49 protein-coding genes, 3 rRNA genes and 1 pseudogene (1 of these 53 only partly in view) are annotated in these 54,927 nt (G+C 66.2%); 32 read left to right on the forward strand and 21 right to left on the reverse strand.

Annotated features, from left to right (window positions below; translation table 11 throughout):
* From ACFPU0_RS23225 to rrf (ACFPU0_RS23235), 3 genes are all read left to right on the forward strand, one after another.
* A 23S ribosomal RNA gene (locus ACFPU0_RS23225) occupies positions 1 to 219 on the forward strand; the annotation flags it as partial.
* A gap of 135 nt (positions 220 to 354) precedes the next feature.
* Positions 355 to 470: ribosomal RNA gene (rrf, locus tag ACFPU0_RS23230) — 5S ribosomal RNA — on the forward strand.
* 123 nt (positions 471 to 593) lie between these two features.
* Positions 594 to 709 (forward strand): 5S ribosomal RNA (gene rrf, locus ACFPU0_RS23235).
* A gap of 294 nt (positions 710 to 1,003) precedes the next feature.
* Here rrf (ACFPU0_RS23235) and queD read toward each other — a convergent pair.
* Both queD and norR read right to left on the reverse strand, forming a co-directional pair.
* A complete protein-coding gene (queD, locus tag ACFPU0_RS23240; RefSeq protein ID WP_377695651.1) occupies positions 1,004 to 1,360 on the reverse strand; it encodes a 6-carboxytetrahydropterin synthase QueD in 357 nt (118 codons plus the stop codon).
* A 118-nt stretch (positions 1,361 to 1,478) separates the two neighbouring features.
* Positions 1,479 to 3,029, reverse strand: coding sequence for a nitric oxide reductase transcriptional regulator NorR (gene norR / locus ACFPU0_RS23245; protein ID WP_377695652.1), 1,551 nt, complete (start codon positions 3,027 to 3,029; stop codon positions 1,479 to 1,481).
* A 149-nt stretch (positions 3,030 to 3,178) separates the two neighbouring features.
* On the opposite strand from norR, the gene hmpA reads away from it, so the two are divergent.
* The 3 genes from hmpA to ACFPU0_RS23260 are packed head-to-tail and all read left to right on the forward strand — an operon-like array spanning position 3,179 to position 5,848.
* The gene (hmpA, locus tag ACFPU0_RS23250; protein WP_377695653.1) at positions 3,179 to 4,360 is read left to right on the forward strand and encodes an NO-inducible flavohemoprotein; all 1,182 of its coding nucleotides are present in this window, start codon (positions 3,179 to 3,181) and stop codon (positions 4,358 to 4,360) included.
* 53 nt (positions 4,361 to 4,413) lie between these two features.
* On the forward strand, positions 4,414 to 4,671 hold the full coding sequence (locus ACFPU0_RS23255; protein ID WP_377695654.1) for a transmembrane sensor/regulator PpyR: 258 nt from the start codon (positions 4,414 to 4,416) through the stop codon (positions 4,669 to 4,671).
* Positions 4,658 to 5,848: an NnrS family protein gene (locus tag ACFPU0_RS23260; protein ID WP_377695655.1), complete on the forward strand. Its 1,191-nt coding sequence runs from the start codon at positions 4,658 to 4,660 to the stop codon at positions 5,846 to 5,848. The genes ACFPU0_RS23255 and ACFPU0_RS23260 overlap by 14 nt, the downstream gene beginning before the upstream one ends.
* Here ACFPU0_RS23260 and ACFPU0_RS23265 read toward each other — a convergent pair.
* Complete coding sequence (locus tag ACFPU0_RS23265) at positions 5,800 to 6,696, reverse strand: hypothetical protein (RefSeq protein ID WP_377695656.1); 897 nt, start codon at positions 6,694 to 6,696, stop codon at positions 5,800 to 5,802. The two genes, ACFPU0_RS23260 and ACFPU0_RS23265, sit on opposite strands and share 49 nt — an antisense overlap.
* Before the next feature lie 32 nt (positions 6,697 to 6,728).
* Positions 6,729 to 7,808, reverse strand: a complete 1,080-nt coding sequence (locus tag ACFPU0_RS23270; RefSeq protein ID WP_377695657.1) for a patatin-like phospholipase family protein — start codon at positions 7,806 to 7,808, stop codon at positions 6,729 to 6,731.
* A 171-nt stretch (positions 7,809 to 7,979) separates the two neighbouring features.
* Between ACFPU0_RS23270 and ACFPU0_RS23275 the strand changes: the two genes are divergently transcribed.
* From ACFPU0_RS23275 to ACFPU0_RS23290, 4 genes are read left to right on the forward strand one after another with little or no spacing between them, the layout of a single operon-like run.
* Entirely contained in the window at positions 7,980 to 8,288 is a 309-nt protein-coding gene (locus ACFPU0_RS23275; RefSeq protein ID WP_377695658.1) for a PepSY domain-containing protein, read from the forward strand.
* Positions 8,288 to 8,602: a PepSY domain-containing protein gene (locus tag ACFPU0_RS23280; RefSeq protein ID WP_280378989.1), complete on the forward strand. Its 315-nt coding sequence runs from the start codon at positions 8,288 to 8,290 to the stop codon at positions 8,600 to 8,602. Before ACFPU0_RS23275 ends, ACFPU0_RS23280 begins: the two co-directional genes overlap by 1 nt.
* Positions 8,602 to 9,270 carry a response regulator transcription factor gene (locus tag ACFPU0_RS23285; RefSeq protein ID WP_377695660.1) on the forward strand — a complete coding sequence of 223 codons (669 nt, stop codon included), beginning with the start codon at positions 8,602 to 8,604 and terminating at the stop codon, positions 9,268 to 9,270. Before ACFPU0_RS23280 ends, ACFPU0_RS23285 begins: the two co-directional genes overlap by 1 nt.
* Positions 9,267 to 10,589, forward strand: coding sequence for an ATP-binding protein (locus ACFPU0_RS23290; RefSeq protein WP_377695661.1), 1,323 nt, complete (start codon positions 9,267 to 9,269; stop codon positions 10,587 to 10,589). Before ACFPU0_RS23285 ends, ACFPU0_RS23290 begins: the two co-directional genes overlap by 4 nt.
* A gap of 89 nt (positions 10,590 to 10,678) precedes the next feature.
* On the opposite strand, the gene ACFPU0_RS23295 is transcribed toward ACFPU0_RS23290, so the two are convergent.
* Positions 10,679 to 11,203, reverse strand: a complete 525-nt coding sequence (locus ACFPU0_RS23295; RefSeq protein WP_377695662.1) for an AAA family ATPase — start codon at positions 11,201 to 11,203, stop codon at positions 10,679 to 10,681.
* On the reverse strand, positions 11,200 to 11,766 hold the full coding sequence (gene pnuC / locus ACFPU0_RS23300) for a nicotinamide riboside transporter PnuC (protein WP_377695663.1): 567 nt from the start codon (positions 11,764 to 11,766) through the stop codon (positions 11,200 to 11,202). The genes ACFPU0_RS23295 and pnuC overlap by 4 nt, the downstream gene beginning before the upstream one ends.
* Positions 11,767 to 12,036: 270 nt before the next feature.
* Between pnuC and ACFPU0_RS23305 the strand changes: the two genes are divergently transcribed.
* Positions 12,037 to 12,867 (forward strand): undecaprenyl-diphosphate phosphatase, encoded by an 831-nt coding sequence (locus ACFPU0_RS23305; protein WP_377695664.1) that lies wholly within the window; start codon positions 12,037 to 12,039, stop codon positions 12,865 to 12,867.
* A gap of 49 nt (positions 12,868 to 12,916) precedes the next feature.
* Here the strand turns inward: ACFPU0_RS23305 and ACFPU0_RS23310 are convergent, their stop codons facing one another.
* Both ACFPU0_RS23310 and ACFPU0_RS23315 read right to left on the reverse strand, forming a co-directional pair.
* Positions 12,917 to 14,266: a heavy metal sensor histidine kinase gene (locus tag ACFPU0_RS23310; protein ID WP_377695665.1), complete on the reverse strand. Its 1,350-nt coding sequence runs from the start codon at positions 14,264 to 14,266 to the stop codon at positions 12,917 to 12,919.
* Positions 14,266 to 14,946 (reverse strand): heavy metal response regulator transcription factor, encoded by a 681-nt coding sequence (locus ACFPU0_RS23315; RefSeq protein WP_377695666.1) that lies wholly within the window; start codon positions 14,944 to 14,946, stop codon positions 14,266 to 14,268. Before ACFPU0_RS23315 ends, ACFPU0_RS23310 begins: the two co-directional genes overlap by 1 nt.
* Positions 14,947 to 15,110: 164 nt before the next feature.
* Here ACFPU0_RS23315 and queF point away from each other — a divergent pair, with 164 nt between their 5' ends.
* Entirely contained in the window at positions 15,111 to 15,941 is an 831-nt protein-coding gene (queF, locus tag ACFPU0_RS23320) for an NADPH-dependent 7-cyano-7-deazaguanine reductase QueF (protein ID WP_377695667.1), read from the forward strand.
* A gap of 42 nt (positions 15,942 to 15,983) precedes the next feature.
* On the opposite strand, the gene ACFPU0_RS23325 is transcribed toward queF, so the two are convergent.
* The 3 genes from ACFPU0_RS23325 to ACFPU0_RS23335 all read right to left on the reverse strand — a co-directional run bounded on the left by ACFPU0_RS23325 (position 15,984) and on the right by ACFPU0_RS23335 (position 17,595).
* On the reverse strand, positions 15,984 to 16,247 hold the full coding sequence (locus ACFPU0_RS23325; protein WP_377695668.1) for a DUF4404 family protein: 264 nt from the start codon (positions 16,245 to 16,247) through the stop codon (positions 15,984 to 15,986).
* 132 nt (positions 16,248 to 16,379) lie between these two features.
* Entirely contained in the window at positions 16,380 to 17,120 is a 741-nt protein-coding gene (locus ACFPU0_RS23330) for an HAD family phosphatase (protein ID WP_377695669.1), read from the reverse strand.
* A 55-nt stretch (positions 17,121 to 17,175) separates the two neighbouring features.
* The gene (locus ACFPU0_RS23335) at positions 17,176 to 17,595 is read right to left on the reverse strand and encodes an acyl-CoA thioesterase (RefSeq protein ID WP_377695670.1); all 420 of its coding nucleotides are present in this window, start codon (positions 17,593 to 17,595) and stop codon (positions 17,176 to 17,178) included.
* 100 nt (positions 17,596 to 17,695) lie between these two features.
* Here ACFPU0_RS23335 and ACFPU0_RS23340 point away from each other — a divergent pair, with 100 nt between their 5' ends.
* The 3 genes from ACFPU0_RS23340 (at position 17,696) to rssC (ending at position 20,390) form a co-directional block, all read left to right on the forward strand.
* Complete coding sequence (locus tag ACFPU0_RS23340) at positions 17,696 to 18,397, forward strand: VacJ family lipoprotein (protein WP_377695671.1); 702 nt, start codon at positions 17,696 to 17,698, stop codon at positions 18,395 to 18,397.
* 329 nt (positions 18,398 to 18,726) lie between these two features.
* Positions 18,727 to 19,911: a two-component system response regulator RssB gene (gene rssB / locus ACFPU0_RS23345; protein ID WP_377695672.1), complete on the forward strand. Its 1,185-nt coding sequence runs from the start codon at positions 18,727 to 18,729 to the stop codon at positions 19,909 to 19,911.
* Positions 19,908 to 20,390 (forward strand): anti-sigma factor antagonist RssC, encoded by a 483-nt coding sequence (gene rssC / locus ACFPU0_RS23350; protein WP_377695673.1) that lies wholly within the window; start codon positions 19,908 to 19,910, stop codon positions 20,388 to 20,390. The genes rssB and rssC overlap by 4 nt, the downstream gene beginning before the upstream one ends.
* 61 nt (positions 20,391 to 20,451) lie before the next feature.
* On the opposite strand, the gene tal is transcribed toward rssC, so the two are convergent.
* Positions 20,452 to 21,378 carry a transaldolase gene (gene tal, locus ACFPU0_RS23355; RefSeq protein WP_377695674.1) on the reverse strand — a complete coding sequence of 309 codons (927 nt, stop codon included), beginning with the start codon at positions 21,376 to 21,378 and terminating at the stop codon, positions 20,452 to 20,454.
* A gap of 286 nt (positions 21,379 to 21,664) precedes the next feature.
* Between tal and ACFPU0_RS23360 the strand changes: the two genes are divergently transcribed.
* Positions 21,665 to 22,051: a hypothetical protein gene (locus ACFPU0_RS23360; RefSeq protein ID WP_377695675.1), complete on the forward strand. Its 387-nt coding sequence runs from the start codon at positions 21,665 to 21,667 to the stop codon at positions 22,049 to 22,051.
* Here ACFPU0_RS23360 and dusA read toward each other — a convergent pair.
* Complete coding sequence (gene dusA, locus ACFPU0_RS23365; RefSeq protein ID WP_377695676.1) at positions 22,021 to 23,031, reverse strand: tRNA dihydrouridine(20/20a) synthase DusA; 1,011 nt, start codon at positions 23,029 to 23,031, stop codon at positions 22,021 to 22,023. The two genes, ACFPU0_RS23360 and dusA, sit on opposite strands and share 31 nt — an antisense overlap.
* 132 nt (positions 23,032 to 23,163) lie before the next feature.
* Here dusA and ACFPU0_RS23370 point away from each other — a divergent pair, with 132 nt between their 5' ends.
* Positions 23,164 to 23,772, forward strand: coding sequence for a flavin reductase family protein (locus ACFPU0_RS23370; RefSeq protein WP_377695677.1), 609 nt, complete (start codon positions 23,164 to 23,166; stop codon positions 23,770 to 23,772).
* A gap of 19 nt (positions 23,773 to 23,791) precedes the next feature.
* Here the strand turns inward: ACFPU0_RS23370 and ACFPU0_RS23375 are convergent, their stop codons facing one another.
* Positions 23,792 to 26,470, reverse strand: a complete 2,679-nt coding sequence (locus ACFPU0_RS23375) for a cation-transporting P-type ATPase (RefSeq protein WP_377695678.1) — start codon at positions 26,468 to 26,470, stop codon at positions 23,792 to 23,794.
* 1,137 nt (positions 26,471 to 27,607) lie between these two features.
* Here ACFPU0_RS23375 and ACFPU0_RS23380 point away from each other — a divergent pair.
* The 7 genes and pseudogenes from ACFPU0_RS23380 to ACFPU0_RS23410 all read left to right on the forward strand — a co-directional run.
* A pseudogene (locus tag ACFPU0_RS23380) lies at positions 27,608 to 27,838 on the forward strand (HAMP domain-containing protein); the annotation flags it as partial.
* Between the two features lie 141 nt (positions 27,839 to 27,979).
* Positions 27,980 to 28,693, forward strand: a complete 714-nt coding sequence (locus ACFPU0_RS23385) for a methyl-accepting chemotaxis protein (RefSeq protein WP_377695926.1) — start codon at positions 27,980 to 27,982, stop codon at positions 28,691 to 28,693.
* 216 nt (positions 28,694 to 28,909) lie between these two features.
* Positions 28,910 to 29,530 (forward strand): glutathione S-transferase family protein, encoded by a 621-nt coding sequence (locus tag ACFPU0_RS23390; RefSeq protein WP_377695679.1) that lies wholly within the window; start codon positions 28,910 to 28,912, stop codon positions 29,528 to 29,530.
* A 114-nt stretch (positions 29,531 to 29,644) separates the two neighbouring features.
* Positions 29,645 to 30,577, forward strand: a complete 933-nt coding sequence (locus ACFPU0_RS23395) for an ABC transporter ATP-binding protein (RefSeq protein WP_377695681.1) — start codon at positions 29,645 to 29,647, stop codon at positions 30,575 to 30,577.
* Positions 30,574 to 31,353 (forward strand): ABC transporter permease, encoded by a 780-nt coding sequence (locus ACFPU0_RS23400; RefSeq protein WP_377695682.1) that lies wholly within the window; start codon positions 30,574 to 30,576, stop codon positions 31,351 to 31,353. The genes ACFPU0_RS23395 and ACFPU0_RS23400 overlap by 4 nt, the downstream gene beginning before the upstream one ends.
* Before the next feature lie 113 nt (positions 31,354 to 31,466).
* Positions 31,467 to 32,483: an efflux RND transporter periplasmic adaptor subunit gene (locus ACFPU0_RS23405; RefSeq protein ID WP_377695683.1), complete on the forward strand. Its 1,017-nt coding sequence runs from the start codon at positions 31,467 to 31,469 to the stop codon at positions 32,481 to 32,483.
* A complete protein-coding gene (locus ACFPU0_RS23410) occupies positions 32,480 to 35,539 on the forward strand; it encodes an efflux RND transporter permease subunit (protein ID WP_377695684.1) in 3,060 nt (1,019 codons plus the stop codon). Before ACFPU0_RS23405 ends, ACFPU0_RS23410 begins: the two co-directional genes overlap by 4 nt.
* A 31-nt stretch (positions 35,540 to 35,570) precedes the next feature.
* Here the strand turns inward: ACFPU0_RS23410 and ACFPU0_RS23415 are convergent, their stop codons facing one another.
* From ACFPU0_RS23415 to mfd, 3 genes are read right to left on the reverse strand one after another with little or no spacing between them, the layout of a single operon-like run.
* A complete protein-coding gene (locus ACFPU0_RS23415; RefSeq protein WP_377695685.1) occupies positions 35,571 to 38,204 on the reverse strand; it encodes a DEAD/DEAH box helicase in 2,634 nt (877 codons plus the stop codon).
* 6 nt (positions 38,205 to 38,210) lie between these two features.
* On the reverse strand, positions 38,211 to 38,732 hold the full coding sequence (locus tag ACFPU0_RS23420; RefSeq protein WP_377695686.1) for a CsiV family protein: 522 nt from the start codon (positions 38,730 to 38,732) through the stop codon (positions 38,211 to 38,213).
* A 35-nt stretch (positions 38,733 to 38,767) separates the two neighbouring features.
* A complete protein-coding gene (mfd, locus tag ACFPU0_RS23425) occupies positions 38,768 to 42,208 on the reverse strand; it encodes a transcription-repair coupling factor (RefSeq protein WP_377695687.1) in 3,441 nt (1,146 codons plus the stop codon).
* A 137-nt stretch (positions 42,209 to 42,345) separates the two neighbouring features.
* Here mfd and ACFPU0_RS23430 point away from each other — a divergent pair, with 137 nt between their 5' ends.
* The 4 genes from ACFPU0_RS23430 to sthA all read left to right on the forward strand — a co-directional run bounded on the left by ACFPU0_RS23430 (position 42,346) and on the right by sthA (position 48,053).
* Complete coding sequence (locus ACFPU0_RS23430) at positions 42,346 to 43,812, forward strand: glyceraldehyde-3-phosphate dehydrogenase (RefSeq protein WP_377695927.1); 1,467 nt, start codon at positions 42,346 to 42,348, stop codon at positions 43,810 to 43,812.
* A gap of 93 nt (positions 43,813 to 43,905) precedes the next feature.
* Positions 43,906 to 45,303 carry an amino acid permease gene (locus tag ACFPU0_RS23435; protein WP_377695688.1) on the forward strand — a complete coding sequence of 466 codons (1,398 nt, stop codon included), beginning with the start codon at positions 43,906 to 43,908 and terminating at the stop codon, positions 45,301 to 45,303.
* A 188-nt stretch (positions 45,304 to 45,491) separates the two neighbouring features.
* Positions 45,492 to 46,412 carry an FAD:protein FMN transferase gene (locus tag ACFPU0_RS23440; RefSeq protein WP_377695928.1) on the forward strand — a complete coding sequence of 307 codons (921 nt, stop codon included), beginning with the start codon at positions 45,492 to 45,494 and terminating at the stop codon, positions 46,410 to 46,412.
* A 246-nt stretch (positions 46,413 to 46,658) separates the two neighbouring features.
* On the forward strand, positions 46,659 to 48,053 hold the full coding sequence (sthA, locus tag ACFPU0_RS23445) for a Si-specific NAD(P)(+) transhydrogenase (RefSeq protein ID WP_377695689.1): 1,395 nt from the start codon (positions 46,659 to 46,661) through the stop codon (positions 48,051 to 48,053).
* A gap of 247 nt (positions 48,054 to 48,300) precedes the next feature.
* Here sthA and ACFPU0_RS23450 read toward each other — a convergent pair whose 3' ends face one another.
* The 3 genes from ACFPU0_RS23450 to ACFPU0_RS23460 are packed head-to-tail and all read right to left on the reverse strand — an operon-like array spanning position 48,301 to position 49,908.
* Entirely contained in the window at positions 48,301 to 49,020 is a 720-nt protein-coding gene (locus ACFPU0_RS23450; RefSeq protein WP_377695690.1) for a glycerophosphodiester phosphodiesterase, read from the reverse strand.
* A complete protein-coding gene (locus tag ACFPU0_RS23455; RefSeq protein WP_377695691.1) occupies positions 49,017 to 49,313 on the reverse strand; it encodes a phosphodiesterase in 297 nt (98 codons plus the stop codon). Before ACFPU0_RS23455 ends, ACFPU0_RS23450 begins: the two co-directional genes overlap by 4 nt.
* 10 nt (positions 49,314 to 49,323) lie before the next feature.
* The gene (locus ACFPU0_RS23460; RefSeq protein ID WP_377695692.1) at positions 49,324 to 49,908 is read right to left on the reverse strand and encodes a PilZ domain-containing protein; all 585 of its coding nucleotides are present in this window, start codon (positions 49,906 to 49,908) and stop codon (positions 49,324 to 49,326) included.
* 169 nt (positions 49,909 to 50,077) lie between these two features.
* On the opposite strand from ACFPU0_RS23460, the gene ACFPU0_RS23465 reads away from it, so the two are divergent.
* From ACFPU0_RS23465 to ACFPU0_RS23475, 3 genes are read left to right on the forward strand one after another with little or no spacing between them, the layout of a single operon-like run.
* Entirely contained in the window at positions 50,078 to 51,328 is a 1,251-nt protein-coding gene (locus ACFPU0_RS23465; protein ID WP_377695693.1) for a lipoprotein-releasing ABC transporter permease subunit, read from the forward strand.
* A complete protein-coding gene (gene lolD / locus ACFPU0_RS23470; RefSeq protein WP_377695694.1) occupies positions 51,321 to 52,004 on the forward strand; it encodes a lipoprotein-releasing ABC transporter ATP-binding protein LolD in 684 nt (227 codons plus the stop codon). Before ACFPU0_RS23465 ends, lolD begins: the two co-directional genes overlap by 8 nt.
* A gap of 1 nt (position 52,005) precedes the next feature.
* Entirely contained in the window at positions 52,006 to 53,250 is a 1,245-nt protein-coding gene (locus ACFPU0_RS23475; RefSeq protein ID WP_377695695.1) for a lipoprotein-releasing ABC transporter permease subunit, read from the forward strand.
* A 50-nt stretch (positions 53,251 to 53,300) separates the two neighbouring features.
* Here the strand turns inward: ACFPU0_RS23475 and ACFPU0_RS23480 are convergent, their stop codons facing one another.
* Positions 53,301 to 53,828 (reverse strand): DUF2062 domain-containing protein, encoded by a 528-nt coding sequence (locus ACFPU0_RS23480; RefSeq protein WP_377695696.1) that lies wholly within the window; start codon positions 53,826 to 53,828, stop codon positions 53,301 to 53,303.
* Positions 53,829 to 53,998: 170 nt separating this feature from the next.
* Here ACFPU0_RS23480 and ACFPU0_RS23485 point away from each other — a divergent pair, with 170 nt between their 5' ends.
* Positions 53,999 to 54,927: the 5' end (the start) of a DNA internalization-related competence protein ComEC/Rec2 gene (locus ACFPU0_RS23485; RefSeq protein ID WP_377695929.1), read on the forward strand. 1,297 nt of this gene lie beyond the right edge of the window; 929 of the gene's 2,226 nt are visible here — the first part of the coding sequence; it begins with the start codon at positions 53,999 to 54,001; the stop codon falls past the right edge of the window.

Here is a 54,927-nt window from a genome sequence, read left to right on the forward strand (position 1 = left end):
GTGTTCCGGTTGTCACGCCAGTGGCACTGCCGGGTAGCTATGTTCGGAAGAGATAACCGCTGAAAGCATCTAAGCGGGAAACTCGCCTCAAGATGAGATCTCACCGGGACCTCGAGTCCCCTGAAGGGCCGTCGAAGACTACGACGTTGATAGGTGGGGTGTGTAAGCGCTGTGAGGCGTTGAGCTAACCCATACTAATTGCCCGTGAGGCTTGACCATATAACACCCAAACAATCTGGTGATTGTGGGTGCGATGGTGAAGTCGACAGACCGAAAATTGGCCTGAACCGCAAAGCCAGACTGTCACATACCTGATTCGGGGTCGCGTCCTGCGACGAGGCCCCTCCCGAATTGCTTGACGACCATAGAGCGTTGGAACCACCTGATCCCATCCCGAACTCAGCAGTGAAACGACGCATCGCCGATGGTAGTGTGGAGCTTCTCCATGCGAGAGTAGGTCATCGTCAAGCTTCTATCCCAAACCCCCGATACGCCCAGGCGTGTCGGGGGTTTGCCTTTAAGTGTAAGCACAGTGAAAGACTGTCATATAGCAGATTCGGGATCGCGTCGCCGACGAGATCCCACCAGAATTGCTTGACGACCATAGAGCGTTGGAACCACCTGATCCCATCCCGAACTCAGCAGTGAAACGACGCATCGCCGATGGTAGTGTGGAGCTTCTCCATGCGAGAGTAGGTCATCGTCAAGCGCCTATCCCAAGCCCCCGATACGCCCAGGCGTGTCGGGGGTTTGTCTTTGCACGCGAGAAAATCCGTGAAGATTGCCGCCGAGTCCGGGAAGCCCAAGGTCGTGCGCCCGTCATAGGGTGGGCGGCGCTTTCTGTCCATCGGGGATCTTGATCTGGCCGGCATTGGTGGAATTCGCTTCGCGATTTCCACCCTACGGGAGCCGTGTTCATTGATGCCGAGCCCGTGACACTCTTGCTTGCCCAAAACAAAGGCCACCCGAAGGTGGCCTTTGTCGTTTCTGGGATTACGGCGGATCAGTCGCCGCGGTATTCGCAACCGCTGGTGCAGGTCTCGTGGATGCGAATGCGGGAGAGTTCCGGGAGCAGGGGTTTGAGTTGCTGCCAGATCCACTTGGCGAGGACTTCGCTGGTGGGGTTCTCCAGGCCGGGAATCTCATTGAGGTAGTTGTGGTCGAGCTGCTCGTAGAGCGGCTTGAAGATTTCCTTGAGCTCCGAGAAGTCGCGAATCCAACCGGTATAGGGATCGGGTTCGCCCTCGATATAGATAGCGACGCGGAAGGAGTGGCCGTGCAGGCGACCGCATTTGTGGCCCGCCGGAACATGTGGAAGCCGGTGGGCGGCTTCGAAGATGAATTCCTTGAAAATTTCCACTTGAGTAACGCTCTTGAAGTGACAGCCAGGTACCTGGCCAAAGCAGGATGGTTTCGATTTTACCAGCTCTCCGGCCACCTGACCGAAAAGACAGGTGCAGCCGGACGAAGCTCTTGTCTCACTTGATGCCGAGGCGCTTGGCCAGGCGCAGCAGGTTGGCCCGATCCAGGCCCAGCTCGCGGGCGGCGGCCGCCCAATTGTGCTGTTGGCGCTCCAGGCTGGCGCTGATCAACTGGCGCTGGTACTGGTCCACGGCCTCGCGAAGATCGGCAACCGCTTCGATTGCAGGCACATCGACCGACCTGCTGGTGGGGGCGGGTTGGTTGCTCGGCAAGGCCAGGTCGTTGGCCGTGAGGGTAAGGATGCGTGGCCGCTCGGCACAGGCGGCCAGGGCCTTGAGGGCGGCGCGGCCGATCAGGTGTTCCAGCTCTCGCACGTTGCCAGGCCAGTCGTAGCCGAGCAGGGCGGCTTGGGCGTCCGGGCTGAGGCGCAGGCTGCGCAAGCCAAGCCTGGCGCGATTCTCCTCGAGGAAGTATCCCGCCAGCAGGAGCACATCGCGGCCACGTTCGCGCAGGGGAGGGACGCGCAGGGGATAGACGCTGAGGCGGTGATAGAGGTCGGCGCGGAAGCGGCCGGCCCGAACTTCCTCCGCCAGGTCGCGATTGGTGGCCGCTATGACCCGTACATTGACCCTGTGCTCGCGATCCGAACCCACCCGTTGCAGTTGCCCGCTCTGCAGCACCCGCAGCAGCTTGGCCTGGATCGCCAGGGGGAGTTCACCGACCTCATCGAGGAAGAGGGTGCCCTCATCGGCCAGTTCGAACTTGCCCTTGCGCTCGTTCACCGCGCCGGAGAAGGCGCCGCGCACGTGGCCGAACAGTTCGCTTTCCACCAGAGTGTCGGGCAGGGCGGCGCAGTTGAGGCTGATCAGCGGATGCCTGGCACGCAGCGAACGAGCGTGTATGGACTGGGCCACCAACTCCTTGCCGACCCCGGTTTCCCCGCTGATCAGCACCGTCAGTTCGCTACCGCCCACCAGATTGATTTCTTCCACCAATTCCTTGTGGGGAGCGCTTTGCCCGATCATTTCCTGCGGGCGGACCTGGCCGGCGGCCTGGCGGTAGATCTCTGCCAGTTGCTGCTCGTCCTGGGCGCGGCGGGTCAGACTGTCCATGCGATCGACCGCCTTCACCGTGGCGGCGGCCAGGCTGGCGAAGCCCTCGAGCATCTCCAGGTCCTGGCCGTCGAAGCGCGAAGGGTCCATGGCGTCCAGCGTCAGCACGCCCCAGGGACGGTCATCCAGGTAAAGCGGGCAACCCATGCAGTCGTGTACTTCCAGATGCTCCTGATGCCCCTCGACCAGGCCGTCATAAGGGTCGGGCAGGCCGCAATCGGCTGGGAAGCGGGTGACACCGCGGTTTTCCATCAAGGCTTGTAGCCGGGGGTGCTCGGACACCTTGAAGCGCCTTCCCAGGGTGTCCTGGCTGAGGCCGTCCACTGCCATCGGCACCAACTGGTCGCCGTCGAGACGCAACAGGGCGGTGGCGTCGCACGGCAGCAATCCGCGCAGCGCTTCCAACAGGCGTCGGTAGCGTTCGCGCTCGGGCAGCTCGCGGGACAGATCGCTGACCAGGGGGATCAGGGTCTGCAGCAGCGGGTGAGTTGTCATTTTGACTCCTGAGTGTCGATATGACCCGTTCGCTAGTGTAGTCAAAAGAACATGTAATTTTATAAGCTATTGATTTTAAATGGATAAAAAGTTGGCACGAAAGCTGGATAGAACAGGCAGAAAGACCCACATCCAATAACGGAGTTCTTATGCTTTCCAGCCAACAACGTGCCATCGTCAAATCCACCGTGCCCCTGCTGGAGACTGGGGGGGAGGCGCTGACCAGCCATTTCTACAAGATCATGCTGGGTGAATTTCCGCAGGTCCGTCCCCTGTTCAACCAGGCCCACCAGGCCAGCGGCGACCAGCCGCGCGCCCTGGCCAACGGTGTGCTGATGTACGCACGGCATATCGACCAGCTCGAGGCCCTTGGCCCGCTGGTGGGCAAGATCATCAACAAGCATGTGGCGCTGCAGGTACTGCCCGAGCACTACCCGATCGTGGGCACCTGCCTGTTGCGTGCCATCCGTGAAGTGCTGGGCGCCGAGGTGGCGACCGACGAAGTCATCGAGGCCTGGGCCGCTGCCTACCAGCAACTGGCCGACCTGCTGATCGGCGCCGAAGAGGACATCTACTCTGCCAGCGCGGCTGCCCCGGGTGGCTGGCGTGGCGCGCGCTGGTTCCGCCTGGTGCGCAAGGAAGTGGAAAGCGCAGAGATCACGTCCTTCTACTTCGCTCCGGAAGACGGTGGCGAGCTGCTGGACTTCACCCCGGGCCAGTACATCGGCCTGCGCCTGATCCTCGACGGCGAGGAAGTGCGCCGCAACTACTCCCTGTCCGCCCTCGGCAACGGCCGCGAGTACCGCATCAGCGTCAAGCGCGAGCAGGGCGGCCGTGTTTCCAACTACCTGCACGACCAGTTCCAGGTCGGCCAGCGCATCGAGCTGTTCGCCCCGGCTGGCGACTTTGTCCTGCGTCCCGGCAGCAAGCCCCTGGTGCTGATCACCGCCGGCGTCGGCATCACTCCGGCGTTGGCCATGCTGGAAGCTGCGCAGGACAGCGGCCGGCCCATCCACTTCATCCATTGCGCGCGCAATGGTGCGGTCCACGCCTTCCGTGACTGGATCGAGGAAAAGGTCGCTGCCATTCCGCAGCTCAGCCGCTTTTTCTGCTACAGCGAGCCCCACGCGGATGACCAGGCCGATGCCACCGGCTTCCTGAGCCGCGAGCAACTGGCCGAGTGGCTGCCCGGCGAGCGCGATGTGGATGCGTACTTCCTCGGGCCCAAGCCCTTCATGGCCCAGGTGAAGAAGCACCTGCAGGAGCTGGGGGTGCCCGAGCGTCAGTGCCACTACGAGTTCTTTGGACCGGCCGGCGCCCTGGAGGCCTGACCAAAGCTGCCCGGCGCCGAGGGGCGCCGGGCCTTCAACCGAGGAAAGCGATCATGGCCAGTGTGTTCGGATGCCCCCAGCGTTTGCTGCAGCTGTCTTACCTGTTCCTCTGGATCGGCCTGTTCCAGCTGCTGCTGGGGATTGCCGGCGCTTACTACCTCGATGCCCAACTGGGACTGTCCATGCTGATCGGCGCCCATGGCATGGTCATCCTGGGGCCGACTTTGCTCAAGCTGGGCTATGTGATGCGCCTCACCGCCCAGTACCAGATACGCAAAAAGGAAAGGGAGTTTGCCTGTGCAATTGCTTGATGCTTCCCGTGAACTGGCCATCCGGCCGATCTGGCGCCTGGGCTTCCGTCCCTTCTTTCTCTTCGGTACGGCCTTTGCCCCGCTGGCCGTGCTGATCTGGCTCGCCGCGCTCAATGGCCATACCGGCTCCTGGCAACCTGCGGGCGGTTGGCTGGCCTGGCATCGCCACGAAATGGTGTTTGGCTTCGGTGGCGCCATCATCGCCGGGTTCCTCCTCACCGCGGTGCAGAACTGGACCGGAAATCCCGGCCTGCGTGGTCGCGCCCTGGCGCTGCTGGCGATGTCCTGGCTGGGCGCACGATTGGCCTGGCTACTGGGCGCGCCGCTGCCGCTATTGATTCCCCTTGAACTGGCTTTCCTGCCTGTCGTCGCTTGCGTAATGGGCCGCAGCCTCTGGCGTGTGCGTCAGCGCGGCAACTATCCCGTGGTCCTGGTGCTGATACTGTTGGCCGCGGCCGATGCCCTGGTGCTCTGGGGGGTGGCCGCCGACAACGATGCCCTGCAGCGTCAGGGCGTGTTGGCGGCGCTCTGGTTGGTGGCGGCGCTGATGGGGCTGATCGGTGGGCGGGTGATTCCTTTCTTCACCCAGCGCGGGCTGGGGCGTTCCCAGCAGGTGAAGGCGTTGCCCTGGCTGGACTGGGCAACGCTTGCTGCGGGCATGCTGCTGGCGGCGAGCTTTGCCGCCGGCCTCGGGGCACAGCCCAGCCTTTTGCTGGCGACGCTCTGCGCCGCGCTCGGTCTGGGCAACCTGCTGCGCCTGGCGCGCTGGTACGACGCCGGGATCTGGCGGGTGGTGCTGCTCTGGCCATTGCATCTGGCCTTCGCCTGGCTGGCTGCGGCTCCCCTGGGACTGGCGGCCTGGCATCTGGGGTTCCTGGCCAACCCGAGCCTGGCCCAGCATGCGCTGGGTGTCGGGGCCATGGGGGGGCTGATCCTGGCGATGATCGCCCGTGTCAGCCTGGGGCATAGTGGCCGGCCGCTGGAACCGCCGCGCGCCATGGGGCTGGCCTTCGCCCTGCTCAACCTCGGCGCGTTGGCCAGGGTTTTCCTGACGGCCTTGCTACCCGGCACCGCGCTCTGGCTGGCGGGGTTCTGCTGGGGCCTGGCGTTCGCCCTGTTCCTGCGGCACTACGCGGTGCTGCTGTGTACGCCGAGGCTGGACGGCAGGCCGGGCTGAGGGACGGACGACGCTTCGCTTGCGCCCGGGCAGGCGTGCAGGAGGTCGCGCAGGTGGCGCGCCAGGTAGTCCTGGAAGCGCGTGTCGTGCCAGTACTCCAGATGACTCAGGGGCGTGTGGCGCCTGAACCAGGAGCCCACCGCCATGGGCCGGTCCTCGTGGACCACGGCGGCATACCCCTGGACCGGGCGCAGCGGGTAGCCGAGCAGGTCGGCCGGTGCGTAGACGTTCAGCCAGCGCGCGGCCTGGCTCAGGCGCTCGTCCAGGCAATGTCCGGGGAAGCGGATCGGCTGTACCGGGTCATAGGCGAAGGTGAACAGTGGGATATTGCAGCCGAAGGTGACGAGCCCGACCAGGGTTTCCATGGCCAGGAAGGGATCGCGCGGGCAGCTCGGCGTGGCGTTGAGCTTCTGCTGGTCCCAGATGTAGTTGGAGATGATGTGCCCACCGAGGGAATGGGCCAGGATCACCAGCGGCGTGCTCGGCCCGACCTTGGCGCGCAGGGCGTTGAGGCCGTTGCGCACGCTCTGGTGCACCTGCTCGTAGGTGGTGTCGTAGGCCTGGCTGACCTTGCGGTAGCCGCTGGCATCGCCGAGGAAAAGCGTGACCAGGCGGCGCATCCAGCGCCAGCGCACCGGCTCCTGTTCGAGTTTCTCCAGGTAGGCCAGCTCACGCTTGTCCAGCACGTTGGCCCAGTAGAGCGACTGGAAGGCGATGCTCTGCGCTTCGATGCCCAAGCGTGTGCGCAGCCCCAGGATCAGGCCCTGGGCGAAGGCGTGCTGGCCCTCCGGATCCTGCGAGTCCTGCTGATTGCCGATGCCGTGAATCACGGCGACCGCGAGTTTCATCCCTGTACTCCTTTCGCTCCCTGCGTCTCAGGTCAGAGGTCCTGCAGGCGTTCGCCCAGTCTGCCGTTTTCCACCAGTTCGAGGAACTCGTCCCCCAGGCGCTGGCTCTCGGCCATGGCCTTGCGCCAATAGCGCTCGCGCCCGGCGTCATCGCCCAGGTAGCGCTTGAAGTCCTTGCGGTCGGGCAGCTTGCCGTGGGGCAGGCTAGCCAGGTACTGGCGCGAGGGGGAGACCAATAGCACGTCCTGCAGGCGCTCTGCATTGCCCTTGCGCCAGGGCAGGCCCTTGTCGAACCACCCGGGTACCACCTTGTCGGTGAAGTGGGGGTAAAGCACCACGCCACCGGGGTTGTAGGGCAGGTCCAGGTGATAGTCGAGCAGACCGCCGTCGCGGTAGGTGCCGGGGCCGGCGCCGGGAATGTCGCGAACCCCTTCCATCACCATGGGAATCGAGCCGGAGGCGAGCAGTGCGTGGCGCAGGTTGCCCTGGTCCAGTGCGTGGTAGCGCGAAGGGAAATCGGACAGCGCTGCCAGTGGCGGGGCCTGGCGGGCATCGTGAAGGATGACCCGCTCGAAGTGCCGGGCCAGGCGAGGGCGGCCCAGCAGGTTGCTGCCGATCACCGACGACAAGCCCAGGCCAAGGGCGCCGCGGCGGTCATGGGCGAGCAGGCCGTGGCTCTTCACCACCACCACATTCAGGCGGTAACCGGGATTGGCCAGGACCTCGGCGTCCTGGCCCTGGAGCAGGTCGTCCAGCATCAGGCCGCAGAGGCGGCTCACCTCTGCCATGCTCACGCCCTTGGGGAAGCGCTGGCTGGTATAGAGGTCGCCCAGGCGGCGGATGCCGGCGGTCGCGTTCGGCAGACAGGCGCTGGCGAAGCGCCAGGAGCCGATGGAGGCGCCGATCAAAGCACGCTCGCGCGGTGCGCGCGGCAACCAGTCACCGAACAGCGCCAGGTCCAGGCCCTGGATGCCAAGGGCCTTGGGGCCACCGGCGGCGCCGGGCAGGATGCCGACATCGGCCGGTTGCAGGCCTTGCTCACGGATGCGCGCCAGGGCGCGGCGTCCGGCGCGCAGGGTGAGGGCGGGAAACTTGATCTGGATGGCGCTCATGCGGGTCTCCTGAGTGCAAGGCTGCGATTATAGTGGTGGCCCGGCCGAGGCCAAGCCGCTTCAGCTCATGAATGAGCCGTCCCAAGCATCCAGGCGAATTCAGCTTGAATTAAGTAGCTCCGGGTATCTTGAGCCCATCGAAAGCACAGATGCTCCCAAGGAGAAAGGTTCATGAAACAACTCGCTGCCCTGTTCGCCATCGCCACCCTCGCTGCCACCGCCGGTATCGCCCAGGCCCGTGACCTCGGCCCGGACGAGGCGCTGAAGCTGCGCGACGCCGGTACTATCCAGTCGTTCGAGAAGCTCAACGCCGCGGCCCTGGCCAAGCACGCCGGCGGTACCATCAACGAGACCGAGCTGGAAGAGGAATACGGCCGCTACATCTACCAGGTCGAACTGCGTGACGCCCAGGGCGTGCAGTGGGACCTGGAGCTCGACGCCACCAACGGCCAGATCCTCAAGGATCACCAGGACGACTGATGCGCTGGATCCTTCGCTACAGCGGGATCATCGCCCTGGTCCTGGCCATCTTCGCACTCGAGGCGGTGGCCAGGGACCTGGACCAGGACGAAGCCCTGAAGCTCCGTGAAGAGGGCGTCATCATGCCCCTCGACCAACTCCTGCGCAGCGCCCTGGGGCTTTACCCCGGGGCGCGCCTGCTGGAGGCCGAGCTGGAGGAGGAGGACGACGTCTACATTTACGAAGTGGAGTTGGTCACCGCCGATGGCACGGTGCGCGAATTGGAACTGGATGCCCGCGACGGGCGCATTCTGAAGGATGAGGAAGACGACTGATGCGGTTGTTGCTGGTAGAGGACCATGTACCCCTGGCCGATGAGCTGACCACCGGCCTCGGTCGCCAAGGCTACGCCGTGGATTGGCTGGCCGATGGCCGCGACGCCTTGCACCAGGGGGCCAGCGAACCCTATGACCTGATCATTCTCGACCTCGGCCTGCCCGGCAAGCCGGGGCTCGAGGTGCTGAAGGAATGGCGCGCCGGCGGGCTGGTGACACCGGTGCTGATCCTGACCGCGCGAGGCTCCTGGGCCGAGCGCATCGACGGCCTCAAGGCCGGGGCCGACGACTATCTCACCAAGCCTTTCCATCCCGAGGAACTCGCCCTGCGCATCCAGGCGCTGCTGCGTCGTGCCCATGGCCTGGCCAACCAGCCGCAACTGGAAGCGGCCGGCCTGCAGCTGGACGAAGGACGCCAGTGCGTCACCCGCAATGGCGAGGAAGTCCAGCTGACCGCGGCCGAGTTCCGTCTGCTGCGCTACTTCATGCTGCACCCCGGCCAGCTGCTGTCGAAGAGTCATCTGGCCGAGCATCTCTATGACGGCGAGACCGAGCGGGACTCCAATGTGATCGAGGTGCATGTCAATCACCTGCGTCGCAAGCTCGGCCGCGAGGTGATCGAGACCCGCCGTGGCCAGGGCTACCGCTTCACCGGTGAGGGTCGATGAGGTCGATCCAGCGCCGACTCAGCCTGGGGCTGGTCGGCGTGCTGCTGCTGGTGGGGCTGGTGCTGGCGCAGACCAGCCTCTGGCTGTTCGATCTGGGGCTACGACGCTACCTGGCCGAAGGCCTGCGCAGCGAAGCCGAAGTGCTGCTCGGTGCTCTGGTGCGTGGTCCCAGCGGTATTCAGCTGGACGAGAAGCGCTTGAATCCCGCCCATCAGCAGCCCTATTCCGGCCGCTATTTCATCATCGAGCTGGGGGAAGAGCCCTGGCGTTCCCGTTCCCTCTGGGACGCGGAATTGCCGATGCCGCAGCAAAAGGGCCTGGCCGAGGGGCTGCTGCCGGGGCCGGGTGGGCAGAAGCTGCTGGCCTGGCGGGGCGACTACCGGCGCTTCGGTCGCCAGGTGCGGATCGCCGTGGCGCAGGACTACACCCCGGTGCTGGAAAGCTTCCGCCGCGTGCAGTGGACCGGCTTCGCCCTCGGGGTGGCCGGGTTGCTGCTGATCCTCGCCCTGCAGCGTTTCACCGTACGCCGGGCATTGCGCCCGCTGGAGGAGGTCCGCCAGCAGATCGCCCAGCTGCAGCAGGGGCAACGCAGCGAGCTGGACAGCCGGGTTCCCGAGGAGCTGGAGCCCCTGGTGGCGCAGATCAACCGCCTGCTCAACCATACCGAAGACACCCTGAGGCGCTCCCGGAACGCCCTGGGCAACCTCGGCCACGCTTTGAAGACGCCCCTTGCCGTGCTGGTCAGCCTGGCTGATCGCGAAGAGCTGCGCGGCTACCCCGAACTGCGGGCCACCTTGCGCGAGCAGCTGGAACAGATCGAACAGCGCCTCGCTCGCGAACTGGGGCGTGCGCGCCTGGCGGGCGAGGCGCTGCCGGGGGCGCATTTCGATTGCGCCGAGGAGCTGCCCGGCCTGTTTTCCACCCTGGCGCTGATCCACGATCGCGGCCTCGACCTGGACTGGGATGCGCCTGCGGGGCTGCGCCTGCCCTGGGACAGGGAAGACCTGCTGGAACTGCTGGGCAACCTGCTGGACAATGCCTGCAAATGGGCGGAGACCCAGGTCAACCTGACCATCCGGGGCGGGGAGGGCGGCTACAGCCTGATGGTGGACGACGATGGCCCGGGCATCGCCGAAGACAAGCGCGAGGCGGTGATCAGCCGTGGCGCGCGCCTGGACGAGCAGGTGGCCGGGCATGGCCTGGGGCTTGGCATAGTGCGCGACATAGTCGAATCCTGGCATGGCCGCCTGAGCCTGCAGGAAAGCCCGCTGGGGGGGCTGCGGGTACGTATAGAGTTGCCCGCTGCGGCTGCTTCCTAGCTTTGCAGGATGGAGCGTTCCGCGGCCTCATCGATTCCCTTTGATGGGTATCGCTTCGCTCAACCGCATCCTACTTTGTGGGAGCGAATTCATTCGCGAATCCAGCGGCCTATCCGCTGCAGGACGAGGGCTCGGCGAGTTTCCCAATCGCCCTCGATGATCTCGTAGACCTGGCCGGCGCCATCCAGCCAGGTGCGGCAGTCTTCGAAGAAGGCCTGGCGTTCGGCCAGGTCCGGCTGGCAGCGCTGGCCGTCGTCCACCCAGGCGACTCCTTCCGGGCTCAGCAGCAGATGCAGGTCATAGCGCCGCGCCAGCAGCTCGCGTTCCAGCCAGGCCGGGCAGTCGCCGAACAGCCTGCGGCTCCAGAGGATATTGCTGAGCAGGTGGGTATCGAGGATCAGCAGGGGAGGCGCCTTGGTCCGGGCGCTGTCCTCCCATTCGAGCTGGCCACGGGCGATGACCGGTATGTCGGCATAGCAGGTATCGCGTCGTTCGCGGTCGATGAAGTGACGGACGTACTCGCCCACCAGCAGCCCGCCGAATTCGGCTTGCAATGCGGCCGCCAGCCGGCTCTTGCCGCTGGACTCCGGTCCGGTAAGCACCAGCACCTTCATGCCGTGGCCGGTTCCAGCTCACGCCGCCAGGTGCGCCAGCCCTGCATGGCCAGCAGGGTGAAGAGCCCATAGAGCGCGGCCGTCAGGTACAGGCCCTTGCCGAGGAACAGCAGGACGAAGAGCAGGTCCAGCACTATCCACAGCAGCCAGCACTCCAGGCGCTTGTGCGCCATCCAGAACTGCGCCACCAGGCTGAAGGCGGTGAGCGCTGCGTCCCACCAGGGCGCCGCCGCATCGGTCCAGGTCGCCATGGCATAGCCCAGGGCGAGGCTGCCGACGGCACCGGCCAGCAGGTCCCGGCCAAGCGTTCCCGCGCCCAGGCGGCTGACCTGGCGGCCGTCATGCAGCAGGCCGCCCCGGGTCCATTGCCACCAGCCATACAGTTGCAGGACGGCATAGACCAGCTGCAGGAGCATGTCGGAGTACAGCTTCACCTCGAAGAAGATCCAGCTGTACATCAGCACCATCACCAGGCCGATCGGCCAGCACCAGGGGTTCTGCCTGACGGTGAGCCATACGGCCAGTACGCCCAGGGCCGCGGCGGCGAGTTCGAGAAGAGACACCTTGCCAATCTCATGGAAGAAAGCCGCCGATTGTAACGGCTCGCCCGGGTTTCGGCTGGGGCGGCCATGGCCGCCGCCTTTTGGTCGCGATTTCGAGTCGGCTCTCTGTTAGCATTCCGGCGCTCCGGGGCGGTGCTGAAGGCGCGTTCGTCCCCGGAACCTGCTCGCTGGCATCCGGTCTCATCGCCGTTCGGCACCCGGATGGGGCCAGCTACCTGCACATTCGTACGCAAAGGCAGCCTGAAGGGCGTGCCTCGGGGGAGAGTTTCGATGGATTTGTGGACGGCCATGCAGGCCATCATTCTGGGGGTTGTAGAAGGCTTGACGGAGTTCCTGCCGATCTCCAGCACCGGTCACCAGATCGTGGTCGCGGACCTGCTGGGGTTCACCGGTGAGCGGGCGATCGCCTTCAACATCATCATTCAGCTGGCCGCCATCCTGGCGGTGGTGTGGGAGTACCGGCGCAAGATCTTCGACGTGGTGGTCGGTCTGCCCACCCAGCGCAGCGCCCAGCGTTTCACCCTCAACCTGCTGGTGGCCTTCTTTCCGGCGGTGATCCTCGGCGTGGCCTTCGCCGACGTGATCCACCATTACCTGTTCAACCCCATCACGGTGGCCAGCGCCCTGGTGGTGGGCGGCGTGGTCATGCTCTGGGCCGAGCAGCGCCAGCACCAGGTACAGGCCGAGACCGTCGATGACATGACCTGGAAGCACGCCCTCAAGGTCGGCTGCGCCCAGTGCCTGGCACTGGTGCCGGGCACCTCGCGCTCTGGCGCCACCATCATCGGTGGCCTGCTGTTCGGCCTTTCGCGCAAGGCGGCTACCGAGTTCTCCTTCTTCCTCGCCATGCCCACCATGGTCGGTGCGGCGGTCTACTCGGGCTACAAGTACCGCGACCTGTTCCAGCCCGGCGACCTGCCGGTGTTCGCCGTTGGCTTCGTGGTGTCCTTCATCTTCGCCATGATCGCCGTGCGCAGCCTGCTGAAGTTCATCGGCAGCCACAGCTACGCGGCCTTCGCCTGGTACCGCATCGGCTTCGGCCTGCTGATCCTGGCGACCTGGCAGTTCGGCATGATCGACTGGTCGACCGCCCAGGGCTGAACGGACCCGGTCGCCCGGAAGGCGCGCCATTTGGCGCGCCTTCTGTGTTTCAGGGGGTGGGAAATTCGAGGATGAAGCGCGTCCAGCCGCCGGTGGACTCGCAGCGGATCTCGCCGCCATGGGCGCGGACGATGGAACGGGTGATGGCCAGCCCCAGGCCGACGTGCTCGCGGCCTTCGCGACGGGCCGGGTCGGCGCGGAAAAAACGATCGAACAGCCGCGCAAGGAGCTCCGCCGGGATCTCCGGGCCGTTGTTGGCCACGGTAAGGCGCAGGCCGCGGGTATCACTGGCCAGACCCAGTTCGATGCGGCCGCCTTCAGGGGTGAAGCGCAGGGCATTGTCCAGCAGGTTGGAGAGGGCGCGACGGAGCATGCCGCGGTCGGCGCTGAAGCTGGCCTCGCCGCTGCGGTGCAGGGTTATCCGCCGGTCTTCGGCCAGGGGGCTGAAGTAGTCCAGCAGGGCGTCCAGTTCGCCGGCGAGGTCCAGGGTCTCGCGGCGAGTGGCCAGCAGGCCGTGTTCGGCCTTCGCCAGGAACAGCATGTCGCCCACCATCTGCGCCAGGCGCTGGAGTTCTTCCAGGTTGGAGTGCAAGGCCTCGCGGTAGTCGTCCACGGCGCGCTCCTGGCTGAGGATCACCTGGGTCTGGGTCAGCAGGTTGCTCAGCGGCGTGCGCAATTCATGGGCAATGTCGGCGGAGAAGGCCGAAAGCCGCTGGAAGGCGTCATCCAGCCGCGCCAGCATGGCGTTGACGGCGCGCACCAGCTCTACCAGCTCCTGGGGTACCTGGTCGTCCGCCAGGCGCGTGGTGAGGGAGCTGGCCGAAACCCCGGCGGCCACCTCGGCCATCCGGTGCAGCGGGCGTAGGCCGTTGCGCGCGGCCCAGGTGCCGAGCAGGGCCGTGGCCAGGGCCGAAAGCCCCACGGTGAGCCAGATCAGCCGCTGCATGCGTTCGAGGAAATGCTGGTGATGGGTGATGTCCAGCGCCAGGGAGATGCGCGGCGATTCCGCGTCCCGGGGCCGGAGTGGCGCGCCATAGACCCGGTAATCGGTGCCGTCCTGCTGCCAGTCGTGCAAGCCGTCGCGTCCGGGGGGCCGCAGCCCATCGGCGCTGTTGAACCAGTAGCGGCCGTCGCGGCCCTCCAGGCGCAGGGAGAGGTCCGGGTGCAGGCGCAGTTCGGCCTGCAGGGCGTCCAGCCGGGGCGCCAGGGCGGTCGGGCTGTCGACTTCCGCCACCAGGCTGCGGAAGGCCTCGAGCCGGCGCTCCAGCAGTTGCTGGTCGAGTTCGACGAAGTGGGCCTCGCTGGCGCGGTTGAAGAGCAGCCCGGCGATCAGCGAGACGGCGGCCGTGCAGGCGGCGAACAGCAGGCCGAGGCGGGCGGTGAGGGAGAGTCCGCGCATCAGCCTTCCCGCGCCTCCAGCACGTAGCCCATGCCGCGTACGGTGTGGATCAGCTTGGTGGGGAACTCGTCGTCCAGCTTGGCCCGCAGGCGGCGGATGGCGACTTCGACGACGTTGGTCTCGCTGTCGAAGTGCATGTCCCAGACCTGCGCGGCGATCAGCGTCTTGGGCAGTACTTCGCCCCGGCGGCGCAGGAGGAATTCCAGCAGGGCGAATTCCTTGGCGGTGAGGTCGATGCGCCGGCCGCTGCGCTCCACCCGGCGGCTGAGGAGGTCCAGGTGCAGGTCGGCCAGGTCCACGCTGGTTTCCTGGGCCGGGGCGGCGCCCCGGCGCAGCAGGGTGCGTACGCGGGCAAGGAGTTCGGCGAAGGCGAAGGGTTTGACCAGATAGTCGTCGGCGCCCAGTTCCAGGCCGTGGACGCGCTCCTCCACGGCGTCCCGCGCGGTGAGGAACAGCACCGGTACCTGCAGGCCCGCTTCGCGCAGGCTGCGCAATACCTGCCAACCGTCGAGACCGGGGAGCATCACGTCGAGGATGATCAGGTCATAGGCGCCGGAAAGCGCCAGTTCACGGCCGCGCAGCCCATCGGTGGCGAGGTCCGTGGCCAGGCCGGCCTCGGCCATGCCCTGGCGCAGGTATTGGCCGGTCTTGGGTTCGTCTTCGACTATGAGCAGCTTCATGGCGGGTTCATCGTTTCGGGGGCTGCTTTATACCCTGCCGGCAGAGGTGGCAGGGCAAGCTGACAAAGTTGTAATGCACAGCGCCGTTGGTAGCACCGATTTTTCAGCAGGGGCGCCACTGTATACAATTGCGCCATTTCCGCATTTTCAGGTTCGTTCCTTCCATGCACCATCCCGCCGAACATTCGCCGTTGGGCAAATCCAGCGAGTACGTCAGCACTTACAGCCCGGAGCTGCTGTTCCCCATTTCCCGCGTGACCAAGTGGCAGGAGCTGGGCCTGACGGCCGCGACCCTGCCTTACCAGGGCGTGGACTACTGGAACTGCTTCGAGCTGTCCTGGCTGGCCCCCTCCGGCAAGCCGGTGGTGGCCATCGGCGAGTTCGCCATCCCGGCCGATTCGCCGAACATCATCGAGTCCAAGTCCTTCAAGCTGTACCTGAACTCCCTCAACCAGTCCGTCTATACCGGCGCCGCCGAGCTGGAGCAGGTGCTGGCGCGTGACCTCGGCACCGCGGCGGGAGCCCCGGTCAAGGTGCGGGTGCGCAGCCTGGCGGAGGTCGAGGCCGAAGGTGTGGCGAGCCTGCCGGGCATCTGCATCGACGAACTGGATGTCGCCATCGACAACTACGCGCACCCGCAGCCCGAGCTGCTGCGCGCCGATGCCGCCGAGCAGGTCGACGAGGTCCTGCACAGCCACCTGCTGAAGTCCAACTGCCCGGTGACCGGCCAGCCGGACTGGGGCAGCGTGGTGGTGCAGTACCGGGGGGCGAAGCTGGATCACGCCAGCTTCCTGGCCTATCTGGTGAGCTTTCGCCAGCATGCGGACTTCCATGAGCAGTGCGTGGAACGCATCTTCCTCGACCTCAAGCGCCTGCTCGAGCCCGAGCGCCTGACCGTCTACGCGCGCTACGTGCGCCGCGGCGGGCTGGACATCAATCCCTACCGCAGCACCCACGCTGTCCAGGCGGACAACCGTCGCCTGGTGCGACAGTAACGAAAACCCCGACGCGAAGTCGGGGTTTTGCTTTGCGGCGGGCTAGATGCCCATGTTCGCCAGGCTCTGCATGATGTTGCGCAGGGTGCCGGCGAGGGTGGGGTGGCGGGTTTCGAAGCGTTCGACGGCGAGATTGACCCCGTCCACCAGGGACGCGTCCGGCTCCATGGCTGAGTCGCGGGCCAGGCGCAGTTCGATTTCCTGCATCAACTCGATCAGCGATGCGCGTTCCTCCGCATCCAGCGGCGGCTCCTCGGCCAGCTGGTCGCGCAGTTGTTGCAGTTGCTGCTGCAGGCGTTCAGACATGTCTTTCTCCCTATGCGAATGTCTCAGGAGTGGACCCTGCGGGTCAGGCAAAGGTCCCTCATGCCTTAGAGATTAATCCAGGCTGCCCGGGCCTGCCTGATCGAGATCAAGCCTGTAACAAAAGCCCGGGACTCAGGGTTTCTCGCCCTTGTCGCGGCGATGGGCGAGGTCGGCCAGGCACGGCGCGAGTTCGCCCAGGTGATCGATCACCGAATGGGCGCCCAGGCGGTACAGCTCCAGCGTGGCAGCGGCGCGCAGGCGGTCACGCTCGGTGCTGCCGAGGGCCGCCCAGTCCGCCGGCGCCAGGCCGCAGAGCGGACCGCTGGCGGCCAGTCCGATGGTCCAGAGTCCGGCATTCAGGCCGGCTTGCAACAGGCGCGGGCTGGCGCTGATCAGGACGCAGCCCCGCAGTTGCGAGACACCCAGTCCGGTCAGGGCCTGCCAGCAGCTGTCCGGTGCCGGCCAGGGTCGTGCGCCATTGTTCTCGCTGGCGCGCAGCCAGGTCGGCAGGGAGGTGGCCAGGCGCCAACTGGCGGCGGCGGGCAGCTCGTCGAGCCAGGCGCAGGGCACCCGGGTGCCGTCTACCAGGCTGGCCAGGCGGTCGAGGTCGACTGCGGCTTCGGCATGCTCGCCGGCGGCGTCCAGCAACTGCTGCTGGAAGGCCTGGAACTGTTCATCGCCGGCCGGGCTGCCAAGGGCATGCTCAAGGGCCTCGCGCGGGGGGAGGGTGGCCGCTTCGGCCAGGCGCGGCGCCGGGCAATCCGGCAGCAGGCGGCCCAGGGCCAGGGGGAGGGTGCGGGCGCCGAAGTCTACCAGGCAGCCGGAAAGGCCGAAGAGGATGGCGGTGAAGGCGGGCGGTTGGCTCTGGGGCATCTGCGTCGTCCTGACGAGGTCTGGCGCAGGCTAACCGCCCCTTGTGACAGCGAGGTTACTGTCGCTTGCCGGCGCCCATGGCCTGGCGCAGGTCCTCGGGCACCGGTACTGACTTGTCGCTGCCGTGATCGATCCACACCAGCTTGCAGTGGCCTTCGCCGTAGAGGGTATCGGGGTCTTCCAGGGTGCCCAGGCGGTGCTCGACCACCAGGCTGCTGTTGCCCACGGCACCGGCGTAGAGCTCGATGACCACGGTCGCCGGGTGCACCACGGGCTTGAGGTAGGTGTGCAGGGTCTGCAGCACCACCGGGCCCTGGGGCACGTTGTTCATGGCGATGCCGAGCTTCTCGAACCAGGCCACTCGGGCCTCTTCGAGGTACTGGATGTAGAGGGTGTTGTTGACGTGTCCGTAGCTGTCCATATCCCCCCAGCGCACGGGGATGTGGGCAACATGCAGCAAGGTTTTTTCTGGCATCCGGGCGGTCCGCTATGCTGCCCAATTCGGGCGATGGCCTTATACTGCGCGCCTTCATGGCGGCGGGCCGCCACGTTACTTTTCTCAAGGAGAGTCTGCAATGCAATTGATCGGTGCTCAGTGGCTCGATCGCCTGGGTCGTGTTCTGGCCTGCATCGGCCTGGCGGTGCTTCCCATCGCCGCCAACGCTGCCGAAGGAGACCCATGGGAGGGTTTCAACCGGGCGATGTTCCGCTTCAACGACACCCTCGATACCTATGCGCTGAAGCCGGTCGCCAAGGGCTACCAGGCCGTGACCCCGCAGTTCCTCGAGGATGGCGTGCACAACGTCTTCAGCAACATCGGCGACGTGCGCAACCTGGCCAACGATCTGTTCCAGGCCAAGTTCCATGACGCGGGTGTCGACACCGGGCGCCTGATCTTCAATACCAGCTTCGGCCTGCTGGGTTTCTTCGACGTCGCCACCCCGATGGGCCTGCATCGCAACGATGAGGACTTCGGCCAGACCCTGGGCTACTGGGGCGTGGACAGCGGCCCCTACCTGGTATTGCCATTCTTCGGCCCGAGCACGGTACGTGATGCCGGCGGCAAGGTCCCGGACAGCTTCACCGGCCCTTATCCCTACATCGACCATGTGCCGACCCGCAATGTGACGCGCGCCGTGGAGGTGGTGGATACCCGCGCCAACCTGCTGTCGGCGGAAAAGCTGATCACCGGCGACAAGTACATCTTCATCCGCAACGCCTACCTGCAGAACCGCGAGTTCAAGGTGAAGGACGGCGAGGTCGAAGACGACTTCTGAGCCCTCGCGGCATGCAAGAAGGCGACCCCGGGGTCGCCTTTTTCGTGTCCAGCTGTTGCCCTGTGGCTGCAGGCGGATGCAAACCTGCGTCTCGCCGCGGCGGCCGGCCGAGCGCTCTGGTCCACGGGTTCTGGTGCGGGCTCGCCAGGCCTCTTATAACTTCCAGCGATTAAGGGCGTGAAGGCAGAGTTCCGCGCGCGGCGCAAGCTTGAATCGCCCTGCGGATGGGAGTACCGTCTGCGCCGTAAAGCGAACCCCCGTACTCGTGCTCGGGCCTTAGGTCGGGTGCTACAACAACCCATCCCTGGCGCCGTTTGCCTGGATACTCCATGCACAATCCCAGTGCCAAGCTGCTGATAATTGATGACGACGAGGTAGTGCGTGCGAGCCTCGCGGCCTATCTGGAAGACAGTGGATTCAGCGTTCGGCAGGCCAGCAACGGCCTGCAGGGGCTGCAGGTTTTCGAGCAGGAACGCCCGGATCTGGTGATCTGTGACCTGCGCATGCCCCAGGTCGATGGCCTGGAGCTGATCCGCCGCATTTCCGAACTGGAAGCGGAAACCCCCGTGATAGTGGTCTCCGGCGCCGGCGTGATGAGCGACGCGGTGGAAGCCCTGCGCCTGGGCGCGGCGGACTACCTGATCAAGCCCCTGGAAGACCTGGCCGTTCTCGAACACTCGGTGCGCCGTGCCCTCGACCGCTCGGCCCTGCGCCTGGAGAACCGCCGCTACCGGGAGAAACTGGAGGCCGCCAACCGCGAGTTGCAGGCCAGCCTGCACCTGCTGCAGGAAGACCAGAATGCCGGTCGCCAGGTGCAGATGAACATGCTGCCGGTGACGCCCTGGGAAGTGGACGGCCTGCGTTTCGCCCACCAGATCATCCCGTCGCTGTATCTCTCGGGGGATTTCGTCGACTACTTCCGCGTCGACGAGCGTCGGGTGGCTTTCTATCTGGCGGACGTTTCGGGCCACGGCGCCTCTTCGGCCTTCGTTACGGTGCTGCTCAAGTTCATGACCACGCGCCTGCTCTACGAGTCCCGGCGCAACGGCATGTTGCCCGAGTTCAAGCCCTCCGAGGTGCTCGGACACATCAACCGCGGCCTGATCAACACGAAGCTGGGCAAGCACGTGACCATGCTGGGTGGTGTGATCGATGAGGAAAAAGGCAAGCTGACCTACAGCATTGGCGGGCATCTGCCCCTGCCGGTGCTCTACAGCGAGGGCAAGGCATCCTACCTGGCCGGCAAGGGCCTGCCGGTGGGGCTGTTCGAAGAGGCGAGCTATGATGATCGAGTGATTGATCTGCCGCCGTCATTCAGCCTGACCTTGCTCTCCGACGGGATCCTGGACCTTTTGCCCGGAGATACCCTCAAAGATAAGGAAGCCGCGCTGCCAGAGATGGTGTGTGAGGCAGGTGGCAGTCTGGATGGCTTGCGACAAGTGTTTGGACTGGCCAGTCTGGGCGAGATGCCGGATGATATCGCCTTGCTGGTGTTGAGCAGGAACCTTGCATGAGTACCGGTAAAATCCAGTTTGCCGAACAGGAAGGGACATTCGTCCTGAAGTTCGTCGGAGAAATCCGCCTCACTTTGTGTTCGGCCCTGGATGCGACCATCGAAAAGATCTTCTCGGCGCTGAATTTTTCGGCGATCGTCATCGATCTGACGGAAACCCAGAGTATCGACAGCACCACTCTCGGCCTCTTGGCCAAGCTGTCGATCCTCTCGCGGCAGAAAGTGGGCCTGTTGCCCACGGTAGTGACCACCCACCCCGATATCACCCGGCTGTTGCAGTCGATGGGATTCGACCAGGTGTTCAATATCGTCGGCACGCCCATCCCTTGCCCGGAGTGCCTGGAAGACCTGCCGCCGCAGGACCAGACGGAGGAGGTGGTCCGCACCAAGGTGCTTGAGGCCCACCGCATCCTCATGGGCCTCAACGAGTCCAACCGCGAAGCCTTCCACGACCTGGTCAGCGCCCTCGAGCGCAGCTGATCTCTCGTTATCCCCCCGATGAAAACGCGCGCAGCCCCTTCGGGCTGCGCGCGTTCGCGTTTCAGCGGCGGGAGGCGAGCAGGGCTTCCAGCTTCTCCTGGTCGCGGGCGAACAGGCGGATGCCCTCGGCCAGCTTTTCGGTGCCCATGGCGTCTTCGTTCAGCTGCCAGCGGAAAGCCACCTCATCCAGTACCACGCGGGCTTCGGCCTCGCTGCCGGGGGCCAGGTTGCGTTCCAGGGCACCCTGATCGTCCGCCAGCTTCTGCAGCAGTTCGGGGCTGATGGTCAGGCGGTCGCAACCGGCGAGCGCTTCGATCTGCCCCAGGTTGCGGAAGCTCGCACCCATCACCACGGTCCGGTAGCCGTTGGCCTTGTAGTAGCGGTAGATGCGCGCGACGGATTGCACTCCCGGATCCTCGCTGCCCTGGTAGTCGCGGCCTTCGGCCTTCTTGTACCAGTCGTAGATGCGGCCGACGAAGGGGGAAATCAGGAAGACGCCGGCATCGGCGCAGGCCGCTGCCTGGGCGAAGTTGAACAGCAGGGTAAGGTTGGTCTGGATTCCCGCGCGTTCCAGTTGCTCGGCGGCGCGGATGCCTTCCCAGGTCGAGGCGATCTTGATCAGCACGCGGTCGCGGCCGATGCCGGCTTCCTCATAGAGGCCGATCAGGCGTTCGGCCCGGCGCAGGGTGGCGTCGGTATCGAAGGACAGGCGCGCATCCACCTCGGTGGAGATGCGCCCCGGAATCACCTTGAGGATTTCCTGCCCCACGGCCACCCCGAAACGGTCGCAGGCCAGGCCCAGGTCATTGCCTGCGCCGGCCACGGCGCTGTCCAGCAGCTCGGCATAGCGCGGCATGGCGGCGGCTTTCAGCAACAGGGAAGGGTTGGTGGTGGCGTCGACCGGCTTCAGGCGGGCGATCGCGTCGAGGTCGCCGGTGTCGGCGACCACGGTGGTGTACTGCTTGAGTTGGTCCAGCTTGGAGGTCATGGCGAAACCTATTCGTGGCGGATGAACTGACCTTACCCGAGCCGCCGGGGCTGCTCAACGGGGGCGTAAGGGCTTTTTTACAGGCCATCGGCCTGCCCAACTAAACAGACCCGGAAAAGGGGCATCCGGGTTCCGCAGCGGAAAGAATTTCACGGAAGCATTGCGGTTTTTCCGCGCTCGTTCGTCTTCTTCCATGAGAGCCCGGAAAATTTCCGGAAACAGGCCGGCAGGAGATCCGGCCGGAGGCCATTCTTCACTTAGGCCATTGATCAACAAGGAGACCTCGATGCGCACACATGCCATGCCCCGGCCCAAGCGGGTCGTCCCACAGCCCATTGGCCTCAAGGTTGAGCGAAGCCTTCCGGAACTGGACCAGCGCCAGTTGCGGCAGATGTTGCAGCAGGCGGGCCTCAAGACCAGCCTGCCACGCTTGAAGGTACTGGAAATCCTCTGTCTGGCGTCGCTGGAAGGCGATGACATCGCCAGTCGCGTCGTCCATGAACGCCTGGTGGAAGCCGGTGAGCCGCTGTCCCTGGCCAGCGTGCGCCAGGTGCTGGGACGCATGGTGGACAGCGGGCTGGTGGTCGCCCAGGGTAGCAGCCGCTATCGCCTGGCGCCGGCCTGGGAGGCGTCTCTCGTCGCTCAGCGGCCGCGCAGCAACTCGGCGGCCTGATCCAGCAGTGCCAGCGGATCACTGGTCTTGTGCACGTCCACCGACAGCAGCTGGCGGAAGCGCCGGGCGCCGGGGAAACCCTGGGCCAGGCCGAGGACGTGGCGGGTAACGTGGTGCATCACGCCGCCTTCCCGAATATGGCGCTCGATGTAGGGACGCATGGCCTGCAGGGCATCGGCGCGGCTGATCGGCGCGCTGGCGCCGTCGAACAGGGCGGCGTCCACTTCGGCCAGCAGATAGGGATTGTGGTAGGCCTCACGGCCCAGCATCACGCCGTCGAAGGTCTGCAGGTGTTCACGGCATTCGTCGAGGGTCTTGATGCCGCCGTTGAGGATGAATTCCAGGTCCGGGAAATCCCGCTTCAGCTGGGCCGCCACCTCGTAGCGCAGGGGCGGAATGTCGCGGTTCTCCTTGGGCGACAGGCCCTCCAGGATGGCGATGCGCGCGTGCACGGTGAAACTGCGGCAGCCGGCCTCGCGCACCTGGCCGACGAAGTCGCAGAGCTCCGCGTAGCTGTCGCGGCCATTGATGCCGATGCGGTGCTTCACCGTCACCGGAATCGCCACCGCATCCAGCATCGCCTTGACGCAATCGGCCACCAGGGCCGGATGACCCATCAGGCAGGCGCCGATCATATTGTTCTGCACCCGGTCGCTGGGGCAGCCGACGTTCAGGTTGACCTCGTCGTAACCCGCTTCCTGGGCCATCTTCGCGCAGGCCGCCAGGTCCGCCGGAACGCTGCCGCCCAGTTGCAGCGCCAGCGGGTGTTCCGCCTCGTCATGGCGCAGGAAGCGGTCACGGTCGCCATGCAGCAACGCGCCGGTGGTCACCATCTCGGTGTAGAGCAGGGCGTGGCTGGACAGCTGGCGCAGGAAGTAGCGGCAGTGCCTGTCGGTCCAATCCATCATCGGCGCCACGGAGAAGCGGCGGGAGAGGGCAGGGCGGGGGGCGGGCGTGAGCGGGGCGAGCGGCTGGTTCATCTGCAGTGACGGCTTTGTTGCGGTGCCAGGGGCATGGGCGGGCGCGTAGTTTATCAGGAAGCGGAATTCCCCGCCCGGCCGGCCCCTCGCCGAGGCATAATCGGCGCTTTCTTCCCGCTGGAGCCTCCCCCGATGCAGCTCGATTTCTCCCAGCTGGCCCCGCTGGATGCCTACCGCTGGCTGGCCTCTACCGTTACGCCGCGCCCCATTGCCTGGGTCTCCACCCTGTCGAAGGACGGGGTCAGCAACCTGGCGCCCTTCAGTTTCTTCCAGGTGATCAGCGACGATCCGGCGACCCTGATGGTGAACATCACCACCCGCGACGACGGCCAGCTCAAGGACACCCTGCGCAATGTGCAGGATACCGGCGAGCTGGTGATCCATCTGGTGTCCTTCGGCCAGGCCGAGGCGATGAACGCCAGTGCGGCCTGGCTGCCCCATGGCGTGAGCGAGTTCGAGAAGTGCGGCATCGCCGCCGAACCGTCGCTGCGGGTGCGGGCACCGCGGGTGCAGGGCGTGCCGGTGGCCTTCGAATGCCGGCTGGCGGAGGTGCAGCCCTACCCGCGGGCCAACCCCAACTGCCACCTGGTGTTCGCCGAAGTGCTGCTGGCCCATGTCGACGACGCGGTGCTGACCGAGGCGGGCCGGGTGGACCCCCAGCGCCTGGACCTGGTGGGGCGCCTGGGCGGCAGTGCCTACGCCCGCACCCGCGAAACCTTCAGCATGGCGCGGCCCACCTGAGCCGCACCCGCGCGCCGGTTCACCGGCGCGCCTTGCCGGCGAGGCGAGCGCGCACTTTCTTGTCGACCTCCACGGCCGCGCAGGTCGCCAGCGCCGTGCCCAGGCACCAGCCCCAGTCTTGCGCATCCAGTCCGGTGGTGCCGAACAGCGACTGCATGGGCGGCGCGTAGGTGAACCCCAGCTGCAGCAGCACCATCAGCAGCACCATCCCCCAGACCATGGGGTTGTCCATGAGGCCGAAGCGTGCCGGGCCGTTCAGGCGCCGGCTGCTGAACAGGTAACCGATTTCGCCGAACACCAGGGCGTTCACCGCCAGGGTGCGGCTGGCCTCCATGCTCCAGCCCAACTGCTGGGAGTGGATGAACAGCCCCAGGCTGGCCAGGGTCAGCAGCGCCGACACCAGCAGGATCAGCCAGAGCAGCTCGGCCGATAGCAGCGGTGCCTTGGGGTCCCGTGGCGGTCGGTTCATGAGGTCGTCCTCGGCCGGTTCGAAGGCCAGCGCCAGGGCCAGGGTGACGGCGGTGATCATGTTCACCCAGAGGATCTGCAACGGCGTGATGGGCAGGGTCAGCCCCAGCAGGATGGCGGTCAGCAGGACGAAGGCCTGGGCGCCGTTGGTGGGCAGGATGAAGAGGATGGACTTCTTCAGGTTGTCGTAGACGGTGCGACCTTCCTCCACCGCGTGGGCAATGGTGGCGAAGTTGTCGTCGGCCAGTACCATCTGCGCCGCTTCCTTGGCCGCTTCGGTGCCCTTGATGCCCATGGCGATGCCGATGTCGGCGCGCTTGAGGGCCGGGGAGTCGTTGACCCCGTCGCCGGTCATGGCCACCCGCTCGCCTATGGCCTGCAGGCGCTCCACCAGGCGCAGCTTGTGGCTCGGGCTGGTGCGGGCGAAGACGCTGGTTTCCTTGAGCAGGGCGTCCAGCTCGGCGTCGCTCAGGTCGTCGAGGTCGGCGCCGGTCAGCGGATTGCCGGCCGGCAGGCCCAGGCGTTCGGCGATGGCCGCGGCGGTGGCCGCGTGGTCGCCGGTGATCATCTTCACGTGGATGCCGGCACTGTGGCATTCCTCGATGGCGAGGATGGCTTCCTCCCGCGGCGGGTCGAGCATGCCCACCAGGCCGAGGAGCACGAAGCCGCCGTCCAGGTCGGCATGGTCCAGTTCGTGCTGGCCGCTGCCGGCCGCGCGGCGGGCCAGGCCGATCATGCGCAGGCCGGCGGCGGCACCCTCACCCAGGACCTCGTCCCAGATGCGCGGGTCCAGCGGCTCGTCGACACCGTCGCGGCACTGCTGGTCGCAGACCTCCAGCAGCCGTTCCGGGGCGCCCACCAGGTAGATCACGCCGCTGCCGTCGGCGTCGCGATGCAGGCTGGCGAGGTAGCGGCGCTCGGAACTGAAGGGAATGGCATCCACCCGCGGCAGCCGCGCGGCTTCTTCCTCCGAATCCATCTCCAGCTTGCCCGCCAGGGTGAGCAGGGCGGCCTCGGTGGGGTCGCCGGTGATGCACCACTGGCTGTCGACTTCGCAGAGGCTGGCGCTGTTGGCCAGAAGGCCGGCGCGGGCCAGCTCGAAGAGGTCGTGCGCCAGGTCGCCGGTGGGCCGTATCGCGCCCTGCGGCGCGTAACCCACGCCGTCCACGTCGAAACGGCGGGCGGCGGTGTAGACCCGTTGTACCGTCATTTCGTTGCGGGTCAGGGTGCCGGTCTTGTCGGAGCAGACCACGGTCACCGCGCCCAGGCTTTCCACCGCCGGCAGGCGGCGGATGATCGACTGGCGGTGGGCCATGCGCTGTACGCCGAGGGCCAGGATGATGGTCAGCACCGCCGGCAGCCCTTCGGGAATGGCGGCCACGGCAAGGCCCACCGCGGCCATCAGCATGTCGCTGGCGCTGTAGCCGCGCAGCAGGATGCCGAAGGCGAAGGTGGCTACCGCCAGCACCAGGATGATCAGGGTGAGCTGGCGGGCGAAACGGGCCATGTCCGCCAGCAGCGGGGTCTGCAGCTGTTCCACCGAGCCCAGCAGGTGGCTGATGCGCCCCAGCTCGGTTTCCCCCGCGGTGGCGACCACCAGGCCGAGACCGCTACCGGCGCTCACCAGGGTGCCGGAGTAGGCCATGCTGTGGCGGTCGCCCAGGCTGGCGTCGAGGGTGACGGGCTGGCTGGTCTTGTCGCTGGGGACGGATTCGCCGGTCAGCGCAGCCTCCTCGATGCGCAGGTCGCGGGTTTCCAGCAGGCGCAGATCCGCCGGTACGCGGTCGCCGGCTTCCAGCAGCACCAGGTCGCCCGGCACCAGCTCCTCGGCCGGTACCTGGCGCACCTCGCCGCCCCGTCTGACCCGGCTGTCCAGGGTGAGCAGCTTCTGGATGGCGCGCATGGCCTGCTCGGCCTTGCCTTCCTGGATGAAGCCCACCACGGCGTTGATCAGCACGACACCGAATATCACGGCACTGTCCAGCCATTCACCCAGGGCCAGGGTGACCAGGGTGGAGGCCAGCAGCACATAGATCAGCAGGTTGTGGAACTGCAGCAGGAAGCGCTTCAGCGGCCCGGGGCCGGCCCGTTCCGGCAGGCGGTTGGGGCCATGGCTGGCCAGACGTCGTTCGGCCTCGTCCAGGTCCAGCCCGTCCGGCCCGCTGTCCAGCTGCAGCAGGCTGGCTTCGGTGCTCTGGGCGTGCCATTGGCTAGGAGATGGGGCGTTCATGGCGTCCTCCATGGCGATTCGTAGGTCAAGCCTAGTTCCTTCAGACGAATCTCTTATTGGTGTGGATCAGTTCCGAGTTTTCTGTAGGGAGATGGAAAGCGATTCAGAAGCGACCTCCAGTTAGCCAAAAACAGCATGACCTTTGACCTGGCGGGAATGTGGCTTGTCGCCAGTATTGCGCTGCTCCTATGTTCAGCCTCCGGGAAGCCGGTGGCCGATCGCGCCCATTCGGTAGTCGCCTTGCGGGGAGGTAGGAGCATGTGGACTGTCTTGCAACTCAGGCTGGCCAGCCTGAATACCGCCACCAAGCTGGTGCTGGGCTTCGGCATTGTGCTGGCGCTGACCCTGGCGGTGGCCGCCACCGGCTTCACCGCCCTGCGCGCGGTGGGCGAAGGGGCCCAGCGGATGGAGGAAATGCGCGCCATCAGCAGCGAGGTGCTGATGATCCGGCAGACGGAAAAGGACTACGCCCTCGGCACCGACGCCAGGCTGGCCGAGCAGCTGCGCCAGCAGGCCGAGGCCATAGTGGCCCGCAGCGGGGCGCTGGCCGTGCAGTTGTCCGGTCCGGGGCGCGATGCCCTGGGCGAAGTCACCCAGGCCATGGCCGAATACCGTGGCGCCTTCGACCGCTATGTGGAGCTCACCGACAACCAGCGCCTGGCCCTGGAAGCGGCCAACTGGCTGGTGGTCAGCGCCTCCAACAGCCTGGACGTGCTGCAGAGCGGCCTGAACGAGGATGGCGTCGACCTGCTGAAAAGCTCCCAGGGTGCCCAGGGCGCCGAGCTGGTGGAGCAGGGCGGACAGATCAGCCGCGTCTATCAGCTGTTGCTGCAGGCGCTCAACCAGGCCCGGGTACGGCTGGAGCAGAGCCGTGGCGCCGCCGAGGCCGGCACGCCGCAGATCCAGGAGGCCCAGGACGCCCAGAAGCTCGCCGCCGAACTGCGCGACGCCATGCAGGACCCCGGCTACGCTGCCGTGCTCACCGAAGTGATCGGTAACGTCGATTCTTTCAACGAACGCCTCGAGGACTACACCGCCACCCTGGCGCAGCAGCGCCAGGAATACGCCCACCTGGCGGCCCAGGCCGACCGCGTGGTGCAGGCCATGGCGCGTGCCTACGAGTTGCAGAAGGCCGACATGCGTGCCCAGCAGGACTCCAGTTCGTTGCTGATCCTGCTGGCGGCGGCCCTGGCGCTGCTGATCGGCCTGGCCGCCACGGTCCTGATCAGCCTGCTGATCGTCCGGCCGCTGCGCCGGGTCATCGGCCTCGCGCGGCAGATCGCCGACGGCGACCTCAGCGCCAGCATCGAGGTGCGGCGCCGCGACGAGATCGGCCAGTTGATGGAGGCCATGGCTGGCATGTCCGGCAACCTGCGGGACATGGTCGGCCGCCTGCAGGGCGGGGTGGCGCAGATTTCCGCATCGGCCCAGGCACTGTCCGGCGTCACCGAGCAGACCCGCGTCGGCGTCAACGGCCAGAAAGAGGAAACCGACCAGGTGGCCACCGCCATGAGCCAGATGGCCGCCACCGTCCAGGAGGTGGCGCGCAACGCCGAGGCCGCCGCCGCTTCCACGGCGGACGCCGACAGTCGCGTCGGCACCGGCAGCCAGGTGGTGCGCCAGACCCTGGAAAGGGTCACTCAACTGGCGCGCGCCATGCAGGAAACCACCGCCAGCATCCAGCGCCTCAGCCATGACACCCAGAGCATCGGCACCGTGCTGGACGTGATCAAGAGCGTCGCCGAGCAGACCAACCTGCTGGCCCTCAATGCCGCCATCGAGGCCGCCCGCGCCGGCGAGCAGGGCCGGGGCTTCGCCGTGGTGGCCGACGAAGTGCGGGCGCTGGCGCGGCGCACCCAGCAGTCCACCGCCGAAATCGAACGGCTGATCGCCACCCTGCGCGATGGCGTGCGCGATTGCGTGGAGCACATGCAGCAGAGCGGCAGCCTGGTGGACCTGACGGTGCGGGACGCCAAGCTGACCGACGAGGCCCTGGCCGGAATCGCCGAAGCCGTGACCCTGATCCACCAGATGAACCAGCAGATCGCCGCGGCGGCCGAGCAGCAGGGCGCGGTGGCCGAAGAGATCAACCGCAGCGTCACCAGCATCCGCGATATCGCCGACCAGTCGGCCATGGCCATGGACGAGACCGCGTCGTCCAGCGTGCAGCTGGCGCGCCTCGGGCAGGAGCTGCAGGGGATGGCGGGAAGCTTCCGCCTCTGACCAGCCGATCCGCTGCGCGTCGGAATAACTGCGTTGGGAGTGGCTTCGGGCTTGCTCATTTACAGCTCGTAAACTCCGCGCGCTTAGCCCTCCCGCCTTGTTCTTCTCTAGCTCGCGGGATCGGGGTTCGGGGGAAGATCTGGAGGATTCGGCATTCCGTCCCCCGGAACGGGGCCCTAGAATGGTGCCCCTGTCCAACCGGCCTGGAGTGTCGCGATGCTGAAGATCTGGGGGCGAATCAATTCCACCAATGTGCGCAAGGCGCTCTGGGCGGCCGAGGAAGCCGGCGTCGCCTACGAGCGGCTGGATGCCGGCGGCACCTTCGGCCGGGTCAACGAGGCGGCCTACCGCGCGCTGAACCCCAATGGCCTGGTGCCGATGATCGAAGACGGCGACCTGGTGCTCTGGGAGTCCAACGCCATCGTCCGTTATCTGGCCGCGCGCTATGCCGCCGGCAGCCTCTATCCCGAGTCCCCGGTGGCGCGCGCCGAGGGCGACAAGTGGATGGACTGGGCCACCTCCAGCCTGGCCACACCTTTCCGCGACCTGTTCTGGGGCACCCTGCGCACGCCGCCGGCCGAGCGTAACCAGGCGCTGATCGACACCGCGCTGACCCGCTGCGGCGAGCTGCTGGCCATTCCCGACCGGGCCCTGGCCGATAGGCCCTGGCTGTCCGGCGAAGCCTTCGCCATGGGCGATATTCCCTTGGGCTGCTTCGCCTACGCCTGGTTCGAGATGCCGATCCTGCGTCCGGAACTGCCCCACCTCGAAGCCTGGTATGGGCGCTTGCAGGCCCGACCGGCCTACCGCAAGGCGGTGATGACCGCCCTGACCTGATCCGACTCGCCGATCCGGTCACTGGAACCTAGGCTGATGAGCAGCGATCTGCGGTTGAATTTGCTGGCATTCAGCCTTATCTAGCCCCTTTCCCTTGAAGCAGACGAATCCATCATGAGTTCCGCCCTGTCCATCCGGCAGTTGACCAAGACCTACGGCAATGGCTTCCAGGCCCTCAAGGGCATCGATCTGGAAGTGGCCGAAGGTGATTTCTTCGCCTTGCTCGGTCCCAACGGCGCGGGCAAGTCCACCACCATCGGCATCCTGTCCACCCTGGTGAACAAGACCAGCGGCACGGTCAGCGTGTTCGGCAACGACCTGGACAAGAACCCCTACGCGCTCAAGCGTTGCCTCGGCGTGGTGCCCCAGGAGTTCAACTTCAACCAGTTCGAGAAGGTCTTCGACATAGTCGTGACCCAGGCGGGCTACTACGGCATCCCGGCGAAGATCGCCAGGGAGCGCGCCGAGCAGTACCTGAACCAGCTGGGGCTGTGGGAGAAGCGCAATTCGGCCTCCCGCGAGCTTTCCGGCGGCATGAAGCGCCGCCTGATGATCGCCCGCGCGCTGATCCACCAGCCGCGCCTGTTGATCCTCGACGAACCCACGGCGGGCGTGGACATCGAGCTGCGCCGCTCCATGTGGAGCTTTCTCACCGAGCTCAATGAACAGGGCATCACCATCATCCTCACCACCCACTACCTGGAGGAGGCCGAGCAGCTCTGCCGCCACATCGGCATCATCGACCACGGCCGCATCGTCGAGAACACCAGCATGAAGGAGCTGTTGAAGAAGCTGCACAAGGAGACCTTCCTGCTGGACCTCAAGGAGGCACTGGAAGTGGTGCCGCAGCTCAACGGCTACCCCGCCGAGCTGGTGGATGCCCATACCCTGGAAGTCCAGGTGGAGAAGACCCAGGGCCTGACCGAGCTGTTCCGCCAGCTGGCCGCCCTGAACATCGACGTGCTGAGCATGCGCAACAAGTCCAATCGCCTCGAGGAGCTGTTCGTGTCCCTGGTGGAGAAAAACCTGGCGAAGGTGGCCGTATGAGTTCGGAACTACGCGCCAACCTGGTCGCCCTGGAAACCATCGTCACCCGCGAAGTGCGCCGCTTCATGCGCATCTGGCCGCAGACGCTGCTGCCCCCGGCCATCACCATGGCGCTGTACTTCGTCATCTTCGGCAACCTGATCGGCCGGCAGATCGGCGACATGGGCGGCTTCAGCTACATGGACTACATAGTCCCCGGCCTGATCATGATGTCGGTCATCACCAACTCCTACAGCAACGTGGTGTCGAGCTTCTTCGGCAGCAAGTTCCAGCGTTCGGTGGAAGAGCTGCTGGTGTCGCCGGTGTCGGCCCACACCATCCTCCTCGGCTATACCATAGGCGGCGTGCTGCGCGGCCTGGCGGTGGGGGTGATAGTCACCTTCCTCTCGCTGTTCTTCACCAAGCTCTCGGTGCACCACATAGGGGTGACCGCGCTGGTGGTGCTGCTGACCGCCACCATCTTCTCCCTGGGCGGCTTCATCAACGCCGTCTATGCGCGCAACTTCGACGACATCTCCATCATCCCGACCTTCGTGCTGACCCCGCTGACCTACCTCGGCGGCGTGTTCTACTCGATCAACCTGCTGCCGCCGTTCTGGCAGACGGTGTCCCTGGCCAACCCGATCCTGCACATGGTCAATGCCTTCCGCTATGGCATCCTCGGGGTTTCCGACATCAACATCGGCATCGCCATCGCCCTGATGCTGCTGACCATGGCGATCCTCTACGTCGCCTGCATCCGACTGCTGGTGAGCGGGCGCGGCATGCGTCAGTAAGGCGAAACAAAGCGACATAGAGTGGCATTATCTTCTGGATGCCACTGATCGAAGTCTGCCGATACAGTCGGCAGACTTCCTTTTTCCTTCCGAATCGTCATTAGAGGCTCCAGATGAAGGTCCGTCGCAGTGTCTGGCTGTTGGTCGGGGTGCTTGCCTCGTTGTCCGCCGTGGCCCAGGAGGCGCCGCTGGTGGAGGTAGCCGAACCGCAACGGGCGTTGGTGCGCGACGAGCTGGTGACCTTCGGTTCGCTGCGTTCGGACGAGTCGGTGATGATCCGCCCGGAAGTGGAGGGCAGGGTGGCCAGCCTGCATTTCCGTGAGGGACAGAGGGTCAAGGGCGGCGACCTGCTGGTCAGCCTGGACGACGCCATCGCCCGCGCCGAGCTGGCCCAGGCCCGGGCCAACCTGGACCTGGCGGAAAAGAGTTACCAGCGCGCGAAGATGCTGTTTGCCCGCGGCGCCAGCAATGCCCAGGCCCAGGACGAGTCGCTGTCCCAGGAACAGGCTGCCCGCGCCAGCCTGGCCCTGGCCCAGGCACGCCTCGACAAGACCCAGATCCGCGCGCCCTATGACGGCACCCTCGGCCTGCGCCTGGTCAGCGTCGGCGACTACCTCGACGCGGGCCAGGACGTGGTCAACCTGGAGGTGCTGGACCCGCTCAAGGTGGATTTCCGCGTGCCGCAGAAGGCGGTCAGCCAGGTGGGCATCGGCCAGAGCGTGGAGATCAGCCTGGACGCCTACCCGGGCGAGCGCTTCCATGGCTCGATCATCGCCCTCAACCCGCGCCTGGACGAGGTCGGCCGCAGCCAGGCGATCCGCGCCCAGGTGCCCAACCAGGACCACCGCCTCAAGCCCGGGCAGTTCGTCAAGGTATCGGTGATCCTCGCCGAGCGCCCCCAGGCCCTGCTGATTCCCGAGGAGGCGGTGATGCCCCTGGGGCAGCAGCTGTTCGTCAACCTGGTGGTGGACGGCAAGGTGGAGCGGCGGCCCATCAAGATCGGCCAGCGCCAGCGCGGCAAGGCCGAGGTTCGCGAAGGCCTGCAGGGCGATGAGCAGGTGATCACCGCGGGCTGGCAGAAGGTCAGCCCCGGACTGGAGGTCCGCACCGTAGCGCGAGGTGGGGCATGACTCTCTCCGATGTGTGCATCCGCAGGCCGGTGTTCGCCACCGTCCTGTCGCTGATCCTGGTCCTGCTCGGCCTGCTCGCCTACGAACGGCTGGCGGTGCGGGAATACCCCAACATCGACGTGCCGATCGTCACGGTCAACGTCATCTATCCCGGCGCCAGCCCGGAGATCATGGAGTCCCAGGTGGCGCAGCCCATCGAGGACGTGCTTTCGGGCATCGAGGGCCTGGACTTCGTGTCCTCCATCAGCCGCTCGGAAAACACCCAGATCACCGCCCAGTTCCGCCTAGGCACCAATGCCGACGAGGCCGCCAATGACGTGCGCGACCGCCTCGGGCGGGTCCGTGGCCTGCTGCCGGATGAAATCAACGAGCCCATAGTGCAGAAGGTCGAGGCCGACGCCCAGCCGGTGATCTGGATCGCTTTCTACAGCGACCAGCACTCGGCCATGGAGATCACCGACGTGCTGGAACGGGTGATCCGCGACCGCCTGCAGACCATTCCCGGCGTCTCCGAGGTGCAGATCCGTGGAGCCCGGCGCTTCGCCATGCGCATCTGGCTGGACCCGGAAAAGCTCGCCGCCCATGACCTCACGGTGCAGGACGTGGAAGACGCCCTGCGCCGGCAGAACGTGGAAATCCCCGCCGGGCGCATCGAATCGGTGCAGCGGGAGTTCAGCGTGCTGTCGGAAACCGACCTGCGCACTCCGGAAGAATTCAACGACCTGATCCTCAACGACCAGCGCGGCTACCTGCTGCGCCTGGCCGATGTCGGCCATGCCGAGATCGGCGCGGCGGACGTGCGCAGCATCGTGCGCTTCAACGGCCGCTCGGCGGTGTCCCTCGGCCTGGTGCGCCAGGCCACCGCCAACCCGCTGGAGATCTCCGATGGGCTGAACGCCGCGCTACCGGAAATCCGCGCCCTGCTGCCAGATGGCATGAAGATGGACATCGCCAACGACAACTCGCTGTTCATCCGCGAGTCCATCGACAACGTCTACACCACCATCTGGGAAGCGGTGGGGCTGGTGATCCTGATCATCTTCCTGTTCCTGCGGTCCCTGCGCGCCACCCTGATTCCCCTGGTGACCATTCCGGTGTCGCTGATCGGTGCCTTCAGCCTGATGGTGCTGCTGGGCTTCTCCATCAACACCCTGACGCTGCTGGCCATGGTGCTGGCCATCGGCCTGGTGGTGGATGACGCCATCGTGGTGCTGGAGAACATCCACCGGCATATCGAGGAAGGCATGTCGCCGCTGCAGGCGGCCTACAAGGGCAGCCGCGAGATCGCCTTCGCAGTGGTCGCCATGACTCTGACGCTCGCCGCCGTATACGCCCCCATCGGTTTCATGCAGGGCACCTCGGGCAAACTCTTCACCGAATTCTCCTGGACCCTGGCCGGCGCGGTGCTGGTGTCCGGATTCGTCGCCCTGACCCTGTCGCCCATGATGTGCGGGCATCTGCTCAAGCCCTATGCGCCCCAGCAGCACGGCAAGCTGTACAACCTGGTGGAGTCCTTCCTCCATGGCCTGACCCACGGCTACCGCCACCTGCTGGAGCGGGTGCTGCGCGCCTGGGTGCTGATCATCCTGCTGCTGGCGGGCATCCTGGTGCTCTGCCTGCTGCTGTTCAACGGCCTGCGCAGCGAGCTGGCGCCCACCGAGGACACCGGCACCATAGTCGGCTCCATCAACGGCCCCGATGGCGCCACCATCGAGTACACCAGTCGCTACGCGAAGATGCTGGAGGATGCCTACCGGTCGATCCCGGAGACCCACCGCTACATGGTGGTGGTGGGCTTCCCCACAGTGGCCCAGGGCCTGTCGTTCATGAAGCTGGAGCCATGGGACTCCCGCGACCGCACCCAGTTCGAGATTCGCGACGAACTCCTGCCCAAGCTGCGTGATATCCCCGGCGTGCGGGCCTTCCCGATCAACCGGCCGCCCCTGGGGCAAAGCGCCCGCAACCAGCCGGTCAACTTCGTGGTCCGCTCCTCCCTGGAGTACAGCGAGCTACAGAAATACGTCGACCAGTTGATGGAGCGGGTGCGCGACTACCCGGGGTTGGAAAGCCTGGACAGTGACCTCAAGCTCAATGCGCCGCAGCTCAAGGTCACGGTCAACCGCGAGCAGGCGGTGGCGGTGGGCACCGACGTGGCCGCCATCGGCCGCAGCCTGGAAAGCCTGTTCGGCAGCCGCCAGGTGACCCGCTTCAAGCAGAGTGGCGAGCAGTACGACGTACTGGTGCAACTGGCCAACGTCGACCGCAGCAACCCGGACGACCTGAACCGCGTCTACGTGCGCGGGCGCAACAACAGCATGGTCCAGCTGGCCAACCTGATCGAGGTGCGCGAGACCGTGGCACCCCGCGAGCTCAACCACTTCAACCAGCTGCGCGCGGTGACGGTGACCGCCAACGTCGGTTCCGGCTACACCCTGGGCGAGGCCCTGGACCATCTGGAAGAGGCGGCGCGCGCGGTATTCCCGCCCGACACCCAGTTCGACTACACCGGCACCTCGCGGGACTTCAAGGACTCCAGCACCGGCGTGGCGCTGATCTTCGCCCTGGCGCTGGTGTTCATCTATCTGGTGCTGGCGGCGCAGTTCGAAAGCTTCGTCGACCCGCTGATCATCCTCTTCAGCGTGCCCCTGTCCATGGCCGGTGCCCTGCTGGCGCTGACCTTCTTCGGCGGCACCCTGAACATCTACTCCCAGGTGGGCATGGTCACGCTGATCGGCCTGATCACCAAGCACGGCATCCTCATAGTCGAATTCGCCAACCAGTTGCTGCGCCAGGGCGTGGAACTGCACGAGGCGGTGCTGGAAGCCTCGGTGAAGCGCCTGCGGCCGATCCTGATGACCACCGGCGCCATGGTGCTGGGCTCGGTGCCCCTGGCGATCGCCAGCGGCGCCGGCGGCGAAAGCCGGCAGCAGATCGGCATGGTGATCGTCGGCGGGCTGCTGGTGGGCACCTTCTTCACCCTCTTCGTGGTGCCGACCCTCTACCAGCAGCTGCGTCGCTGGAAACCCATCCACAGGCTGGAGCCGGCGCCGGTGTGACCGGCCTCGGCCGGGACGGCGGCGCCCGGCCTCAGGCGAAGCGGGGCAGGGGGGCGAAGAGGGCGTCGATGTCCTCTTCCTGCAAGCGCCAGCCTTCCTTCTCGCGGCCGTCGAGGACGCCCCGCGCCAGGGCGGCCTTCTGCGCCTGCAGCTGCTGGATCTTCTCTTCCACCGTCCCGCGGGAAATCATCCGGTAGACGAACACCGGCTTGTCCTGGCCGATGCGGTAGGCGCGGTCGGTGGCCTGCCGCTCCACCGCCGGGTTCCACCAGGGGTCGTAGTGGATCACGGTATCGGCGGCGGTGAGGTTCAGGCCGGTGCCCCCCGCCTTGAGGCTGATGAGGAAGAGCGGCACCTCGCCGGCCTGGAAGCGCTGCACCGGGGTGCGCCGGTCGCGGGTATCGCCGGTGATCTGCACATAGTCGATGGCGCGCTTGCGCAGTTCGTCCTCGATCAGCGCCAGCATGCTGGTGAACTGGGAGAACAGCAGCACCCTGCGGCCTTCGGCGATCAGCTCCTCGAGCATTTCCATCAGGCTGTCCAGCTTGCCCGAGCTGCTGCCGCGGGGCGGGCGGATGCCGCTTTCCTCGATCAGCCGCGTATCGCAGCAGACCTGGCGCAGTTTCAGCAGGGCTTCGAGGATCACGATCTGGCTGCGCGCCAGGCCCTTGCGGTCGATTTCGTCGCGCACCTTGTGGTCCATGGCCAGGCGCACCGTCTCGTAGAGGTCGCGTTGGCGGTCGCTGAGCTCGACCCATTGGGTGATCTCGCTCTTGGCCGGCAGTTCGGTGGCCACCGCTTCCTTGCTGCGGCGCAGCAGGAAGGGTTTGAGGCGGGCGTTGAGGTGGGCCAGGCGGGTGGCGTCGCCGTGCTTTTCTATGGGATTGCGGTAATTGCGCAGGAAGCTCTGGCTGTCGCCCAGCCAGCCGGGCATCAGGAAGTGGAACAGCGACCAGAGCTCGCCCAGGTGGTTCTCCAGCGGCGTGCCGGTCAGGCACAGGCGTTGCCGGGCTTCCAGCTGGCGCACCGCGTGGGCGGCCTTGCTGGCGGGATTCTTGATGTACTGCGCCTCATCGAGGATCAACAGGTGCAGCGGCAGCGCCTCGAAGTGCGCCTGGTCGCGGGGCAGCAGGGCGTAGGTGGTCAGCAGCAGGTCATGCCCGGCCATCTGCTCGAAGGCCTTCTTCCGCCCCGGGCCGTGCAGGGCGAGGACGCGCAGCTGCGGCGCGAAGCGCGCCGCTTCGTCGAGCCAGTTGGGGATCAGGCTGGTGGGCATCACCACCAGCGCCGGCCGGTCCAGGCGGCCGGCCTCCTTCTCCAGGAGCAGGTGGGCCAGGGTCTGCAGGGTCTTGCCCAGGCCCATGTCGTCACCGAGTATGCCGCCGGCGCCCACCTCCCGCAGGGTCTGCAGCCAGGCCAGGCCTTCCAGCTGGTAGTGGCGCAGTTCCGCGTTGAGGCCCTTGGGCGGGCTGATGGCGGCCTTGCCGCTGTCGCGCAGCTTGCGCGCCAGCTCGCGCAGTTCGTCGCCGCCCTGCCAGTGCAGGTCCAGGCCCTCCAGCTGGCTCAGGCGTGCCGCGTCGGGGCGTGCCAGGCGCAGGCTCTGCGCCGGGTCCTGGTCACGCTGGTAGAGCTCGCCCAGGGTGGTCAGTACCGGCCTGAGGCGGGAGAAGGGCAGCATCACGTGCAGCGGGCGGCCGTCGACGGCGCGGGTGGCGTCCAGCTGCAGGCGCAGCTGCTCGTCGTCCTTGCGCCGTTGCAGGTGCTGCGGGTCCAGCAATTCGGGGTTGCGCTGGATCAGGCGCAGCAGCACCGGCAGCAGGCTGATGCGGCGGCCTTCGACCACTATGCCCAGTTCCAGGTCGAACCATTCGCGGCCGGGCGCTTCGTCCACCTCGGCATACCAGCCTTCGACCTGGCTCAGGTCGAACTGGAAGCCCGGACGGATATCGATCTGCCAGCCCTGCTCGCGCAGGGCCGGCAGCTGTTGCCGCATGAACTGCAGCCACTGCTCGTCGCCGGGCAGTTCGAACATCTCGGCACTGTTGGCGGGTAGCGCCAGGCTCTGCCGCAGGGCCTCCTTGAAGCCGAGCTGGCGCAGGCTGTCGCGCCAGGCCTGTTCGGCCTTGGGCTGGCGCGCGATGGACAGGCGTTCGCCGTTGGCGCGATGGTGCAGGCGCTCCGGGCGCACCGGCTTGCCATGGGTGCGCGCGCCGCCATAGTCGAACAAAAGGCCGGCGCGGTGCTGCTGGCTGCCCACCATGCGGCCGCTGCGCAGGTCGTACTGGCTCTGGGCGTGGCTGCCGAGGATCAGGTGCGGCACCGGCTGCAGGTCGTCCACCAGGCGCTCGCTGGGCGGTGGCGGCGCTACCCAGCCGCTGGCGGGCTGCGCCAGCAGATAGAGGATGGCCGCTACGCAGTGCTTGCAGTTGAAGGAGACCGGGCAGCTGCAGCGGCCGACCACACCCAGGCCCTTGGGCGCCAGGCGGATGCGCTGTGTATAGACGTGGCCGGGGGAACCTTCGCAGCTGGTTTCGATGGCCTTGTCGTCAAGGCTGAGCAGGCGAATCCGGTCTTCCCGGGCGTATGCCTCGCCACGGGCCAGGGCGCCCGGATCGAAGTCCAGGCGCCAGTCCAGTTGCCTCAGCTGGTCGAGCAGGACACTCATGGCGCCTTAGAGCGGGCTGACGCGGATCAGGATGCCCAGGTTGCCGTGGTCGAGGTAGGTGAGTTCGCCGTTCTTCAGGCGGGTGCCCTGGCGCAGGCGCTCGCTGCTGCTGATCAGGCCGCTGCCGTCGAACTGGTTGATCCAGAAGTCGGCCTGGGCGTCGACGCTGCGGTCGAGGGTCAGTGCCAGGGTGCCCTCCACCGGGTAATGGCCCAGCTGTTGCTGGCCGGAACTCAGCGAAACCTTGTTCGGAGTGGCAGAGAGGTTCTGCGACCAGGCCTTGTGCAGCAGCACTTCGTAGCCGGCATTGGGGTTGAGCTTGGCCGCCTCGCCGTCCAGGGCGGTGCCGCGTTCGCTGCCGGCGATGGACTGGCTGCCGGCCGCCCAGTCGTCCGGGGCCGGCTGGCTGGCGGGGATCGGGTCGCCGCCCTGGCGGAAGATGATCATCTCCACCGAATACAGGCCGTCGGCGAAGGCCGCCGGGGCCAGAAAGGCGAGCAGGAGGGCGAGGTTACGGATGGCACGCATGGGTTGGTCCTTATTGGGGCAGACATTTCCGCAGACTACTGCGGGGTCAGGCGTTCGAACAGCGCTTCAAGGGTGTTGAAGCGTTCTTCCGGGCGTTCCATGGGCACCTGGAACTTGAACTGGGTGGCGCCTTCGAACTTGTAGCGCTTGGGCTGGCCCTGGATCAGCTTGATCAGCACCAGCGGGTCGACGCAGGTGTCGGCGGCGAACTCGATGCGGCCGCCCTGGGGGCCGGCATCCACCTTGCGGATGCCGAGCTTCTCCGCCTGCAGCTTGAGCAGGGTCAGGCGCACCAGGCTCTTGGTGGGCTCGGGCAGCAGGCCGAAGCGGTCGATCATCTCCACCTGCAGTTCCTTCAGGCCGTCCTCGTCGGCGGCCGAGGCGATGCGCTTGTAGAGGATCAGCCGCGCATGCACGTCCGGCAGGTAGTCCTCGGGAATCAGCGCCGGAACCCGCAGGTTGATTTCCGGCCCGCCGCCCAGCGGCTGCTCCAGGTTGGGCTGCTCGCCCTTGCGGATGGCCTTCACCGCCCGTTCGAGCATTTCCATATAGAGGGTGAAGCCGACGGCCTGGATCTGGCCGCTCTGGCCTTCGCCCAGCAGTTCGCCGGCGCCGCGGATCTCCAGGTCGTGGGTGGCCAGCACGAAGCCGGCCCCCAGGTCCTGGGCATTGGCGATGGCCTCCAGGCGCTTCTCGGCGTCCGGGGTCATCTGCTTGCGCGGCGGCGTCAGCAGGTAGGCGTAGGCCTGGTGGTGGCTACGGCCGACCCGGCCGCGCAACTGGTGCAGCTGGGCCAGGCCGAACTTGTCGGCGCGCTCGATGACTATGGTGTTGGCGCTGGGCACGTCGATGCCGGTCTCGATGATGGTAGAGGCCACCAGCACGTTGAAGCGCTTGTGGTAGAAGTCGCTCATCACCTGTTCGAGTTCGCGTTCGCGCATCTGCCCGTGGCCGACGGCGATGCGCGCCTCCGGCACCAGTTCGGCCAGCTCGGCGGCGCATTTCTCGATGGTCGCTACCTCGTTGTGCAGGTAGTAGACCTGGCCACCGCGCAGCAGCTCGCGCAGCAGGGCTTCCTTGATCGCGGTCTTCTGCCGCTCCATCACGAAGGTGCGCACCGACAGCCGGCGCGCCGGCGGCGTCGCGATGATGGACAGGTCGCGCATGCCCGCCACGGCCATGTTCAGGGTGCGCGGGATGGGCGTGGCGGTGAGGGTGAGGATGTCCACCTCGCTGCGCAGGGATTTCAGCTGTTCCTTCTGGCGTACGCCGAAGCGGTGTTCCTCGTCGATGATGGCCAGGCCCAGGTTCTTGAAGCGCACATCGTCCTGCAGCAGCTTGTGGGTGCCGATGATGATGTCGATCTTGCCTTCGGCCAGTTGCTGCGCCGCGCCTTCCACTTCCTTGGCCGACTTGAAGCGGCTCATCACTTCCACGCTCACCGGCCAGTCGGCGAAGCGGTCGCGGAAGCTGTTGTAGTGCTGCTGGGCGAGCAGGGTGGTGGGCACCAGCACGGCGACCTGCTTGCCGCTGTGCACCGCGACGAAGGCCGCGCGCATGGCCACTTCGGTCTTGCCGAAGCCGACGTCGCCGCAGACCAGGCGGTCCATGGGCTTGGGTGCCAGCATGTCGGCCAGCACGGCCTCGATGGCGGTCTGCTGGTCCGGGGTTTCCTCGAAGGGGAAGCCGGCGGCGAAGGTGGCATAGTCGGCCTTCGGGTCCTTGAACGCATAGCCTTCGCGGGCGGCGCGGCGGGCATAGACGTCCAGCAGCTCGGCGGCGACGTCGCGCACCTGCTCGGCGGCCTTGCGCTTGGCCTTCTGCCAGGTTTCCGAACCGAGGCGATGCAGCGGCGCCAGGGCGTCGTCGCTGCCGGTGTAGCGGGCGATCAGGTGCAGGCTGGCCACCGGCACGTAGAGCTTGGCTTCCTCGGCGTACTGCAGGGCGAGGAACTCGGCGGCCTGGCCGTCGATCTCCAGGGTGATCAGGCCCAGGTAGCGGCCGACCCCGTGGTCGATGTGCACCACGGGGGCGCCCTCGCGCAGTTCGGCGAGGTTCTTGATCACGTTGTCGCCGGCATCGCCACGGCGTTCGCGGCGGCGGCGCTGCATCACGCGCTGGCCGAACAGCGGACTTTCGGCGATCAGCGCCAGCCCCGGGTCATCCAGCAGCAGGCCTTCGTCCAGGGGGGCGATGGTAATGGCCAGGCGCTCGGCGCTGGCGATGAACGCCGGCCAGCCCTCGACTTCCTGCGGGCGCAGCTTGAGGCGGGCGAGCATTTCCAGCAGCACCTCGCGGCGCCCGGCGGACTCGGCGCTGAACAGCACGCGGCCGGGGAACTCCTCGATGAAGCGGCGCAGGGCGGCCATGGGCTCGGTGGCCTTGGCCTGGATGGCGAGGTCGGGCAGGGCGCGGGCGGAAAAACGTTCGCGGCCGACGCCCGGCTCGATGTCTTCCTGGCTCAGCACCAGGCGCGGCGAGCCCTTGAGGCGGGCGAAGCAATCCTCCACCGGCAGGAACAGCTCGACGGGCGGCACCAGCGGGCGTTCCGGGTCGACGCGGCGTTCCTCATAGCGGTTGCGCACGTCGGTCCAGAACTGCTCGGCGGCCTGCTCGATGCCCGGCAGGGAGAACACCTGGGTGTCCGCCGGCAGGTAGTCGAAGAGGGTGGCGGTCTGTTCGAAGAACAGCGGCAGGTAGTACTCGATGCCGGCCGGGGTGATGCCGCTGGTCAGGTCCTGATAGATGGGGCAGCGGCGGAAGTCGACGTCGAAGCGCTCGCGGAAGCGCCCGCGGAAGTCGGTGACGGCCTTCTTGTCCAGCGGGAACTCGCGGGCCGGCAGCAGGCGGATCGATTCCACCTTGTCCACCGAGCGCTGGGTTTCCGGGTCGAAGGTGCGCAGGGTCTCGATCTCGTCGTCGAACAGGTCGATGCGGTAGGGCAGCTCGCTGCCCATGGGAAAGAGGTCGATCAGCGCGCCGCGCACGGCGAACTCGCCGTGTTCGTAGACCGTATCCACGCAGCGGTAGCCCGCCGCCTCCAGGCGCAGGCGCATCTGCTCCACGTCGAGCTTCTGGCCGACGTCCAGCACCAGGCTCGAACCCAGCAGGAAGCGGGTCGGCGCCAGGCGGTGCAGGGCGGTGGTGATGGGCACCACCAGCACGCCGCGCTTGACCTCGGGCAACCGGTAAAGGCTGTCGACACGCTGGGAAATGATGTCCTGGTGCGGCGAGAAGAGGTCGTAGGGCAGGGTTTCCCAGTCGGGAAAGTGCAGGACGTCCAGGTCCGGGGCGAAGAAGCCCAGTTCCTGTTCCAGGCGCTCGGCAGTCTGGCTGTCGGCGGTGAGCAGCAGGGTGAAACCCTTGCCGGCGCTGGCGGCTTCGGCGATGGCCAGGCTCAGGGCGGCACCGGGGAGATTGCCCCATTGCTGCTTGCCAGCGGCGGAGGGCAGGGGCGGGAGGCGCAGTACGGACACGGGCAGAGGGGCTCCGGTCGGAAAAAAGATCGGCGGATTGTAACTATCCCGACTAGCGGATGTCAGTGTTGAGGCTGCTGCTGATTGCCGGCGTCTGCGTGCGCCGTCATAATGTAGCCCCTTTTTTCATCCCCTACATGTGGAAGGTACTGCCCGTGACTCAGAAGCCCGACCAGTGTCTCGGTGAATGGATCGATCGTGAAGCCCTCGCGGAAGCCATGATTCCGATGATTGGCCAGCTCTATCGCAACAACAACGTTGTGACTTCGATCTATGGCCGTGGCCTGATCAACCGCTCCGTGATTGCCATCCTCAAGGCCCACCGCTTCGCGCGCCACCGCCTTGCCGACGAGGCCGAGCTGTCGGTCCACGAGACCTTCCCCATCCTCAAGGCCATGAGCGAGCTCAAGCTGGGCGCCGCCTCGGTGGACCTGGGCAAGATGGTCGCCAAGTTCAAGGCCGAAGGTAACGGCCGCAGCATCGAGCAGTTCACCAAGGACGAACTGGCCGATGTGGTCGGCAAGCAGAACGGCGCCCCCCGTGAAGGCACCGACGTCGTCCTCTATGGCTTCGGCCGTATCGGCCGCCTGCTGGCGCGCATCCTGATCGAGAAGACCGGTGGTGGCGACGGCCTGCGCCTGCGCGCCATCGTCGTGCGCAAAGGCGCCGAGAACGACCTGGTCAAGCGCGCCAGCCTGCTGCGCCGCGACTCCGTGCACGGTCCGTTCGACGGCACCATCGTCATCGACGAAGAAAACAACACCCTGACCGCCAACGGCAACCTGATCCAGGTGATCTACTCCAACGATCCGGCCTCGATCGACTACACCGCCTACGGCATCAAGAACGCCCTGCTGGTGGACAACACCGGCAAGTGGCGCGACGCCGAAGGCCTGGGCCAGCACCTGAAGTGCCCGGGTATCGATCGCGTGGTCCTGACCGCACCGGGCAAGGGCGCGCTGAAGAACATCGTCCACGGCATCAACCACGGCGACATCACCGCTGACGACAAGATCGTCTCCGCGGCTTCCTGCACCACCAACGCCATCGTGCCGGTGCTGAAAGCGGTCAACGATCAGTTCGGCATCATCAACGGCCACGTCGAAACCGTTCACTCGTACACCAACGACCAGAACCTGATCGACAACTTCCACAAGGGCAGCCGCCGCGGCCGCAGCGCTCCGCTGAACATGGTGATCACCGAGACCGGTGCCGCCACCGCCGCCGCCAAGGCCCTGCCGGTGCTGAAAGGCAAGCTGACCGGCAACGCCATCCGCGTACCGACGCCGAACGTCTCCATGGCCATCCTCAACCTGAACCTGGAGAAGGCCACCACCCGCGACGAGATCAACGAGTACCTGCGCAACGCGGCCATGCACTCGGACCTGCACAAGCAGATCGACTACGTCTCCTCCCAGGAAGTGGTGTCCTCTGACTTCGTCGGTTCCCGCCACGCCGGTGTGGTGGACGCCGAAGCCACCATCTGCAACGACAACCGCGTCGTCCTGTACGTCTGGTACGACAACGAGTTCGGTTACAGCTGCCAGGTGGTTCGTGTGATGGAAGACATGGCCGGGGTCAACCCGCCGTCCTTTCCGCACTAAGTCGTGACCTGTGAAAAACGGGAGCTCTCGGGCTCCCGTTTTTCGTTTTTACGTCTGTAATCGGATAACAAGAATCGCTTGGGGATTTCCCAGATGGAAGGACATCACCTTCACCAGGGGCCGCTCAAAAGGGGCCTGAAGAACCGCCACATCCAGCTTATCGCGCTGGGCGGCGCCATCGGTACCGGCCTGTTCCTGGGCTCGGCCGGGGTGCTCAAGTCGGCGGGGCCATCGATGATTCTCGGCTACGCCATCGCCGGCTTCTTCGCTTTCCTGATCATGCGCCAGCTCGGCGAAATGATCGTCGAGGAACCGGTGGCCGGCTCCTTCAGCCACTTCGCCCACAAGTACTGGGGCGGCTACGCCGGTTTCCTCTCCGGCTGGAACTACTGGGTGCTCTATGTCCTGGTGGGCATGGCCGAGCTGACGGCGGTGGGCAAGTACATCCAGTTCTGGTGGCCTGAAGTGCCCACCTGGGTCTCGGCTGCAGCCTTCTTCGTGCTGATCAACCTGATCAACCTGGCCAATGTGAAGGCCTTCGGCGAAGCGGAGTTCTGGTTCGCGCTGATCAAGGTGGTCGCCATCATCGGCATGATCGTCCTCGGCATCTATCTGCTGGTCAGCGGCGAAGGCGGCCCGCAGGCAGCGGTCGACAATCTCTGGAGCCACGGTGGCTTCTTCCCCAACGGACTCGAAGGCCTGGTGATGGTGCTGGCCATCATCATGTTCTCCTTCGGCGGCCTGGAGCTGGTGGGCATCACCGCCGCCGAGGCCAGCGAGCCGAAGAAGGTGATCCCCAAGGCGATCAACCAGGTGATCTACCGCATCCTGATCTTCTACATCGGTGCCCTCAGCGTGCTGCTGATGCTCTACCCCTGGGACAAGCTGCTGGAAACCCTGGGCGCCGCGGGCGATCCCTACAGCGGCAGCCCCTTCGTGCAGATCTTCTCGCTGATCGGCAGCGACGTGGCGGCGCACATTCTCAACTTCGTGGTGCTGACGGCGGCCCTGTCGGTCTACAACAGCGGCGTCTATGCCAACAGCCGGATGCTCTACGGCCTGGCGGAGCAGGGCGATGCGCCCAAGGCGCTGATGAAGGTGGACGATCGCGGTGTGCCGGTACTGGCCATCGGCCTTTCCGCGCTGGTCACCATGCTCTGCGTGGTGGTCAACTACCTCGCGCCGCAGAAGGCCCTGGAGTTGCTGATGGCGTTGGTGGTGGCGGCCCTGGTGATCAACTGGGCGATGATCAGCCTGTCCCACCTGAAGTTCCGCAAGAGCCTGGATGCCCAGGGCATCCAGCCGTTCTTCAAGGCGCTCTGGTATCCCATCGGCAATTACCTCTGCCTGGCGTTCGTCGCGCTGATCCTGGGGGTGATGCTGATGATCCCGGGCATCAACGTGTCGGTCTACGCCATTCCTTTCTGGCTGGGGCTGATCGCCGTCTGCTACTACTTCAAGCGCTCCGCCCAGCGGGCGACCGCGCAGTAAGGACGGAAAACGGGAGCCAGGGGCTCCCGTTTCCATTTGCGGCAACGGATTCCATCGCGTCCGAGGAATACATGGATGGCCTGTCGATAGTGAGCGCTGCCAGGTCCTGGGGGTTGGTACTCGTGCTTCCGGCCAGCCTGTTGCTGGCCGGCTGCGGCGACCGCCTGGAGCAGTTCGGTGGCCCCACCATGGGCAGCAGCTACTCGGTGAAGTACCTACGTCACGCGTCCGGTCCCTCGGTGGCGCAGGTGCGTGGCGAAGTGGAGGGCATCCTCGCCGAGGTCGACCGGCAGCTGTCCACCTACCGCGCCGATTCCACGGTGGAGGGTTTCAACGCCTTGCCGGCCGGCAGCTGCATGGCGTTGCCGGCGCCGATGCTGGAGTTGGTGGGCTTTGCCGGCGAGCTGTCGCAAGACAGCGGCGGTGCATTCGATATCACCCTCGAACCGCTGCTGAATCTCTGGGGCTTCGGTCCCCAGTCCCGTGGCGACCAGGTGCCTGGCGCCGAAGCCATCGCCGCGGCGATGGCGGGTGTGGGGCAACGGCACTTGCGTATTCGCGGGCAGGAACTGTGCAAGGACGCGGCTGTGCAGCTGGACTTCAACAGCATCGCCGCCGGCCATGCGGTGGACCGCGTCTCGGCGCGCCTGGGCGAGCTGGGCGTCACCAGCGCCCTGGTGGAGATCACCGGCGAACTCAAGGCCTTCGGCCGCAAGCCCGATGGCGCGCCCTGGCGCATCGCCATCGAGGCGCCGCGGGACGACCGCCAGGTGGCGCAGAAGATCATCCGGCTGGATGGGCTCGGCGTTTCCACCTCCGGAGACTATCGCAACTATTTCGAAAAGAACGGCCTGCGCTACTCCCACACCCTGGACCCGAAGACGGGCGCGCCCATCCGCCACAACCTGGCGGCGGTGACCGTGGTGGACCCGTCGACGTTGCGCGCGGACGGCCTGTCCACCCTGCTGATGGTGCTGGGGCCCGAGGCGGGCAGGGCCTATGCTGAACGCCACGGTATCGCCGCCTTCTTCGTCACGCGTGAGGGGCGGGGCTTCGCCAGTCATGGCAGCAGCCGCTTCCGCGAGCTGTTCGACCCAGTGGAGCAATGAGCATGACCTTGGCGGCGACCGTCAGGAATGCGCGGCAGTGCTGCAGGAGGCGATGTAGTGGAATCAACGCTCGCCTACGACGCGACCAAGCGCTAATGTGCAGCGCCAAGCGGCTCGGCTAAGCTGCACGCCAGTTCAAGGTCCCGCCCGGGATCGCCGAGACAGGATTCGATTGCCGCGGCGTCGGTTGCCGCGGACCTTGCCGGGGGCGCCAGAGGGCGCCCCGGCCCGTTATGAGGAGTAAGCATGGCTGTCTACAACTACGACGTAGTGGTGCTGGGTTCCGGCCCGGCGGGTGAAGGCGCGGCGATGAACGCCGCGAAGGCCGGCCGCAAGGTGGCGGTGGTGGACAACCGCCCGCTGGTCGGCGGCAACTGCACCCACCTGGGCACCATCCCGTCCAAGGCCCTGCGCCACTCGGTACGGCAGATCATGCAGTACAACACCAACCCGCTGTTCCGCCAGATCGGCGAGCCGCGCTGGTTCTCCTTCCCCGATGTGCTGAAGAGCGCCGAGCGGGTGATCTCCAAGCAGGTCGCCTCGCGTACGGGCTTCTATGCACGCAATCGCGTCGACGTGTTCTTCGGCACCGCCAGTTTCTCCGACGAGCAGACCGTGGAAGTGGTCTGCACCAGCGGTGTGGTGGAAAAGCTGGTGGCCAAGCAGGTCATCGTCGCCACCGGCTCGCGCCCCTACCGCCCGGCGGACGTCGACTTCAACCATCCGCGCATCTACGACAGCGACACCATCCTCAGCCTGACCCACACGCCGCGCCGCATCATCATCTACGGAGCCGGCGTGATCGGCTCCGAGTACGCCTCGATCTTCAGCGGCCTGGGTGTGCTGGTGGACCTGATCGACAACCGCGACCAGCTGCTCAGCTTCCTCGACGACGAGATTTCCGACGCCCTCAGCTACCACCTGCGCAACAACAACGTGCTGATCCGCCACAACGAGGAGTACGAGCGCATCGAAGGCCTGGAGAACGGGGTGATCCTGCACCTGAAGTCCGGCAAGAAGATCAAGGCCGACTGCCTGCTGTGGTGCAACGGCCGTACCGGCAACACCGACAAGCTGGGGCTGGAGAACATCGGCATCAAGGTCAACAGCCGTGGCCAGATCAACGTCGACCAGTACTACCGCACCGAGGTCAGCAACATCTTCGCCGCCGGCGACGTGATCGGCTGGCCCAGCCTGGCCAGTGCCGCTGCCGACCAGGGCCGCTCGGCCGCCGGCAGCGCGGTGGAGAACGACAGCTGGCGCTTCGTCGATGACGTGCCGACCGGCATCTACACCATTCCGGAGATCAGCTCCATCGGCAAGAACGAGCGCGAACTCACCCAGGCGAAGATCCCCTACGAAGTGGGCAAGGCATTCTTCAAGGGCATGGCCCGCGCGCAGATTTCCAGCGAGCCGGTGGGCATGCTGAAGATCCTCTTCCATCGCGAAACCCTGGAGATCCTCGGCGTGCACTGCTTCGGCTACCAGGCCTCGGAAATCGTGCACATCGGCCAGGCGATCATGAACCAGAAGGGCGAGGCGAATACCATCAAGTATTTCGTCAACACCACCTTCAACTACCCGACCATGGCGGAAGCCTACCGGGTCGCCGCGTTCGATGGCCTCAACCGGCTTTTTTGAGCGGCACCGGCCGGGCGCCTGAACCGGCCGGGGAGGACCCTTTCGGCGATCCGCGCCCATGGCGCTGGCCGAACCGGGAGAGCTTCTGATCAGGCCATCCTTGAATGAAAGACCGGCCCTCGTGGCCGGTTTTTCTTTGCCCTGCAGGGGGCGATGGTGGATAGAAAAGCGCTATCCACCCTACGGATTGGTTGGCACTTCGTAGGGTGGAAATCCACGAAGTGGATTTCCACCTTCAGCGCCGTGGTCAGCGTTGCAGGGTATTGGCCGCCAGGCCGGGGAAGTCGGTGATGATGCTGTCCACGCCGAAATCGGCGAGCCGGCGCATCAGGGCCGGCTCATTCACCGTCCACACCGAGACGTGCAGCCCTTCCTTCTGTGCCCGCAGCAGGCGCTCCGGCGTGCAAAGGGTCCAGTTCAGGGCCAGCAGGTTGCAGCCGTGGTGCTTGGCCACCTTGAGCGGATCGAGCCAGGCGTACTCCGCCACCAGGCCACGGGACAGCTTCGGCGTCAGCCGGTTCAGCGCGCGCAGGACTTCCCGCGAGCTGGAGGTGACGGTGACCTTGTCCATCAGTCCATGGCGTTCGGCCAGTTCCTGGATCGCCAGTACGGTACGGGCGGCGCGTAGCCTCGATGCGCTCTTCACTTCCAGCTGCCAGTGCTCGAAGTCGCAGTGCTCGAACAGGGTCGCCAGGCGGGGGATGGGGCAGGGCTGGTGCCAGCCCGGGCCGCCCAGGCGGGCGTCATAGGTCACCAGTTCCTCGGCATCGTGCTCCGCCACCTTGCCGCGCCGGCCGGTGGTGCGCTTCAGGCTGGGGTCGTGGATCACCATCAGCTCGCCGTCGCGGGACAGGTGCAGGTCCAGCTCGCAACGCTTCACGCCATGTGACAGGCATTGCCGGAAGCTGGCCAGGGTGTTTTCCGGGCATTCGCCCTTTGCGCCTCGATGGCCGTAGATCAGGGTCACTTGTATTCCCTTGGTGCTCTGGGTTGGTGGTGGCGGACGCTGTCGACGACCCGTCCGCTTTCGAAATAGACCGAGAATTCGCGGTAATCCCAGCGGCTGATGGGCGGCTTGCCCACCGCGGGATGTTCCTTGTCGGGGCGGCCGAAGCGTTCCAGCACGATGCGCTGGCTTTCGCCCCGGGCCGGCAGTGCAAGGCCCTGGTCGCCCTGGGTGCCAACCGGGATCTCGATTGTTTCAGCGCTGGCAGGCAGCGCGAGGAGCAGGCAGGTCAGCAGCAGGCCGGGGCGCATCATGCGTAAGGTCTCAGCTGGAAGGGGAGGAGCGTTCGCGGGCCAGGCGTCGCTGCTGGGCCTGCTTCTGCAGGATATGCCGTGCCAGCAACTGGCGCTGGGCATCGGTGAGGGATTCGAATTCGGTGCCGATTTCGAACTGGCCATCCTCGCGCAGCTGGTTGTGGACCACCACGGCGCGCAGCGCAAGGCCGAGTGCCTGGGGCATCAGCACCATCCTGATCGCCAGGTGGCTGCCCGGCTCGATGGGGTGCGGGCTGCCGAAGGCGATGCCGCCTTCGGACAGAGTGACCTGGCGGGCCGGACCAATGTCGCGCAGCAGGCTCTGGGCGAGCGCCTGGCCGAGCAGGTCGATACGCTTGTTGATGACCTTGAGGTAGCTGGCCAGGGTGCGGTCACGCTCGTGGATGTGCCGCAACAGGTGCTGGGATTCGAAGTCCATCAGGTGCAGTTCGCTGAGCAGGCCGAACAGCCGGGAGGGGCTGTCGCTGCTGCCTTCGTCAGCTGTTTCGCCCTGTTTCAGCGGGTGAATTTCCAGTGCGATCGAATCTTCGATGCGGTAGTATTCGCGGCGGTCATCCGCGTCTCGTGTCGACATGGCGAACCCATGGCAGCAGTGGTTGTCGAAGAGCTGTTCCGTATCTCGCGAGCCCGTTTGCAGCGCCGCATGGCTTTGCTGCAGATCATGAACGGAATTTGAGTGTAAACGCTGCTCGCCAAGCCTCGCCACAAGGACGTCCCTTCTTTCGCCAGCGAACTCCATTTCCATGTTCAGACCGCTGTCCCTGTACATAGGCGCCCGCTACACGCGCGCCAAGCGCCGCAGCTACTTCGTCTCCTTCATTTCCCTGACTTCGATGATCGGCCTCGCCCTGGGCGTGCTGGTGATGATCCTGGTGCTGTCGGTCATGAATGGCTTCGACCATGAGATGCGTACCCGTGTGCTGGGCATGGTGCCCCATGCCACGGTGGAATCCGCAGTGCCCATCAACGACTGGCGCAAGCTGGCCCAGGGCGTGGCCCGCCATGCCGAGGTGACGGCCGTGGCGCCCTATACCCAGGTCCAGGGCCTGCTGACCGCCGACGGCAAGGTGCAGAAGGTGCTGGTCAATGCGGTGGACCCGGTGGAAGAGGCCAAGGTCTCCATCATTGGCGCCTTCTTCCGCCAGGGCAGCCTGGCGGATCTCAAGGCTGGCGAATTCGGCATCGTCATCGGCGACCGTGCCGCCAGCAGGCTCGGCGTCGGCCTGGGTGACAAGGTGACCTTCGTGCTGCCGGAAGTGGCCGTGACCCCGGCCGGCGTCTTTCCGCGCATGAAGCGCTTCACCGTGGTCGGCGTCTTCCACGTGGGCGCCGGCGAACTGGATGGCTTCCTGGCCATCGCCAACCTCTCCGACGTCGCCCGCCTCAAGCGCTGGCAGCCCGACCAGGTGCAGGGCCTGCGCCTGAAGCTGAATGACCTGTTCCAGGCGCCCCAGGTGGCCTGGCAGGTCGCCGGCGAGCTCAAGGGCGAGGACTTCTACGCCCGCGACTGGACCCGCACCCACGGCAACCTCTACCAGGCGATCAAGATGGAAAAGGCCATGATCGGCCTGCTCCTGCTGCTGATCGTGGCCGTGGCCGCCTTCAATATCATCTCCACCCTGGTGATGGTGGTGACCGACAAGCGCGGTGACATCGCCATCCTCCGTACCCTGGGTGCGACGCCGAAACAGATCATGGGCATCTTCATGGTCCAGGGCACGGTGATCGGCGTGGTCGGCACCCTGATCGGCGGCATGCTGGGCATCCTCGCCGCACTCAACGTGAGCGACGCCATCGCCCTGCTGGAACGCCTCCTGGGGCACAAGTTCCTCAATGCCGACGTCTATTTCATCGACTACCTGCCGTCCCAGCTGATGGCCGAGGACGTGGTGCTGGTCTGTTCGGCCGCGCTGGTCCTGAGCTTCCTCGCCACCCTTTACCCCGCCTGGCGTGCCGCGCGCACCCAGCCAGCAGAGGCTTTGCGCTATGAGTAACAAGGCTGTCCTGAGTTGCCGCAACCTGAGCAAGAGCTACGAGGAAGGTCCGCAGACCGTCCAGGTGCTGTCCAGCGTCGAGCTGGAACTACATCCGGGCGAGCGAGTGGCGATCGTCGGCAGCTCCGGCTCCGGCAAGAGCACCCTGCTGAACATGCTGGGCGGCCTGGACACCCCGAGCAGGGGCAGCGTCTGGCTGGCCGGCGAGGAGCTGTCGGCCCTCAGCGAAACCGCCCGCGGCCTGCTGCGCAACCGCGCCCTGGGCTTCGTCTACCAGTTCCATCACTTGCTGCCCGAGTTCACCGCCCTGGAGAACGTCTGCATGCCGCTGCTGATCGGCCGCACCGCCATCGGCGAGGCGCGCCAGCGGGCCAGCGCGCTGCTGGAGCGCGTGGGCCTGGGCCATCGCCTGTCGCACAAGCCGGCGGAACTGTCCGGCGGCGAGCGCCAGCGCGTGGCCATCGCCCGTGCCCTGGTCAACAACCCGGCCCTGGTGCTGCTCGACGAGCCCACCGGCAACCTCGACCAGCACACCGCCCATAGCATCCAGGAGTTGATCCTGGAGCTCAGCCGCTCCCTGCGTACCGCCTTCCTGGTGGTGACCCACGACCCGCAGCTGGCCGGCCAGATGGACCGCGTGCTGCGCCTGGAAGAAGGCCGACTGGTGGCTGCCTGAGATGTTCAGACCTCTCCCGATCTTCATCGGCACGCGCTATACCCGCGCCAAGCGCCGCAACCATTACATCTCCTTCATTTCGCTGACCTCGATGATCGGCCTGGCCCTGGGGGTGCTGGCCATGATCGTGGTGCTCTCGGTGATGAACGGCTTCCAGAAGGAAATGCGCTCGCGCATCCTCGGCATGGTGTCCCACGCCACCCTGAGCGCCGAGCAGCCCCTGGATGACTGGCGCCGTGTGGCGGATGCCGCACTGAAACACCCGGAGGTGGTGGGTGCGGTACCCTTTGCCGAGCTGGAAGGGATGCTCTCCCACCGGGGCGTGATGCAGCCGGTGCAGATCAATGGCATCGACCCGCAGCAAGAGACCAGGGTGTCCATCATCGGCAAGCACATGGTGCAGGGCGATCTGGACGACCTGAAGCCGGGCGAGTCCGGCATCGTCATCGGCGAGATCACCGCGCGGCGCTTCCGCCTGAATGTCGGCGACAAGCTGACCCTGATCGTGCCCGAGGTGAGCAGTGCGCCGGGCGGCATCACCCCGCGCATGCAGCGCCTGAACGTGGTGGGCGTGTTCAAGGTCGGCGCCGAGCTGGACAGCTCCCTGGCGCTGATCAACATCGCCGATGCCTCGGCCATCCAGCGCCTGAAGGAGGGCCAGGTGCAGAGCGTGCGCATCGCCCTGAAGGACCTTTACCTGGCGCCCGAGGTATCGCAGCAGATCGCCGCCGAACTCGGCCAGGGCTACCGCGCCGAGGACTGGACCCATACCCAGGGCAGCCTGTTCAGTGCGATGAAGATGGAGAAGACCATGATCGGCCTGCTTTTGCTGCTGATCGTCGCGGTGGCCGCCTTCAATATCATCGCCACCCTGATCATGGTGGTGGCCGACAAGCGCGCGGACATCGCCATCCTCCGTACCCTGGGCGCCACCCCGCGGCAGATCATGGCTGTGTTCATGGTCCAGGGCAGCGTGATCGGTACCATCGGCACCCTGCTGGGCACCGTGCTGGGCATCATCTCTGCGCTCAACGTCAGCCAGTGGATCGCCGCCCTGGAACGCGCCAGCGGCCGGCAGATCTTCAGCTCCGACGTCTATTTCGTCAGCTACCTGCCGTCCGAGCTGCAGATGGGCGATGTGCTGCTGATCTGCGTGGCGGCCCTGGTCCTGAGCTTCCTCGCCACTATCTATCCGGCCTGGCGTGCAGCGCAGACCCAGCCGGCCGAGGCCCTGCGCTACGAATAGGAGGCCTTCCCGCACATGAAAACGCCGCATCGAATGCGGCGTTCTTCATTTCAGCGGCTGACTTCCCGCCGTGCTTTCTGGCGCTTGCGCCAACTGTGGCCGACCCACCAGCGCCAGTAGAGCATGGTCAGCATGTAGGCCAGGGCGCCCACCAGCACGCCGCAGACCAGCGAGCCTAGGAGGAATGGCTGCCAGAGGGTGGAAAGTTCCTGGGTGATCCATTGCCAGGTCAGTTCGTCGGGTAGGGCGCGGGGGGATATCTGCATGATCCAGGCGCCCATCTTGTAGGTGCAGTAGAACACCGGCGGCATGGTGATGGGGTTGGTCAGCCACACCAGGCCGACCGAGATCGGCAGGTTGGCGCGGACCATGATGGCCAGGGCGGCGGCCAGCAGCATCTGCATGGGAATGGGCACGAAGGCGGCGAACAGGCCCATGGCCATGGCGCGGGCGACCGAATGGCGATTGAGGTGCCAGAGGTTGGGGTCATGGATCAGTTTGCCGAGAAAACGCAGGGACTTGTGTTCCCTGATGGTGTCCGGATTCGGCATGTAGCGTTTGAAGATGCGACGCGGCATGGGCGGTCTCTGGCGGACGAAAGCGCCGGGTATTATGCACAGATGGAAATGACAGCGCCGGGTCACTTTGTGTCGGCGGATTAATGGGCGGGGTCGGCCAGGACGGCCGGCAGGGTGCGGAGCAGCGGCCCATCCTGGTTTCCGCCCCAGGGAAGGGGATTGAAATGCCCATGTTATCGGGCCTGTCCGCACTCGCGGCGGGTCTTCTTCTATTGCGCTGGATGCCGGCCTTGCCACCGGTCTGGTGGCTGGCCGCCCAGTTGCTGCTCGGGCTCCTGTTGCTCAGGGGGCGTGCCTGGCGCCTGGGGCTGTTCCTGATCGGCCTCGGCTGGGCCTGCCTGAGTGCCCAGTGGGCGCTGGACGACCGGCTGGCCCCGGAACTGGACGGCCAGGTGCGCTGGCTGGAGGGCAGGGTAGTGGGGCTGCCGGCCGCGGCCGGCGGCGTGGTCCGTTTCGAGCTGGAAGACCTCGGCGCCCGGCGTGCGCCGCTGCCGACACGCCTGCGCCTGTCCTGGCGCGATGGTCCGCCGGTCCTGGCCGGGGAGCGCTGGCGTCTCGCGGTCAGGCTCAAGCGCCCCCGCGGCCTGGTCAACCCGGCCACCTTCGATTACGAGGCCTGGCTGCTGTCGCGGCGGATAGGCGCGACCGGGTCGGTGAAGGCTGGCGAGCGCCTGCAGGCGGCCACGGGGCTTGCCGCCTGGCGCGACGGCCTGCGCCAGCGCTTGTTGCAGGTGGAGGCCCATGGCCGCGCGGGAGGGCTCGCCGCGCTGGTGCTGGGAGACGGTTCCGGGCTGCAGGAGCGGGACTGGCGTCTGCTGCAGGACACCGGCACCACTCACCTGATGGTGATCTCCGGCCAGCACATCACGCTGTTCGCCGGCGTGCTCTATGGCCTGGTGGCCGCCCTGGCGCGTTTCGGCTTCTGGCCCCGGCGCCTGCCCTGGCTGCCGTGTGCCTGCGCCCTGGCTTTCGCGGGTGGCCTGGGCTACGGGCTGCTCGCGGGTTTCGATGTACCGGTGCAGCGCGCCTGCGTGATGATCGCGGTGGTGCTGCTCTGGCGCCTGCGCTTTCGCCACCTGGGTTTCTTCCTGCCCTTGCT

The organism is Pseudomonas sp. GCM10022186 (assembly GCF_042656385.1).
GTDB lineage: Bacteria > Pseudomonadota > Gammaproteobacteria > Pseudomonadales > Pseudomonadaceae > Metapseudomonas.

Bases quoted from the DNA above. Each gene is read 5' to 3' on its own strand.
- norR (WP_377695652.1), bottom strand. From the start codon at position 3,029: ATGACAACTCACCCGCTGCTGCAGACCCTGATCCCCCTGGTCAGCGAT.
- hmpA (WP_377695653.1), top strand. From the start codon at position 3,179: ATGCTTTCCAGCCAACAACGTGCCATCGTCAAATCCACCGTGCCCCTG.
- ACFPU0_RS23255 (WP_377695654.1), top strand. From the start codon at position 4,414: ATGGCCAGTGTGTTCGGATGCCCCCAGCGTTTGCTGCAGCTGTCTTAC.
- ACFPU0_RS23265 (WP_377695656.1), bottom strand. From the start codon at position 6,696: ATGAAACTCGCGGTCGCCGTGATTCACGGCATCGGCAATCAGCAGGAC.
- ACFPU0_RS23270 (WP_377695657.1), bottom strand. From the start codon at position 7,808: ATGAGCGCCATCCAGATCAAGTTTCCCGCCCTCACCCTGCGCGCCGGA.
- ACFPU0_RS23275 (WP_377695658.1), top strand. From the start codon at position 7,980: ATGAAACAACTCGCTGCCCTGTTCGCCATCGCCACCCTCGCTGCCACC.
- ACFPU0_RS23280 (WP_280378989.1), top strand. From the start codon at position 8,288: ATGCGCTGGATCCTTCGCTACAGCGGGATCATCGCCCTGGTCCTGGCC.
- ACFPU0_RS23285 (WP_377695660.1), top strand. From the start codon at position 8,602: ATGCGGTTGTTGCTGGTAGAGGACCATGTACCCCTGGCCGATGAGCTG.
- ACFPU0_RS23290 (WP_377695661.1), top strand. From the start codon at position 9,267: ATGAGGTCGATCCAGCGCCGACTCAGCCTGGGGCTGGTCGGCGTGCTG.
- ACFPU0_RS23295 (WP_377695662.1), bottom strand. From the start codon at position 11,203: ATGAAGGTGCTGGTGCTTACCGGACCGGAGTCCAGCGGCAAGAGCCGG.
- ACFPU0_RS23305 (WP_377695664.1), top strand. From the start codon at position 12,037: ATGGATTTGTGGACGGCCATGCAGGCCATCATTCTGGGGGTTGTAGAA.
- ACFPU0_RS23310 (WP_377695665.1), bottom strand. From the start codon at position 14,266: ATGCGCGGACTCTCCCTCACCGCCCGCCTCGGCCTGCTGTTCGCCGCC.
- ACFPU0_RS23315 (WP_377695666.1), bottom strand. From the start codon at position 14,946: ATGAAGCTGCTCATAGTCGAAGACGAACCCAAGACCGGCCAATACCTG.
- queF (WP_377695667.1), top strand. From the start codon at position 15,111: ATGCACCATCCCGCCGAACATTCGCCGTTGGGCAAATCCAGCGAGTAC.
- ACFPU0_RS23325 (WP_377695668.1), bottom strand. From the start codon at position 16,247: ATGTCTGAACGCCTGCAGCAGCAACTGCAACAACTGCGCGACCAGCTG.
- ACFPU0_RS23330 (WP_377695669.1), bottom strand. From the start codon at position 17,120: ATGCCCCAGAGCCAACCGCCCGCCTTCACCGCCATCCTCTTCGGCCTT.
- ACFPU0_RS23335 (WP_377695670.1), bottom strand. From the start codon at position 17,595: ATGCCAGAAAAAACCTTGCTGCATGTTGCCCACATCCCCGTGCGCTGG.
- ACFPU0_RS23340 (WP_377695671.1), top strand. From the start codon at position 17,696: ATGCAATTGATCGGTGCTCAGTGGCTCGATCGCCTGGGTCGTGTTCTG.
- rssB (WP_377695672.1), top strand. From the start codon at position 18,727: ATGCACAATCCCAGTGCCAAGCTGCTGATAATTGATGACGACGAGGTA.
- rssC (WP_377695673.1), top strand. From the start codon at position 19,908: ATGAGTACCGGTAAAATCCAGTTTGCCGAACAGGAAGGGACATTCGTC.
- tal (WP_377695674.1), bottom strand. From the start codon at position 21,378: ATGACCTCCAAGCTGGACCAACTCAAGCAGTACACCACCGTGGTCGCC.
- ACFPU0_RS23360 (WP_377695675.1), top strand. From the start codon at position 21,665: ATGCGCACACATGCCATGCCCCGGCCCAAGCGGGTCGTCCCACAGCCC.
- dusA (WP_377695676.1), bottom strand. From the start codon at position 23,031: ATGAACCAGCCGCTCGCCCCGCTCACGCCCGCCCCCCGCCCTGCCCTC.
- ACFPU0_RS23370 (WP_377695677.1), top strand. From the start codon at position 23,164: ATGCAGCTCGATTTCTCCCAGCTGGCCCCGCTGGATGCCTACCGCTGG.
- ACFPU0_RS23375 (WP_377695678.1), bottom strand. From the start codon at position 26,470: ATGAACGCCCCATCTCCTAGCCAATGGCACGCCCAGAGCACCGAAGCC.
- ACFPU0_RS23385 (WP_377695926.1), top strand. From the start codon at position 27,980: ATGAGCCAGATGGCCGCCACCGTCCAGGAGGTGGCGCGCAACGCCGAG.
- ACFPU0_RS23390 (WP_377695679.1), top strand. From the start codon at position 28,910: ATGCTGAAGATCTGGGGGCGAATCAATTCCACCAATGTGCGCAAGGCG.
- ACFPU0_RS23395 (WP_377695681.1), top strand. From the start codon at position 29,645: ATGAGTTCCGCCCTGTCCATCCGGCAGTTGACCAAGACCTACGGCAAT.
- ACFPU0_RS23400 (WP_377695682.1), top strand. From the start codon at position 30,574: ATGAGTTCGGAACTACGCGCCAACCTGGTCGCCCTGGAAACCATCGTC.
- ACFPU0_RS23405 (WP_377695683.1), top strand. From the start codon at position 31,467: ATGAAGGTCCGTCGCAGTGTCTGGCTGTTGGTCGGGGTGCTTGCCTCG.
- ACFPU0_RS23410 (WP_377695684.1), top strand. From the start codon at position 32,480: ATGACTCTCTCCGATGTGTGCATCCGCAGGCCGGTGTTCGCCACCGTC.
- ACFPU0_RS23415 (WP_377695685.1), bottom strand. From the start codon at position 38,204: ATGAGTGTCCTGCTCGACCAGCTGAGGCAACTGGACTGGCGCCTGGAC.
- ACFPU0_RS23420 (WP_377695686.1), bottom strand. From the start codon at position 38,732: ATGCGTGCCATCCGTAACCTCGCCCTCCTGCTCGCCTTTCTGGCCCCG.
- ACFPU0_RS23430 (WP_377695927.1), top strand. From the start codon at position 42,346: ATGTGGAAGGTACTGCCCGTGACTCAGAAGCCCGACCAGTGTCTCGGT.
- ACFPU0_RS23435 (WP_377695688.1), top strand. From the start codon at position 43,906: ATGGAAGGACATCACCTTCACCAGGGGCCGCTCAAAAGGGGCCTGAAG.
- ACFPU0_RS23440 (WP_377695928.1), top strand. From the start codon at position 45,492: ATGGGCAGCAGCTACTCGGTGAAGTACCTACGTCACGCGTCCGGTCCC.
- sthA (WP_377695689.1), top strand. From the start codon at position 46,659: ATGGCTGTCTACAACTACGACGTAGTGGTGCTGGGTTCCGGCCCGGCG.
- ACFPU0_RS23455 (WP_377695691.1), bottom strand. From the start codon at position 49,313: ATGATGCGCCCCGGCCTGCTGCTGACCTGCCTGCTCCTCGCGCTGCCT.
- ACFPU0_RS23460 (WP_377695692.1), bottom strand. From the start codon at position 49,908: ATGTCGACACGAGACGCGGATGACCGCCGCGAATACTACCGCATCGAA.
- ACFPU0_RS23465 (WP_377695693.1), top strand. From the start codon at position 50,078: ATGTTCAGACCGCTGTCCCTGTACATAGGCGCCCGCTACACGCGCGCC.
- lolD (WP_377695694.1), top strand. From the start codon at position 51,321: ATGAGTAACAAGGCTGTCCTGAGTTGCCGCAACCTGAGCAAGAGCTAC.
- ACFPU0_RS23475 (WP_377695695.1), top strand. From the start codon at position 52,006: ATGTTCAGACCTCTCCCGATCTTCATCGGCACGCGCTATACCCGCGCC.
- ACFPU0_RS23480 (WP_377695696.1), bottom strand. From the start codon at position 53,828: ATGCCGCGTCGCATCTTCAAACGCTACATGCCGAATCCGGACACCATC.